Raw genomic sequence first — 56,707 nt, 5'->3', positions numbered from 1 at the left:
TCGCCAGCCCGACACTTTGCTGTACAGCTGTGGCCCAGCAGGGTTTATGGATTGCGTGTTCGAGTTGGCAGGCGCCGCTGGTTGGCCAAGTGAGGCGCTCCACCGCGAGCACTTTCAGGCTCAGCTGCAAGCGCCTGAGCGAGCAGCAGCCAATCAGGCGCAGGCAGTGCAATTGCTGTTGGCAAAAAGCGGCAAGCAGGTTGCCGTTAACCCGGGTGAAACGCTGGTGGCAGCCGCCGCCCGGGTTGGCGTGGATATCGCCACTTCTTGCGGCATGGGCATGTGTGGCGCCTGCATGACCCGGGTTGTCAGCGGTGGAATTGACCATCACGACCAGTATTTGTCGAATGCGGAGCGCGCGTCAGGCGAATGGATAATGCCTTGCGTTTCCAGTTGTTCGAGCAATGAGTTGGTGCTTGATATTTAGCTGTTCGCTTGAGCTTTGGCTTCGGCCTCTGCTTGTTGCTTTTGTTGTTCACGCTGCCCGCCCAGATACCAGCCCAGCAATCCCCAAACTGCCGCGCACAGGGCTCCGGCCAGTGCAGCAACCATCACGCCATTAGACAAACTGTCGATCAGCGCCTTTGCCCAGGCGCTGGCGGCATCACCGGCGCGATAGACCACGGTGTCGATAAAGTTCTTGGCTTTGTATTTGGTCTGCGCATCGAGCGGTGCAAAGAGCATTTCACGGCCGGGGCGCACGCAGGCGTATTCGCCTACGCGCCGTACAATCATCAAGGCCGCGAGTACGGCGAAGGTTGGTGCCAGCGCCAAACCGATAAACCCCAAGCAGACTAAAAACGGCACGCCTGCGAGCAGGGCGCGAATACCAAAACGCTGAGCGATACGCCCGGTGATAAACAGCTGCGCGAGCAGTGACAACGCCTGCACAGTAAAGTCGATCAGGCCGAATACACGAACCTGCTCGTCGCGGCTGGTGAAGGTTTCTGCGACCAGCCGTGCCTGCTCGAAATAGAGGAAGGTGCTGGCGGTGGCCAGCAAAATCACAAATGCGCTGATGCCCAATAAATAGGGTGAGCGCACGACTTGAGTGAAGCCACTAAAAGGGTTGCCTAGCACAGGTTTTTGCGGATTTTCGTTGTGTTTTGCACCCGGTCTTCCCGCGCCGTTGATGGCGCGCCAATGCATCAGGTAGCCTTTGCTGAGCAAGGCCAGCGCCAACAGTGCTGCTGCGCAAACCATCAAGCCGCTTTCTCCAAGGACACTGATCAGCAACGCGCCAAAGGCCGGGCCGATCAAGCCGCCAGTACTGGCGCCGGCCGCGATAAAGGCGAACAGGCGTTTGGCTTGCTGGCTGTCGAATACATCGCTCATCAGGCTCCAGGCCACGGAAACCACGAACAGGTTGTAGACCGATAGCCATACATAAAAGCTGCGGGCCAGCCATACGTCGCGCTCAATCAGGCTGAATAAGGCTGCAAAGCCTAATAAATTGAGGATGAAAAAACCGTAGACCCAGTCGATGTAGCGTTGGCGCGGCACATGTGAGTTGAGCCAGGCAAACAGCGGCACGGCGATCAACATCAGGATAAATGTCGCGCTAAACAGCCATTGCAGATTCTCTACGCCGCCAACGATGCCCATCGCCTCGCGAATCGGGCGCAGCATGAAATAGCCACTGAACAGGCACAGAAACAGGACGAATCCGCTCAGCGCAGCCAGCAGCTCTTCGGGTTTTGCATTGATGGCGCTGGCAAACCGCTGAGCGGGGATCATAAAAACGGCTGGGGCTTACGCGCAGTGTTCATCAGCTAAATGCCTGAACGATCCGCTCGCGTAGCGCTGCATCAGGCAGTCGACCCATGCCTGCCTTGATGTTGTCGGTCACGTAGCGAGGCGTTGATGTGGCTGGTAGCACTGCGGTAACTGCTGGGTGTGCGAGGATGAATTTAAGCAACAGCTGCGCCCAGGATGTGGCGTCTGTATCGATCGCCCAGCCCGGTAAAGACTGTCCTTTGACCTTGCTGAGTAATTGACCGCGCATAAAAGGCCGGTTGACCAGCACGGCAATGCCATTATCGGCACAGTACGGCAGCAGATGCTTTTCGGCGTTGCGTTCGCCGATCGAGTAATTGAGCTGTACAAAGTCTGGCTTGTGCTGTTTCAGCGACTCGAGCAGGTCGTCGTGCGCGGACTCCAGGTAGTGGGTGATCCCCGTGTAGCGAATCTTGCCTTGCTCTTTAAGCTCGCGCATCAACTTCATTTGCGTAGCGGTATCTTGCAGGTTGTGCACCTGCAGCAGATCGATCTTGTCGGTCTGTAATTTCTCCAGGCTGGAGTTGAATTGCGCAAGGCCGTTATCGCGGCCGGTTGCCGATAACTTGGTCGCCAGAAATGCCTTGCGCTGAGTGTCAATGCGCTTGAGCAGCAAGCCGGTGACGGCCTCGGCTGTGCCGTAGCTTGGAGCGGTATCGATAAGCGTTGCGCCACCGTTGATAAAGTTACGCATGACCAGATCGAGCGGGTTAATCCCGGTTTCATTCGGGGTTACGTTAAAGGTGCGCGAGGTGCCCAGGCCAATAACCGGGAGCATTTCATCGCTGACCGGTATCTTGCGCCGCAGCAATTGGCTGGGTTCACTGGCGAAGGCCAGGCCTGGCAGCAGTGGTGCAGCGGCTGCTAGACCAAGCAAGGTAGCGCTGCGTTGTATGAAGTGGCGGCGGCTGGACATAAATCCTCCTGTTGAGCGGTGCGCAGCAGGCGCATCGTAGGATCATAGCCTGATGACTACCCGTCACCGAGCTGCGGAATAAACGAGTTGTTACTGGCTGTGTCGATATAAACGATCCCATGAGCGGCTGAACCAGTACGATCGGGGCAATCAGCCTCAGGCAAAATCAGATTTATCCGGGCTTACCGGATGATTGTGGGCTCGGTCGCTGGAATGTTTTGCCTTGGCTGCAAGCTCATCGCGGTCGATCAAGTATCAACTGACAGCTTCCAGCGCCTCGAGAAAACTCTCAAGCACCAAGTGCGGTCGTCGGCCTTTGCGGGTCACCGCTGCTAAATTCAAATCATAGAAGCGTGAGTCGGCTTTCAACGCGCGCAGGCGACCTTGTTGTACCCAGGCACTGGCGTAATGGTCGGGCAGATAACCAATGTAGCGTCCGGTCAGAATCAGAAACGCCATGCCTTCACGGTCGGAGGCACTGGCGGTGCAGTTGAGCACCTGGTAGTGCGTCTGTATTTCTGAGGGTAAGCGAAAGGTTGGGGCGATAGCGTCCTGGGTGTTCAAGCGTTTGTCATCAAGCAACTGGTCGTCTGCGTAAAACAACGGATGGCCGACGGCGCAATAAAGCAGCGAACGTTCATCGTACAGCGGCTGGTAGTCGAGCCCGGACAATGCGCCGGATTGCGGCACAACGCCAATGTGCAGGCGGCCGTCGAGCACACCCTGTTCGACTTCACTGGGGGGTGTCATGCGGATGTTGACCCTCACGTCCGGGCCGCGCTCCTTGAGCCGCGAAAGGGCATTGGTTATGCGCATGTGCTGCACGGTGACCAGGTTGTCGGTCAGGCCGATATTGAGCTCGCCACGCAGGTTCTGGTGCAGGCCGTTGACTTCAGTGCGGAAGCTTTCCAGCGCAGCCAGTAGTTGCTGGGTCGACTGGAACACTTCTCGGCCTTCTTCGGTCAGGGCAAAGCCGGCGCGTCCTCGCTGGCAGAGGCGCAGACCCAGGCGTTGCTCAAGGTCGCTCATTTGCTGACTGATGGCCGAGCGGCCTATGCCCAGTACGCTTTCAGCCGCGGAAAAACCACCGGATTCAACGACGCTACGGAACAGTTTCAGCAGGCGAATATCAAAGTCGCTGACTTGGGCGAGAGGATCGGGACGACGAGTGCTCATTAGTTTAGTAACCGGTGAACTAAAGATATGAAGAGTTAAGTTTTACCGACTTTATGCCCGTGGCACCTTTAATGGCAAGTGTACTTCACGTCCGAACATTGTCTTCTAGCGAGGCCGTCCCATGAACATGCCCCAGTCTGCTACTCCGCCATTGACCAGCCAGCTCAAGCTGGATGCTCACTGGATGCCGTTTTCCGCCAACCGTAACTTCCATCGCGACCCACGTTTTATTGTGTCTGCCGAAGGCAGCTGGCTGACGGATGACAAGGGGCGCAAGATCTACGACAGCCTTTCGGGTCTGTGGACCTGTGGTGCCGGCCACTCGCGCAAGGAAATTCAGGACGCCGTTGCCAAGCAGCTGGGTACGCTCGATTACTCGCCTGGCTTCCAGTACGGCCATCCGCTGTCATTCCAGCTGGCCGAGCAAATTGCCGATCTGCTGCCGGCTGGCCTTGATCATGTGTTCTTCACCAGCTCGGGGTCCGAGTGCGCTGATACCTCGGTAAAAATGGCCAAAGCCTACTGGCGCCTGAAAGGCCAGCCCGCCAAGACCAAATTCATTGGCCGCGCCCGTGGTTATCACGGGGTGAACATCGCCGGTACCAGCCTTGGTGGCATTAACGGTAACCGCAAGATGTACGGCCAGTTCATGGACGTTGATCACCTGCCACACACACTGCAGCCGGGCATGGCCTTCACCAAGGGCATGGCCGAGACGGGCGGCGTCGAGCTGGCCAATGAGCTGCTCAAGTTGATCGAGCTGCACGATGCGTCGAACATCGCTGCGGTCATTGTCGAGCCAATGTCGGGTTCAGCTGGTGTGCTGGTGCCGCCAGTGGGCTACTTGCAGCGCCTGCGTGAGATCTGCACCCAGCACAATATCCTGCTGATTTTCGATGAGGTGATCACCGCATTCGGGCGCATGGGCAAATGGTCGGGCGCTGAGTACTTCGGTGTGACGCCGGACATCATGAACACCGCCAAGCAAATCACCAATGGTGCGGTGCCGCTGGGTGCAGTGATTGCGTCCAACGAAATCTATCAAACCTTTATGAACCAGCCATCGCCGGAGCACATGGTTGAATTCAGTCATGGCTACACCTACTCGGCGCATCCGGTGGCCTGTGCTGCGGGCCTGGCTTCACTAGAGTTGCTCAAGCGTGAAAACCTGGTGCAGCAGTCGGCTGAAATCGAACCGCACTTTGCCAATGCCCTGCACGGCCTCAAGGGCGCCAAGCACGTCATTGATATCCGCAACTGCGGCCTGGCCGGAGCCATTCAGCTGGCGCCGCGCGATGGCGATGCGGTGATTCGTCCGTTCGAGGCGGGCATGGCCTTGTGGAAAGCAGGCTTCTATGTGCGCTTCGGTGGCGATACCCTGCAGTTTGGGCCAACCTTCAATGCCAAGCGTGAAGACCTCGACCGTGTCTTCGATGCTGTTGGCCAAGCACTGCAAGGTGTTGATTAATGACCAAGCGCACACAGGCGGTCGCGACCGTTCAGGTCGATAACAGCGATGTTATCGTGACTGAATGGCGGTTTGCGCCGGGCAGCGAAACCGGTGCTCATCACCATGGCTACGATTACGTGGTGGTGCCCATGACTGCGGGCACACTGCTGCTGGAAACGCCAGAAGGCGACAAGCATGCAAGCCTGGTTGCTGGCCAAGCCTACTTTCGCAAAGCCGGTGTCGAGCACAATGTGGTCAACGCCAGCGAACACGAAGTGGTGTTCGTCGAGACCGAGATCAAAGCAGCGCAATAGCTATCAGGGAACGGCAAGCGCGGTTCCTTACTTCACATACCTTAGGGCGCTGGACCGGGTTCAGCCCTCATAAACAAGTTGCTAACGGAGAATTCCATGAGCGCAGTGAATCATTTAATCCATGGCGAGCAAGTTGCTGGCACTGGCCGCACCGCAGACGTGTTCAACCCGTCTACAGGCGAGGTTATCCACCAGGTTGCGCTGGCAGATCGCGCCACCATCCAGCAAGCGATCGACTCGGCCAAATCTGCTTTCCCGGCATGGCGCAATACGCCGCCAGCCAAGCGTGCGCAGATCATGTTCCGCTTCAAGCAATTGCTTGAGCAGCATGAAGCCGCCATCTCGAAGATGATCAGCGAAGAGCACGGCAAGACCCTTGAAGACGCTGCCGGTGAGTTGAAGCGCGGTATCGAAAACGTGGAGTACGCGTGCGGCGCGCCAGAAATTCTCAAGGGCGAATACAACCGTAACGTCGGCCCGAATATCGATGCCTGGAGCGACTTCCAACCGGTTGGCGTGGTGGCTGGTATTACCCCGTTTAACTTCCCGGCGATGGTGCCACTGTGGATGTATCCGCTGGCAATCGTTTGCGGTAACTGTTTTATCCTCAAGCCTTCCGAGCGCGATCCAAGCTCGACGCTGTATATCGCTCAGTTGCTGCAAGAGGCGGGTTTGCCAAAAGGCGTGCTGAACGTTGTTCATGGCGACAAGGAAGCGGTTGATGCGCTGATCGAAGCCCCGGAAGTCAAAGCCTTGAGCTTTGTAGGCTCGACGCCGATTGCCGAATATATCTATTCCGAAGGCACCAAGCGCGGCAAGCGCGTCCAGGCGTTGGGCGGGGCGAAAAACCACGCCGTGTTAATGCCAGACGCAGACCTGGACAATGCAGTCAGCGCTCTGATGGGCGCCGCCTACGGCTCCTGTGGCGAGCGTTGCATGGCCATTTCCGTTGCCGTTTGCGTAGGTGACCAGATTGCTGATGCGATGATCAAAAAGCTGGTGCCACAGATCAAGGCACTGAAAATCGGCGCGGGTACTTCTACCGGGCTGGACATGGGGCCGCTGGTTACCGGCGCTCACCGTGACAAGGTCAAGGGCTACGTTGATGCGGGCGTTGCCGCTGGCGCCGAGCTGGTTGTCGATGGTCGTGGCTTTAGCGTTGCTGGCAACGAGCAGGGCTTCTTCCTCGGTGGTTGCTTGTTTGACCGTGTAACCCCTGAGATGAGCATCTACAAGGAAGAAATCTTCGGCCCTGTGCTCTGTGTGGTTCGCGTCAACAGCCTCGAAGAAGCCATGCAGCTGATCAACGATCACGAATACGGTAACGGAACTTGCATCTTCACCCGCGACGGTGAGTCTGCACGCTTGTTCTGCGACGAAATCGAAGTCGGCATGGTTGGGGTCAATGTGCCGCTGCCAGTACCGGTGGCTTACCACAGCTTTGGTGGCTGGAAGCGTTCGCTATTTGGCGATCTGCACGCCTATGGCCCAGACGGCGTACGTTTCTACACCCGTCGCAAAGCCATCACCCAGCGCTGGCCACAACGCGCCAGCCATGAAGCCGCTTCCTTTGCCTTCCCAAGCAACGGTTAACAGCGGCTTGTTTCAGGGCTGTGTGAGTCGCCACTGAAACGTTAGTCAATAAAAAGACCCGTCATATTTGGCGGGTCTTTTTATATGCGGCTTTGGCTGCTGGTGGACAAGCTTCGCGTTGTCACACCCTACCTATCTGGTGAGTGGCGCGTAGGGTGGATAACGCTTTTTTACCCACCAATTATCAAAAGCAGCCGTCAACGGATGCGCGCGCAGTGATCGGCAGAGTTGGATACAATCGGCAAATTATAGAATCACGGCGCGGCAAACAACTGCGTTGTCTTTGAGGTTTGTATGTCACCCCTTGAACTTGTAGCCGCCACTCTAGGCGTCATTGCCGTGTGGCTGACGGTTAAACAGAATATCTGGTGCTGGCCGGTCGGGCTGGTGATGGTGTTGATGTACAGCTGGATCTTCTTCGAAGTAAAGCTGTATTCCGACATGCTTCTGCAGGTTGTTTACGCCGCGCTGCAACTCTATGGCTGGTGGCAATGGACGCACGGCGGCGCTGATCATAGTGGTCGCCAGATCAGCCGTTTGAGCGCAAAAACGCTAAGCGCCAGCCTGCTATTGGGGGCGCTAGGCAGTGGCGCCTTGGGGTATGTGATGGCGACTCATACCGATGCTACCGCACCTTGGCTGGATGCGGCACTGACCGCGTTCAGCTTGGTTGCGCAAGTCTGGATGGCGCAGAAACGTCTCGAGTGTTGGGTGCTCTGGATCATTGTTGACGTTATCTTCGTCGGTCTGTTCGTCAGCAAAGAGCTGTACCTCACGGCTGGCCTGTATGCGTTGTTCACTTTGCTGGCAGTGCAAGGCTGGCGCAGCTGGCGGCGTACGCCCGAGCTTGCATACGCATGAAGGTCTTGGTTCTGACCGGGCCCGAGTCGACCGGTAAAAGTTGGTTGGCCGCTACTGTGCAAGCGCAATTTGGCGGCGTCGTGGTTGGCGAGTATGTGCGTTATTTTATTGATCAACAGCAGCGTGATACCTGTTACGCGGACATCCCAACCATCGCTCGTGGCCAGCTTGAATGGGAAGATAAAGCCCGCGCCGAGCGGCCTGAACTCTTGATTCTCGACACTCATTTGCTGAGCAATTTGCTCTGGAGCCGTGAGCTCTTTGGCGATTGCCCGGCGTGGATAGAAAATGCGCTGCTTGCGCGCCGCTATGATCTGAATTTACTGCTCGACCCGCAAGGGGTTCCCTGGGTTGAAGATGGCCAGCGCTGCCAGCCGCAATTGGCTGAGCGAATACGCTTTTTTGAGGACTGCCGCGACTGGCTGATCCGCCATCAGCAGCCTTTTATCACTCTGCAAGGTGATTGGGCAGAGCGTCAACGCCAAGCTTTGAGTCATGTTCAGCAATGGTTGGCTGAAGGCTCATCGGCATAGGTTTCAGTCGTATTGCCAGCGTTTGAGGATAGCGTCCAGCTTGCCGTTATCTTTGAGCCGCTGCAGAGCGCTTGCAAAGGCCTTGGCGTGTTGTTGGTCATTTTTATTGAAAGCAGCGTAGCGCGGCATTTCGACCAATACGCGCGGTAAAATCCGTACCTTGGACGCCGAGTTTTGCTCCTGCACGAAATACATCAACTGGGTCTTGTCGCCGATGATGATGTCAATTCTACCTGCCAATAGCATTGACACTAATTGCCTTGGATTGAGTGCGCTGGTATCTCGCGAAAGCTCGGCGTGGTCAAAGGTTGTTTCGTAGGCATACCCTCTAACTTGACCTATCACATAGGGCGTCAAGTCCTCGAAGCTTTGCCAATCTGTTATGGCGGTCTTATGGGTAGTCATAAACACCGTAGCGCCGCTGCGCAGCGGCCCCACTAGCTGGTATTGATCCATGCGCTGGGCCGTGCCTGCAAAGGCAAATGCCAGGTTGGCTTCATTGCGTTCGAGCATTTGCTTGACGCGTTGCCATGGATACAGACGTATTCTGAAATCCAGCTTCGCCTCGCTCAAAACTGCACTGACCAAGTCCACGTCCAGGCCCATCGGTGTCTCACTATGGGCTTGCGTGAAGCTGTAGGGCGCGAACTGATCATCGGCCACTGCCAGCAAGGGTGTCGCGGACACTGGCTCGCAGACGTACAGCAACAGGCTGAGCAAAAGGTATCGCATAGCAAGCCCCACTTGGTCGAGCGCCGAATAAAACCACGGTGCAGTACATATCTATGCTAGCTAATGCTGGCAGCATATGTGCAACTTACACTTGAGTTTTGGGGGCTGGCTGGAACCTGTGGTTGAATCAGAGCAGGTATAAGGGTTTGAACCCGCCCTGATTGGCGTCAGTCAAACCTTTCTGACGAACTCGGATTTGAGTTTCATTGCACCGATACCGTCAATTTTACAGTCAATATCATGATCGCCGTCGCACAAGCGAATGCCTTTGACCTTGGTGCCGACTTTGACCACCAGCGATGAACCCTTGACCTTGAGATCTTTGATCACGGTAATAGTATCGCCGTCCTGGAGTGGGTTGCCGACGGAGTCCTTGATTAGTTTGGTGTCATCGGCCGTGTTGTCTTCGGCGTTGGCAGGCCACTCATGCGCGCATTCAGGGCAGATCAGCAGGGTACCGTCTTCATAGGTGTATTCAGAGTTGCATTTGGGGCATGGCGGCAGGGAGCTCACAGCGCGACCTCGGGTTCTGTTTGGTAAATGGCCGTATATTGTATAGGGTTTTAACGGCATTGCGGCCAACAACGCTGACTTGAGTCTTTAGCGATGATCCGATACTGACTGTTGTGTTTCGGGCCAGATGGTTTGAGCCTGTCCTGGAAACATGCGCGCCAGCGCCTATTAGGTCAGGGGCAGTCAGTTGAGGATTCGAGGTTGTTCCCGAGCCGTGCCCAAAAAGTGGTAGTGGCTAGTAATAGTCAACTGCAACTAATGGCGTGGCTGGCTGGTACGGCCTGCTATTGATGATAGTTACTTCCCTTAAAGCGAAGATGAAATCACTACGCCACTAGTTTGGCCAGGGCTGAAACTTGTTTGGTTGTGAACCCGTTCGCAATTAATGTGTGTGGCGAAAAAATACACTCGGTAATCTTCTATTTCCTACACCACCAAAAACATGATTCTCCGCTTTGGGGTATATCCTTGTTTCCATAGAAACAAGGACCTAAAGATGCATATGACTAAACGTAGTGTTGAAAACTGAATCAAATCGCCGAATTGCGGTCTTCTCTGGGCGAAATGTTGTGCCCAGGATTTAACAGTCCGCTCTTTTGTTGGGCTTGGCTTTTGTACGAAACTTTTGTATGGAACTAGGTACTGGTCACCCATTCCCAAAGACAGCTGATTGAATGAGTTGTTGCGTGGATGCGCAGCGGGTGGCATGTATTGATTTTGTGGCTGCGAACAGCGTTTATATGTAACAAGGATTGTGATGGCAATGGCCACTGTAATTATTTGTGTCAGGCAACTCTATAGTCGAGGAAAACTTCAGGTATTCGGACTTGGCTTCTGTGCTCATTACATTGGCGGTTTTGTAGTGCTTAACCCTTTTGTTAGGACCCAACTCGACAACGCCCCCATAGATTCATATGCTTTGTGTGCATTAGCCATGCTTCCTTGCTGGCCATGTCAGAGATCGCCGGAATGATGGAGAAAACGCGAATGCCATCTTTCCTGTCTGGGGTGGAGCGAGACCCACTCGATACTGACTTTATAAGAATGAGCTTCCGCTCTTTTGTGCAGCGCGGCATTCTTATCATCATGGTTGTAAACCCACTGCATGCGATTTTACTTTGGTTGAACCACAGTGATTGGTGGCCGTTCAGTCTCATCGCATTGTTTGTTCAGTTGCCGTTCTATCCATTGTGCGCGCAGCACCGTTCTTTTGCAGTATTTCTACCCAGTGTATTGATGCTGTTTGCAACTGTGCTTGTGTATATCCTGTTGTTTTCAAAACATTTTGGTTCCAGCGCTGGATTCCATTATCTGATTATGTCGCTGATTCCGCTGGTGATATTTGCCGGGCGAATTGGGCTAAAACTCAAGGTGTTTATATGTTTGATGATGGCCATTGGTATGTTTATGGTCGAACTCGAACTGCGAGGGGTGGCTACTAGTTCGGTGAGCGTCGAGGCATTGAAACAGTTGCGGGTTTTGAATTTACTGATTTGCTTTATCACCCTATCCATGCTGACCTTTACCCACTTTGTCACTGTTTCGCGGATTCAGTCCAAGCTGCAATTTTTGGCGGCTTATGATCCGCTCACACAGTTGGTTAATCGTCGACGAATGGGGCAACTGGCTGAGCAGGAAATTTTGCAAAGCCGACGTCAGCAATATCCCTTATCGGTGATTTTGGCGGACGTTGATAATTTTAAAATGATCAATGACCGTCACGGGCACCCGGTTGGCGACGCAGCTTTGCAGCACATCAGTGAGTTGATTAGCACCATCGCCCGTGATACGGACAGCTGTTGTCGCTGGGGCGGCGAGGAGTTTTTGGTTTTATTGCCCCATACAACCTTGCAAGGTGCCATGCAGGTCGCTGAGCGTATAAGAGAGGACGTTGCCGCAACCCCTTTGCATGCACACGAGCTTGAGCTAGAGATGCAATTGACGCTGGGGGTGGCGATGCTGATGCCGAACGAGGAACTGGCGGAGTTGATCATGCGTGCAGATACAGCGCTTTATGAAGGCAAGCGTGCGAGCCGTAACTGCGTTGTTATAAGCGATCCACAACCGAGCTAGCTCAAGGTGTCACGCTGTTGGGGGCTGGCCAATTCAAGGTACCCGAGTCACTGAAGCGCGATGTACCGAATAGGCCGCCTGCAAATTTGCCGCTTAGTTCATATGGCAAGCCCTGACCCGGTTTATAGCCTGATGCGCCCATGGCTTGGCGCATCGCCGAAAATGCCGAGATAGTGACAGGCACGCTGATCACCGCTTCGCCAAAGCGCGGAACCTGCCCGCTCTGGTCGCTGACGCCACTGGCCAGTGGTTGATTATTTACATCAAGGTCCAGGGCAATGCCGTTGTAATCAATGGCGCTGTCATTCGGGTTTTGTACCCGCAGCTTTACCGAGAAGCGCATTTCCAGGCCTTCGCCGGGCAGGGGCTCAATACCCACTAGGTCGATCTTTACCGGATCGCGTGGCGTCAGGCTGCTGCAGGCTGCCAAACTGATAATGAAAAAACTGGCCAGAGCTGCTCGAAGCAGCGTGCTAACAGGTGAAGTGCTGAAGTTGAGCATGGCTGAGGTTCCGTTCAATTATGCAAAATTTGGCTGGCGCACAGCATGCAACGTCATAGCGACAGACCACAAACACTTATTTAGGCTGTGCGGTGTTGTTTAGCCGCCAGAACAATCGCGATACCGCCGAGCACTGCGGTTGAGCTTAATAGCAGGCGCAATGTCAGCGCCTCGCCGAGCAAAAGGCTGCCAGCCAATGCGGTCAGGATTGGCACACTTAGCTGTACGGTGGCCGCCTGGAATGATTTCAATCCGCGCAATGCACTGTACCAGATCGCGTAGCCGACCCCTGATGTAAGCGCTCCAGACAGCACTGCGTAGCCCAAGCCAGCAGCGTCCCACTGGAGGCGGCTGATAAAAACAGCGCTGATAACCAACCCCATCGGCACTGCCCGTAAGAAATTCCCAGCGGTGGTTGCCAGCGGGTCTGCCGCGCCGCGGCCCATCAATGAATAAGCGCCCCAGGCCACCCCGGATAACAGCATCAGCATGGCACTACTCAGCGCGGGCGTATTGGCTCCGGGGAGTAGCAATGCAACCAGTCCCACGAGCGCTAGCACCAGGCCGAGGGTGGTGGCGATACTGAAACGCTCACCGCGATAAAAGCCCCAGGCAATCATGCTCAGTTGTACTGCGCCAAACAGCAGCAGCGCGCCGCTACCGGCATCGAGGTTGATGTAGGCAAATGAAAAGGCGATGGCATAGGTCGTCAGCGCCAGGGCGCCTGACCAAGAGCCCGACAACGGCTGCGCAGTTGTTTTTAAACGCAGGATCACCAGCAGGGTGATTGCTCCAGCGACCAGGCGTACGCTGGTAAAGCTTGCAGCATCTATTTCAGTCGCTTTCAGCGCGAGACGGCAAACAATCGAGTTACCGGCAAAGGCGAGCATTGCCAAGGCGGTAAGCAGCAAAGTGCGCGAAGACATGGTGCATCCTTGTGTGCAGATGTACTCATCTAATCACACAAGCCTCGGCGAGGGCATTGGACTGAAGGCGTAATCTGAATCACGCGCAGGCGAAGATGGCCTAAGCCTGCGCGCGTGGCATCCTAGAAATGCACTTTTACGATGAAATTGGTCGCGCTCTGGTTTGTACCATCAAGGATGGTGTCGCCCAGGTAGCTATCGTTGTCGATACCGTATTTATCTTTCCAGTAATCGTATTCGATACCCACATACAGCTGTTTTTCACCCCAGCTCAGGGCTTTACCCAGGTCGTATTTGACCTGTGGGTTGAAGTGCAGGTTGGCGTGATAGCTGTTGTCATTGTCGACCACCCAGTCCATATAGCCGTCAATCAGGATATCCGAGTTACCCACAGGGATGGTGTAGCTCCAGACTGGCGTGATCTGCCAGACGTTATCGCCATCGCGCTTGCCGTCGGTGGTGCGCAAATAGGTGTTGATCTGGAAATAATCGAACCCGGGAATCGCCAAGTCAAAGCCAGGGCCTATCAGGTAAGACTCGGTGTCGTCTTCGCCAAACTCATAGGTCATCGCTAGTAGCACGTCTTTGACTGGGCCGAACTCCAGCTTGCTATTGAACAGCTTGCCGAACGACAGGCGCGGTGCAAACTCGCCGTAGAAAGTGCTGGAGTCACCGGCGCCATTGCGTTCAGCGCTATTGTAGGTGATGCCATCGATGAAGAAGAACAGGTCACCGACACTCCAGCCGCTGGCATGTTCAAACGACAAGGTTTGCTGATCTTCCGGGTCGACCTTGAAGTTCTCGCCGTACAGATAGGTGAGGCTGTTGTTTTGCCAGTGCAGATAATCGCCAGCAACAGCCTGGCCACCAGCCAGAAGCCCGCCGGCTAACATCAGAGTAGGGATAAAACGGTTCATCGGATGGTGCTCCTGGTGCGCAGAATTATAGTTTTAAACCTGTCTATTCGGTCAGGCTGTCGCTTCTAGAGCAAAAACAAAGCCAATTAGCGATTTTTTGTCTTTATGCGGCTATAAGTCGGGTTTTTCGGGTTTTTTTGCTGTGTTTGGTTACAGAATGATCAAGTGCGCAGGCGCCATTAATGGCCATTTTTCTGACCAAAAGGACAGTTTTGCATCAGTTTGGGGCGTCGCAGAGCAAGCGCTGTTTAGTCAGCATCAAGGCCTGCTGTTACGAGGTGCATCAAGGGTCTGGGCGAGGTGAAAAGCGCGGCATACTAAGGATCTGTATGCAAAGGTCAAGCGGGGCGTCGGCGAGGCGTGCACCGGCTCAGGATCAATTGCGCCTGAGCCGGACGCGGGGGGAGTTAAGCCTGGTCAGGATTGAATGTCTTGCTCATTCCAGACCAGCAAGCATCGTAATCAGCCTGGAGTTCCGGGCATTGCAGTGCGTGTTGGCTTGGGCGCAGCACAGTGCAGGTCTCGAACATTAAGGCCATGGTGTTATCGATTTTATGCGGTTGCAAATCCGCAGCAATCGCCTGGGTTGTGCTGGTGTTGTCCGGGCCATGGGCGCTCATGCAATTGTGCAGTGAAGCACCGCCGGGCGAGAAACCATCGGCTTTGGCGTCGTACGCACCCTTGATCAAGCCCATAAACTCATTCATCAGGTTGCGATGGAACCAGGGCGGGCGGAAGGTGTTTTCGGCCACCATCCAGCGCGGCGGGAAGATCACAAAGTCTGCATTTGCCTGGCCTGGCGTGTTGCTCGGCGAGGTCAGCACCGTAAAGATGGACGGGTCTGGATGATCAAAGCTGACAGTGCCAATGGTATTGAAGCGGCGCAGATCATATTTATAGGGCAGGTTATTGCCATGCCAGGCAACCACATCCAGCGGCGAGTGGTCGAGCTGCGTTGCCCATAGCTCACCAAGAAACTTCTGCACCAGCTGTACCGGTTGATCAACATCCTCGAAATGGGCGACCGGAGCGAGGAAGTCGCGCGGATTGGCCAAGCCATTGCTGCCTATTGGCCCCAACTCAGGCAAATGGAAAGCACTGCCGTGGTTCTCGCAGATATAACCGCGCGCACTGGCGTCGAGCAGTTCGACGCGAAACTTCAAGCCCCGCGGGATAACCGCGATTTCAAGTGGCTCGACAACAAGCAGGCCAAGCTCCGTGGCAATTCGCAGGCGACCTTGCTGCGGCACAATCAACAGCTCGCCATCGGCGTTGAACATTACGCACGTCATCGAGCAATTAGCCCGGTAGATGTGCACGCTGACGCCGCTTGCTTGGTCGGCAGCGTTGGTGGCGGCGAGGGTGACCAAGCCGTCAATGAAATCAGTTGCCGCTTCAGGTATTTGCAGCGGGTTCCAACGCAGGCGATTTGGCGTGACAGGGCCTAACTGGCCGCCGCAAATTTGCTTATCCATACGCTCAAAGGCCGGGTGATTGGCCGAGGGCTTGATGCGGTACATCCAAGTGCGTCGTGAGTCTGCGCGAGGCACAGTAAATGCCGTGCCCGAAAGCAGTTCGGTATACAAACCGTAAGGGACTTTTTGCGGCGAGTTTTGCCCGACCGGCAAGGCGCCCGGCAGCGCTTCACTGCTGAGGTGGTTGGCAAAGCCCGATAAGTAGGCGAGGTCGTCGGTTTTCATGGTTTTATTTTTGTGTAATTGAATTACGTTAAGCGTAACTTGAGTTGTGTTGGTCGTCAAACCACGGCGAAATCAGACGCACGAGCGCTGCTCTGGCTAAGCGCAAAGCTCGGTGTGAGTTGAGAAAAGGCGGAGCGGGTGTGTCGCCGCGTTGGCTAAAGTGCTAGAGCGCGAATCAGGCCATCTTCCGACTGTCGTCTTCCAGTTGCCGCTGTAGACGGTAAAGATGACTAAAGCCTTGCTCCCAGCGGCTATGGCCCGATGACACATTGATATGACCAACACCGCGCAGAATTGAGACTTCGCTGCCCCAATCTTGCGCTAACTGCAGCGCCCGATTGGCACTGGCAGCGGGGTCGTTATCCGAGCCAATTAGCTGGCTGGGAAAGGGCAACCGGGCACTTGGCATGGGCGCAAAGTTGCGCAGTGGGCCGGGGCAGTTGAGTCGCTCTACATCGGCTGGAGCAACCAGCAGCGCACCCAGTACTCGGTTGATCAGCTCTTTAGGTGCTTGCGCGGCCCAATGAGCCACAGTTACACAGCCCAAGCTATGGGCGATAAGCACGACTGGCCGTGTGTCATTTGCTATTGCACGTTGCAATTGCTCAACCCAGCTGGGTTTTTGTGGGTGTTGCCAGTTGTCCTGCTCGACCCGGCTGCTGTTCGGCAGCACGCGTTGCCAGTGGCTTTGCCAATGTTCTGCAGGTGAGCCATGCCAGCCTGGAATTATTAAGTAGCGAATCGATTGTTCAGGCATGGGCTTGGCTCATTGAGTGTTTGACGCAAGCAGGGTAGGTAATCTTGATCGGTTAATAAAAGAATAAAAAATTATTTTCTTATTCCTTTGTTTTGCGCTGGACAAGAAGATGATCAGGTTTTTATTCTTAAAAAGAATATATATGTGAATAAATAGTATTTTTAAGAATAAAAAGGCTCTCCTACTATCGATCCACACCCACCCGCAGGCAAAGATCAGGGTGTGGGACAGGAGCCTGGCAATGAATGTGACAGAAAAAAAATCGAGCCACCTGGACGACGCTCAGGTGTTGCGCGAAATCAAAAATGCGCTCAATGGCCTCAAGTTTGGTTCAGTAGAGATTGCCGTGCATAACGGCCAAGTGGTGCAAATAGAGCGCAAAGAAAAATTCAGGTTGGTAACCGCAAGCCAATAGGTTGCGGAGCTCGTCAGTTGATTAGGCGTTCCCTGAGTTCAGGGGCTCTGAACAGGTAGCGAGCGCAGTAGTTTTCAGAGGATTCCCAGCTTTCACCCTAGCCCGACTGGACCACCGGAGGGCGTGATAACCCAACACGCACCGGTATTGCAGCCGTTAATCAGCCCAGCTGTTTGCGGCCATGCCCCGAATAAAACCAGAAGTCTGTGTTTAGGAGCAGCATCATGTCCATTCGTCGTCTTACCTTCGCCGCCCTGGCGAGCGCATTCATTGCGGGCCCCGTCGCCGCAGCGCAAACCCTGTTGAATGTTTCGTACGATCCAACTCGTGAGTTCTACAGCGAGTTCAATGCTGCATTTAATAAACATTGGCAGGCGCAGGGGCATCCGTCGATCAAGGTTCAGCAATCCCATGGAGGCTCAGGTAAGCAGGCCCGTGCGGTGATCGATGGTCTACCGGCTGACGTTGTCACCCTGGCGCTTGCCGGCGATATCGACGAACTACACCGCATCGGCAAGTTGATCCCTGAAAACTGGCAGCAACGCTTGCCGCAATCAAGCACACCCTACACCTCGACCATTGTCTTCCTGGTGCGCAAAGGTAACCCCAAGGCCATCAAAGATTGGGATGACCTGATCAAGCCGGGCGTGTCGGTCATTACGCCGAATCCGAAAACATCAGGCGGTGCACGCTGGAATTTCCTCGCGGCCTGGGCTTATGCAAAACAGCATTTTGGCAGTGACGAACAGGCCCAGGATTTTGTAAAGAAGCTCTATAGCAACGTGCCGGTACTGGACACCGGCGCGCGTGGCTCCACCATCACCTTTGTGAATAACCAAATTGGCGATGTATTGCTGGCTTGGGAGAACGAAGCGTTTCTGGCGCTGAAGGAAGAGGGTGGCGATCAGTTTGAAATTGTCGCACCTTCACTGTCTATTCTTGCCGAGCCTCCTGTTGCCGTGGTCGATAAGAACGTCGAGCGCAAAGGCACGCGGGAAGTGGCCCAGGCTTATCTTGAATACCTGTACAGCGATGAAGGGCAGCGTCTTGCCGCCAAGCATTTTTATCGCCCGCGCAATCCACAAATTGCCGCCGAATTCAGCAAGCAATTCCCGGCGTTGAAACTGGTCACCGTCGACAAGGACTTTGGTGGTTGGAAAATCGCGCAGCCGAAGTTCTTTAACGATGGCGGTGTGTTCGACCAGATCTATCAGGTCCAGTAGTCAGCGGGCCAGGCCCACAATTGCAGCTGTGCAGTGCAGCTTACTTAAAGTTGTACTGCGCCTGCGCGGTTGTTTGTTAAGGATTGATCATGCTACGTCGAACGTCCCCCGTTATACCCGGCTTCGGCATAACGCTGGGCTTTACCCTGCTGTACCTGAGCTTGCTGGTGCTGATCCCATTGGCGGCGATGTTCGTCCATGCGGCGCAGCTTTCGTGGGCTGATTTCTGGGCAATCATCTCTGCACCGCGTGTACGTGCCGCACTTAAGTTGAGCTTTAGCACGGCCTTTGCCGCCGCCTTGATCAATGCACTTATTGGCGCCTTGTTGGCCTGGGTGTTGGTGCGCTATGAGTTTGCCGGGCGAAAGGTCATCGAAGCCATGATCGACTTACCATTTGCCTTGCCCACCGCTGTTGCAGGTATCGCGTTGACCGCCTTGTATGCGCCCAATGGGTTGATTGGCAAGCTGGCCAGCGACATCGGTTTGAAAATCGCCTATACCCCGCTGGGGATCACCCTGGCGCTTACATTCGTCACCTTGCCGTTTGTGGTTCGCACCCTGCAGCCGGTGCTGGCTGATATTCCCCGTGAGATAGAAGAAGCTGCCGCATGCCTGGGCGCCAAGCCGCTGCAGATTGTGCGTCATGTGCTCTTGCCAGCCATGTTGCCAGCCTGGTTGACCGGGTTCTCACTCGCCTTTGCGCGAGGCGTGGGCGAGTACGGTTCGGTCATTTTCATTGCCGGCAACATGCCGATGAAAACTGAAATCCTGCCGCTGCTGATCATGGTCAAGCTCGATCAATATGACTATCACGGCGCTACCGCGATTGGCGTGCTGATGCTGGTGGTTTCATTTGCTTTGCTGCTGCTGATTAATCTGCTGCAGCGCAGAATTATTAAAACTTGAGGGCAGGTCATGTCATCGCAATCGAGTGTCTTGTCGTCTTCAATTCGCCCGCTCAGGCGCCGCAATAATCCAAGCAAGCCCTTGCTGATAACAGTGGCCTGGCTGGTGTTTGGATTATTCCTGTTGCTGCCATTGGGCGTGGTTGTCAGCGCTGCACTGAAGCAGGGCTGGACGGTTTTTATCAGTGCCATATTTGAGCCTGATGCCTTGTCTGCATTGCAGTTGACCCTGCTTGCCGTGGGCATTTCCGTGCCGCTTAACCTGTTGTTTGGCGTCTGCGCGGCATGGGCGGTCAGCAAATATGAGTTTCGTGGCAAAAGCCTGCTGGTCACGCTGATCGATTTGCCGTTCTCGGTATCGCCGGTAATTGCAGGTTTGATCTATGTGCTGTTGTTCGGCGCCCAAGGCTTTTTCGGCGAGTGGTTGCAGGCGCGCAATATTCAAATTGTTTTCGCCCTGCCGGGAATCATTTTGGCAACAGTGTTCGTCACCGTGCCATTTGTGGCGCGCGAACTGATTCCATTGATGCAGGAGCAGGGCACCCAGGAAGAGGAAGCCGCCCGCTTGCTCGGCGCTAATGGCTTGCAAATGTTCTGGCACGTCACCTTGCCCAACATCAAGTGGGGGCTGATCTACGGTGTGGTGCTTTGTACCGCGCGGGCGATGGGTGAGTTTGGCGCTGTTTCGGTGGTTTCAGGGCATATCCGTGGCTACACCAACACGCTGCCGCTGCATGTCGAGATTCTCTACAACGAATACAACCATGTCGCGGCATTCAGCGTTGCCAGTTTGTTATTACTGCTGGCGCTGATCATCCTGTTGTTGAAACAGCTGAGTGAGCAGCGCCTCAATCAGCTCAAACACGCCGCCAGCGAGGCTTGAACTGGGCTATGTGTCGCGCAGCAAGTCGTGGCTATCAAGCAGGCGGAAGGCGATCTCTGGATGTTTCTCCAGCCCTCGGCGAATAGCTGCCGGTATTGATTGTCGGGTTTTGCGGCACAGCCCGGTCAGTTCGGCGATCTCAATGGCGATGCCGCGCATGCTGCGTACTTCATTAAAACCGGGCGCCACGTTTACGCGTACGCCCAGTTGCTCATAAATGCGCGCTTGCAGGCGTTCGAGGTCTTCAAGGCTCTGGATATTTTCAAGCCGCTCGATCAGGCGCTTTTCTTCATGGCGGGTCAATCGCAGGATGCGCACGTCCGCCCCTGGAGTCGTCTCCAGTTGCTCACGCCCGCAGTCGCAGGCGCCGGGCGGACAAGGTTGGCGGTTTACAAAGGATTCGCTCATGGGCTCCGATCATAACGGCGTAGTAAAACGGCTCAAGCTGCCGCACCCAAATGTGCGAGAAGACGGGTCAAAGCCTGATGCGCCTGCGCCGTTTTTAGCACAGGCTTGATCGAATATCCCAGTTTTTTGTTGGCCGTCTCGGCCTCGGTCTATGCCGGGTTGGCGCCAAGCGCGTCGGGGCGCTTGGCGAATCAATTACTGGGCTTCTGCTCGTTGCATCAAGGTGCGCTGGCGCCACTCCATAAAGGTTTTTAGCAGTAGCGTAAGCAGCGCCATCAGTGCGAGCAGGGCGGCTGCGGTAAATGCAGCAGCGGTTTTGTAGTCGTTATTGAGCTGATCGACTAGCAAGGGCAAGGTCAGGGTCTGGTTAATAATGGTGCCTGACACCACCGACACCGCACCGAACTCACCGACTGCACGGGCGTTGGTTACCACCACGCCGTAGAGCAATGCCCACTTGATTTTAGGTAGGGTGATGTTGCGGAATATCTGCCAGCCATTTGCGCCCAGACACAGCGCAGCGGTTTCTTCATCCTGCCCCTGGGCCTGCATGACAGGGATCAGAATACGGGCTACATAAGGCGCGGTGACGAATACGGTGACCATGACAATGCCGGGCCAAGCAAACATGATCTGGATGTCGTTATCGTAGAACCATTGGCCCAGCGTACTTTCGATGCCGTAGACCACCAGATAGCACAGGCCTGCCACAACCGGGGATACCGCATAAGGGATGTCGACAAAGGTGGTCAGCACCTTGCGGCCACGGAAATCATAGTGAGTGATGCACCACGCCAAGAGTATGCCGAACACCAGGTTGATCGGTACGGTCATGGCGGCGACCATTAGCGTCAGGCCAATGGCGTGCAGCATGAAATCTTCATTGAGGTTGCCCCATAACAGAGCCAAGCCGCCCGACAGCGCCTTGCTGAAAATCAACAGCAAAGGCACCAGCAGAATCAGGATGACAAGGCTCAAGCCAAGCGCGATCAGCAGCCATTGATGCCAGTGTTGAGGTTTTTTCATTTGCCTTGCCGTTGCCATTTGAAAAGATGGCCCTGAAGTACTTGCAAGCTAAACAGCAGGGTCAGAGACGCCAGCAGAATCACCGATGCTATTGCCGCTGCGGCCGGATAGTTGAACTCCTGCAAGCGGATAAAAATCATCAACGAAGACACTTCGGTCTTAAACGGAATATTGCCCGCCAGCATGATCACCGCGCCAAATTCACCGAGGCTGCGAATAAATGACTGCGAGGCGCCAGTCAATAACGCGGGCAGCAAGGTCGGAAGTATGACGTGGAAGAAGGTCTGTACGCGGTTGGCGCCCAGGGTCCTGGCGGCTTCTTCATACTCGTGCCCCATGTCCTGCATCACCGGCTGCACAGTGCGCACAACAAACGGCAGGCTGGTAAACACCATGGCGATCATGATGCCTGGGTAGGCATAGGCCAGCTTGATGCCCATGGGTTCAAGCCATGCGCCCAGCCAGCCGCTTGGTGCCAGCAGCGTAGCCAGGGTCAAGCCGGCGACTGAGGTCGGTAAGGCGAAGGGCAGGTCGATAAAGGCATCGACCAGGCGCCGGCCCGGAAATTCATAGCGGGTAATGATCCACGCCAGCAGCATGCCGATCACGACTGTGGCAATGGTGGCGTAGAAGGCACCGCTCAAGGTCACCTTATAACTTTGCACCACCCGAGGATCACTGATCGCCTGCCAGTACTGAGCCCAGCCCATGTCACTGACATAAACCAGCAACGCCGACAGCGGAAACAGAATGACCAGTGAAATATAAAAGGTGCTGAAGCCAAAGCTCAGGCCAAAACCTGGGAGCAAGGGTTTCTGCAGGAAAAAACGCGGAGAGGTTTGCAAGCTCATATTCCCGAACGAATAAGCCACAACTTAAAGTCGTGGCTTATTGTACAACTCAAAGCAAAGAACTATCAGCGGCCTTCAGCCAGTAACTGATCCAGTACACCGTTGGAGGCGAAGTGCTTCTCGGTGATCTCATCCCAAGTGCCCAGCACTTCATTGGGGTTGATCAAACGCACTTGCGGGAACTGGCTGGCCGTAGCAGCGACCACTTCTGGGTTATGCACGCGGTAGTTGAAGGTAGTCAGCAGTTGCTGGATTTCTTTTGTGTACTGGAACTCAAGAAAGGCTTTGGAAACTTCGCGGGTGCCTTTGGAGTCGACGACCTTATCAACCAGCGCGACCGGGAACTCAGCCAGAACGCTCACTGGCGGGACCACGATTTCATACTCGCCGGATTTGAACTCATCACTGTTGGCGATGTTGATCACTTCAGATTCAAAGGTCAGCAGCACGTCACCTTGGCCATTCTGGGCAAAGGCTACAGTCGCAGCACGGCCGCCAGTGGGGAAGTTCTGCACGTTATGCAGGATCTTTGCGACGAAGCTTTTGATCTTGGCTTCATCGCCGTCAAACTTCTCATTGGCATAGAGCCAAGCGCCCAAATAGCTGTAGCGGGCGTTGCCCGAGGTTTTCGGGTTAGGAAAAACCAGCTTCACATCATCACGGGCCAAATCATCCCAGTTCTTGATGTTTTTCGGGTTGCCTTTGCGCACCAGAAAAGCGGTGGTGCTGTAATACGGCGAGCTGTTGTTAGGGAACTGCTTGGCCCAGTCTTTGCGCACCAGGCCACGCTTGGCGAGGATGTCGATATCGGTGACTTGGTTGAAGGTAACGATATCAACCTTTTTACCTTGGATAATGTCTTGCGCCTGACGTGAAGTACCGGCAAAAGACTGGTCGATCTTCAGGTCCTTGCCGGTTTCAGCCTTCCATTTGGCAACAAACTTGGGGTTGATCGCGGCAAATACTTCACGTGCGATATCGTACGAAGCATTGAGAATAGGCTTGTCTTCAGCCAGAACAGGCAGGCTACTGAGCAGACTCGTGGAAATAACACTGGCGACAAGCAATTTCTTTAGCATGATCTAAACATTCCCCATGTTTGCGGCAGGCATAAAATCCGATTATCCGACCCTAGGCCAAATTATTGGGGCTGATATTGCCTAAGTTTATTATTCTTAAAAAGTAATTTTTAGCGCTATGTATAGATCTGAATCGAATTTGCAGCCTTGATGTCCAGGCGTCTTGGATTTACAACCAATAACCTAATGGCTAGTGTGTGCGCACATTTCAGGGCGGCAAGGGTTGATTTTTATATTCTATAAATGAATATAAATGTGACTAAAGAGTATTTTTAAGAATATGCATGGCGACGCTATCATCCGCGCATCTAGGCATCGCCTTTATCAGCCGTTTCCCTGCAACTTTGGCTGTATGGCCATAAGAATTAACCGCCCGCGCCAGAAGGCTGAGGACGCAACGCATGTCGATTGAAATCACTAACGTCAGCAAGAACTTCAATGCGTTCAAGGCGCTGAACCAGATCAACCTGAATATTCAGAGTGGCGAGCTGGTCGCGTTGCTCGGACCGTCCGGGTGCGGAAAAACCACCTTGCTGCGCATTATCGCTGGCCTGGAAACGCCCGATACCGGCAGCATCCAGTTCCACGGCGAGGACGTCTCCGAACACGATGTGCGTGACCGTAATGTCGGTTTTGTATTCCAGCACTACGCATTATTTCGCCACATGACGGTATTCGATAACGTCGCCTTCGGCCTGCGCATGAAGCCCAAGCGCGAGCGCCCAAGTGAGAAGGTTATTGCCGAAAAGGTGCATGAGCTGCTTGGCTTGGTGCAACTCGACTGGCTCGCTGACCGTTATCCGGAGCAGCTTTCCGGTGGCCAGCGTCAGCGTATTGCACTGGCCCGCGCACTCGCCGTTGAGCCCAGGGTCTTGCTGCTGGATGAGCCATTTGGAGCGCTGGATGCCAAGGTGCGCAAGGAGCTTCGCCGTTGGTTGGCGCGCCTGCACGAAGATGTACACCTGACATCAGTATTCGTCACCCACGACCAGGAAGAAGCCATGGAAGTGGCAGACCGGATCGTGGTGATGAACAAGGGTGTGATCGAGCAGATTGGGTCTCCGGCTGAGGTGTACGAAAATCCGGCCAGTGACTTTGTCTATCACTTCCTGGGCGATGCCAACCGCCTGTATATCGGCGATGACCACCACGTATTGTTCCGTCCGCATGAAGTTCACCTGTCGCGTCATGCCGAAGAAGGGCATCAGGCGGGTGAAGTGCGGGATATCAGGCCATTGGGCGCAATCACCCGCGTAACCCTCAAGGTAGAAGGTCAGGCTGACCTGATCGAAGCCGAAGTCGCCAAGGATCACTTGAGTCTTGATGACCTCACGCGAGGCGAGACACTCTACTTCAAGCCCAAGGGTGGCCAGGCGCTGACCAATCCCTGATCAGGTAGGGCTCAAGCTACTATTTGATTTGGCGGCACCGCTTACAGACGCAAAAAGCCTGCGCCACCGAGCTCTCTTGCTCGATAACGCAGGCTGTTCAGACTCTTTGTGCAGCTTTCACGCCTTGAGCAATGCATCCAACTCGCCCTTGCGTTCGAGACTGGCCAGATCATCAAAGCCGCCAACATGCAGGTCGCCAATAAATATCTGCGGCACACTTCTACGCTTGGACTTATGCAGCATTTCCGCGAGCCTCTGGGGCGAGGCCGCGACGTCAATTTCCGTGGTGCTGGCGCCCTTGCGCGCCAACAGGCTCTTAGCACTTACGCAGTAAGGACAATGCGGAGTTGTGTAGAGGGTTACATGGCTCATGTTCTCGTCTCCTTAACGTGCAAATGGTGGGAAATCTAGATCGCTAGCCGCTATGTTGTTTATGTAATTGGTCAGGGTTAACTGTGCTACCAGGGCAACTACTTCAACAATCTTCGCGTCCGTCAAATCTGCATCGCGGGCGGCAGCGATTTGAGCATCTGTTAAATGACCACGGCTTTCAGTGATTTGTCGCGCCAGTAAAGCCAGTGCATTCAACTCACCCGTTAATGCTTGAAGCATATCGTCTTTGCTTAAGCCGACTTTTTTACCCAAAGCGGCGTGTGCTGCGATGCAATAGTTGCAACCATTAACTTCAGAGGTCGCAAGGGCCACAATTTCCCGCTCGGCAGCGCTTAGCGAGCTTTTGCTCAAGGCCTGCCCCAAAGCCAAATAGCCATTCAATGCTGCCGGGGCATTGGCCATTGTCTTGATGGAGTTAGGAATAAAGCCAAAGGCTTTTTGCACGCCCTCAAGAGCTGGCTGTGAGCCGGCAGGGGCTTGGTCTTGGGTTGGGGCTGCAATACGAGGCATGGTCAATCTCCAATAGGTTAAATCGCAGGCTTGTTGAACAAGCGTTGAGTGAATATTAGAGCTCAGGACTTTTCTTTTGGGTTCAGATCGTCGATGTTATGCAACAGATCGTCTAAATAGGTCTTGACCATGGATCGCTTATCAACCCTTCTTAAACACTTCAACCTGCATGCGACCACCTATCATCAGGGCGGCTTTTGCGGGGTGACGGATATCGCCGAGGGCAACTATGGCCATGTGCATCTGCTGCGCTCTGGTCACCTGGGCTTCAGGGATGCGCAGGGTCAACTCATTGAGTTGACCGAGCCAAGCCTGGTGCTGCTGATTCGCCCCTTGGAACATCAGTTGACGGCGACGGAGGCCGATGAAGCTGAACTGGTGTGTGCGACCTTGAACTTTGATGGCGGCGCCAATAACCCGCTGACCCTGGCGTTGCCGCCTTACATCATCAAGCCACTTCGGGAACTACCGGGTTTGCTCGGCAATCTCGACTGGCTGTTTGAAGAGGCATTCGGTGATGAATGTGGCCGCGACGTGGTGCTTAATCGCCTGTTTGAGCTGATGGTGATCCAGTTGCTTCGTTATCTGCTTGCCAGCCGCAGCATTGCCTCGGGGATGATGGCTGGGCTGGCTAATCCACGCTTGTCGCGGGCGCTCACGGGCATCCATAACGACCCCCAGCGCAATTGGACTGTGGCTGACCTGGCGGGCATTGCGAGCATGTCGCGGGCCAGTTTTGCCGCACACTTTCGCCAGACGGTGGGCATTACCCCGGCGGATTACCTGGCCAACTGGCGAATCAGCCTGGCGCAAAAGCGCTTACGCGAAGGCCGCCCCATCGCGCTAATCGCCGACGAGGTCGGCTACGAAAGCCCATCCGCCCTTGCGCGCACCTTCCGGCGCAAGGTTGGCGTCAGCCCCAGTGAGTGGATGCAGCGCCGCACCTCATAGAAATGCTAGGTTCTGATTGAAGCGCATTGTTTACTGGCTAAAACCAAAGCGGCGCCCAAGGCGCCTTTTCATTTTGCAGTTCCCGGTGTTCATCCATTAGATTGGTCGGGTTTGGGGTCTATGCCGTGCGGCGGTTGCGCGCGTAGTCGAGGAAACCGGCGACATCCTCGGAGCAGAGGCGCTCGACCACGCTGGCGACTTCCTCTTTCGGCCAGTCCCACCAGCCGGTCGCAAGCAGTGCCTCGCGGGTTGGCTCATCGAACCGCCAGCCAATCACCCGTGCAGGATTGCCCGCCACGATCGAGTATGGCGCGACATCCCGGTTGACCAGTGATTCAGCCGCCACAACAGCGCCATGTCCGACCGTGACGCCCGACAAAATCGTACTGTTGGTGCATAGCCAGACATCGTTGCCGATGATCACATCGCCTCGTGATCCGCCGTAGCCCTTGATGTGGCTGGCCTCTTTCAACTTGGCCGGGAACGGGTAGGTGGAAATCCAGTTAGTGCGATGATCCCCCCCAAGCACGATCAAAACCCCGTTGGCGATCGAACAATAAGCGCCAATCTTGAGGGTCGTGCCTTCGCGGAAATCCTTGACCTCGGGCATGCCGTAGCTGCCGGTACCGTACTCATAGCGTGGATAGCGGCGTTTGAAATGCGCCTGGCCCCGCTCAAATTCGGGCACAGCCTCAAGCACACGTTTAAGTCGTTTTCGCTTGGCGTTTGGGCTCGCAACGCCGATATACAGCAACACCACTATCAGCGCGCTCGCCGACAGCACTAACGACACCCACTCCATTTTCCTCTCCCCATTGCCTCGCCGGGCACTTAAAACCAACAACTATACGGTAGCGCCCCTGATCGCTTCGGATTATCAGGCACTTCCCCGGCTCGGTAAATCTCGCATCGTTATAAGTGGCGGATGGATTGATACGTTATTCACTACTGGCTCAGGTGCTGTAAATGCCTTCAAGTCGGTGCTTTCAGATCAAGCCTACGCGCGTGTAAGAAATAGCTGGCTCCGGCCTTAATTGTGATCCTGCAATATGCGCGGTTTTCCTTATCGAGAGGCCTGCATGCGCGTTCTTCGCATTGCCGCTACAGCATTGAGTCTTGCCCTGGTTTTGCCGCTGTCTTACGCAAAAGCCGCCGCGAGCGCTGACATCCGCTCAACCGCACTCGACGTGGAGCGCTACCTGTTGCTCTACAGCAACGGCGGCGACGAACGATTCTGGACGCAGATGAGTGAAGCCCAAAATCAGCTGGGCGAGCAGGTCAAGGCAGAGAAGGGCGCCGCCACCCTGGAAGGCATTCTCTCGACCTACCAAGATTACGCCGCAAAGGTCCACGCCGCTTATCACGAAAAGAATTTCGACCTCAACACCTCGCTGTCCCAGGCATCTGAAATCTTTAACCTGCTCGATTCTTTTATACCTGCCGACACAACCAACCCTCCACCACGTCTTTCGGATAACTTGCGCGCTTTCGCCGTACTCAGCATTCGCCAAGACACGCCACTCGCAAAAGCCAGCGATCAACAAGCCATTGACCAACTCGCCAGCGACATCAGCGCGCAAATAGACGCGCTATCGACCGAGAACCCCAAGGCATACCAAAAAGTGCCAATGCGCTGGAAGTACCTGCAAACCGCCCAGCGCAACGGCAAACCCCTGATCTACCCGTTCAATGCCCAAATTGAATATATGTTGACGCAGTTAGAGAAAGACTCTGCCGAAGCCCCGCGCACTAGCCTTTAAAGCCATTACGGAAAAGGCGGTCGCCTGAATCGCCTTTTCCTATTGCGCGGTGAAACTCGGTCTAATAAATTAGCTATGAAATGTCACTGCGTCAGGGCATTGGCCTCAAAACATTTGGGGTTGAGGCTATCGCCTCGTACAAGGTGTTGCTTACGCGCCCCAGTTCAGCCCTTGCGAAGAGGGGCAGATAGAGGCAGTTGCGGTACTCATATCTAGCAGTATTCAAACGAGCCTTCTCATGGCTCGCTTTCGCCTGAGCGCCATTGTCCTGTCACCAGCTCATGCCAAACAGGTATCTCTTGCCAAGCCCGCTACGATAACGTCCATGCCGGACTTGAACTGTATTGCAAGCACCATCCGCACAAGCCGGTGCTGGCGACCCGAGTTGGGAAGTCGAACTTCATCTCGCACTAGAGAATCGACTGCTACCGTGATCGTCCTAAACGATCGGTCGCTACTCGCTAGAAATCGACACGGACTTTGCGCTACTAAGGCATCCGGTCGTGCCAGCTCACCAGGCGTTCGGTTCCGATACAAACGATGATCCCTGTGCCTGGAGATATTGATGGTGTTAGCCCGGTTTGAGTTATCCGGTCGCTAGAAAATCAAGCGTGAGGCAAATATCTTGTAAGCGCATTGCTAGTAATAATTGTAATGAGAATTATTATCGAATAATGTGCGCGTATTCGCCATGCTCACTCATGGACTGTCCCCTTATCGGCCCGGAGTGTGCCATGTCGCAACCTGATGCAGATTCAACCATCCCTATCGACGTCCTGTACTGCACGCATCACGGCTGGCTTCACAGTTGGTTACGACGCTCGGCTGGTTGCTCTCATCAGGCTGCAGATATTGCCCAAGATACCTTTGTGCGTTTGCTACTGCGCCAGCAGCCTGTCAGTGATAGCGCGCCTCGTGCCTTGTTGGCGCGTATTGCCCGCGGCTTGATGATTGATCACTGGCGTCGTGATGTGTTGGAGCGCTCCTATCTCGATGCAATAGCGCAGTTGCCAACCCCGAGCCACCCCTCACCAGAGGTTCGTTACGAGGCCCTTCAGTGTTTGGAGCGCATCTCGCAGTTGCTTGACGGCCTGAAACCTGCTGTCCGCGAAGCCTTTCTTTTGTACCAGCTCGGTGGCTTGAATTATCAGCAAGTTGCGCTGGAACTGGGTGTTTCCAGCCGCACCGTGGAGCGTCATGTCGCGAGCGCGCTGGTGCATTGTTATCACTTGTATGTCGAGGATATGCAGTGAGCAAGCTCAACGAGCAGCATTCACAGGATATTGTGCGTGAGGCCGTGGAGTGGCAGATGCGTTTATGGGCCAATGCCGGTAATGCCGAGTTGCAGCAACAACTGCACGAATGGCTGCGCCAAGACGCAGAACATCAAATTGTCTGGCAACGCTTGCAGCGCATGAGTGGGCTGTTCCAAGGCAATCACTTGCCCGAATCAGCACATAGCATTTCCATATTGCAGCGCGCGGAAACAGATCTTAGCCGGCGTCGTACCCTGAAGCTTCTTGGCCTCGGTTTCGCAGTTGGCGGTTCAGCGCTACTGATCACCAAGCCTCCTGGTGCCTGGCGTGCAGACTTTACTACGGCCATTGGTGAGCGCCGACTGTTAACGCTGGGCGCGGATACTGAGGTGTTGCTCAATACCGAAAGTTCGGTAGACGTGCAGGGGCGTGAGTTGGTGCTGCATGCCGGTGAAGTGCTGGTTGATGGCGCGCAATGGCAAGCACGCTGCCGGTTCGCCCAGTGCAGTGCACGGCAGGCGCGAGTGCTAATGCGTGAGCGCGACGGTTACAGCGAAATCCGTGTGCAGAGTGGCCAGCTGCTCATCACCTCTAAGGTTGAGCAGCTGCAGCTTCAAGCAGGGGAAGGCGTGAGCGTGTCGGCTGAGAAGATAACGCCGCTGGCTAACAGTCCACTCGACCCTTTTGCCTGGGCGCGCGGCCTGTTGATAGTCAACGATATACGCTTGGATGCCTTCTTGGCTGAAGCTGGGCGCTACCGTCAGGGGTGGCTCGGCTGCGATAGCGATGTAGCCAGCCTGCGTCTTTCTGGGGTTTTTCACATAGATCAACCCGAAGTAATGCTGCACAACATCACCCACCTGTTACCAGTAAAAATCGTTGAGCGCACGCGTTGGTGGGTGCGCATGGTTGCGACTGCGTAAAAAGTTTGTCGGACTTTTTCGTTTCATCCGGTTAGAGCAGAACACTCACTCAATGGATTCCGACATGCGTTCTGCCAGCTCCTTGCCGTTTCAACCTCAACGCTTTACGTTGCCACGCGCGATTTGCATTGCGCTGGCCTTGATGGGTGGCACGGCAAGCCTCTCGGTTCAGGCTGTCTCACCGGCTCCTTCCTCGGTTTCTCCGAGCATTCCTCCCGGACCGCTAGAGCAGGCACTCAACCTGTTCGCCGACCGCGCCGGGATTACGCTTTCGTATTCTCCTGATGTGGTACGCGGGCTCAGTAGTCCGGGTTTATCGGGCGGAGGGTCCATAGAAAGCGGGCTGGCGGAGTTGCTGGGTGGCAGCGGATTGGTCGCGCAGAAAACGCTTTCCGGGTATGTGGTTGTTAAAGACTCGACAGAGGCAAGCTATCAACTCGAGCCAACCACCACTTATGGTGCTAGCACGCAGAGTGCTTTTGCCCCGGTTCCGGGCTATTACGCGAGCAATGCCAGTACTGCAACTAAGACCGACAAGCCAATTTTAGAGACCGCGCAGAGCATTAGCGTAGTGACCTCCGAGCAAATTGCCGACCGCAAGGTTAATCGGGTAGAGGACGCTGTAGCCTACAGCGCGGGTGTACGGACTGGTAGTTCTGGGCTGGATCCGCGTTTTGACACGATCAGTGTGCGCGGTTTTGATACCACCATGTCCTCCGACTTCCTTGACGGCCTGCGCCAGCCCTATAACGGCTGGTTGTCAATCTACGGCACCGAGGCCTATGCGCTGGAGCGCATCGAAGTACTCAAAGGCCCGGCTTCTGTGCTTTACGGACAGATAAGCCCAGGCGGCATGGTCAATCGGGTGAGCAAGCGTCCAAGCCTGCTGGCGAAGAACCAAGTCGAGATACAGGCTGGTAATGACGAGCACCAGCAGGGCCAGTTCGATATCGGTGGTCAGCTGGATGAAGAGGGCGATCTGTTGTTCCGCACTGTGGGCGTATACCGCGACGCAGAAACCTATATAGAGCAACTGAATAATGATGTGCGCATGTTGGCGCCTTCGTTGAGCTGGAAGATCGACCCCGATACTAGCCTGACTCTACTGGCCCAGTATCAGGAGCGCGAAACGGCGGCTTCACCGATGCTCTACCAGAACGGCGACCACCTCACGGATTTTTGGCAGGGCGATGAATACTTCGACAAGCTCGAACAGCGCCAATGGACCTTCGGCTATGAGTTCGAACACGCCTTCAACGACACCTTCAGCCTGCAACAGAACCTGCGCTACGGCCAACTGGATACGACTAACCAGTATCTGCAGCCTGACGGTACCATCAATAACGGTGTGATGGATCGTTATGCGGTGGGTGTGTACGAGAACATGGACTCGGTCACTACAGATACGCGACTGGTCAGCCGCTTCGCCACGGGCGATCTGCAACACACCCTGCTGACCGGTTGGGATTACGCATGGTTCGACAGCTCAGTGTTGTATGCCAGTGGGCCAGCGCCGTCCATTGATATGAACGCACCGGATTACCACCAACCGGTAAGCAAACCGACTGGTGCCTTGGCCGATCAGGACAGCATGAACCAACGCAGCGGCCTGTACCTGCAGGACCAGATCGAGCTTGACCGCTGGCGCTTGTCTGCTGGGTTGCGTCGTGACTGGGCGCACGCCCGTAATAACGATAATTTGAGCAACTCCAACAGTAAAACCAGCGATTCTGCGACCACTTACCAGTTTGGCGCGCTGTATCTGTTTGACAACGGTTTGGCGCCTTACGCCAGCTACGCTGAGTCCTTCCTTCCGCAAAGTGGTACCAACTCCAGCGGCGCTGCCTTCAAACCAACTGAGGGTAAGCAATACGAAGTTGGTATCAAGTTCCAGCCGCCCGGCAGCAGCGCGATGTATACCGCCTCGCTCTATCACTTGACTCAAGAAAACGTGACCACCCGTGATCCCTATGATCCGCTTAACAGCGTGCAAACTGGGGAACAGGTGTCGCGTGGCTTAGAGTTAGAGGCTGTGGCAGACCTCAGTGAGCGCCTGCACATGACCGCCAGCTACAGCTATAACGACCCAGAGGTGACCAAGAGCAACGATGGCAACAAGGGCAAGGACCCGAAAGATGTGCCTCGCCATCTAGCCTCGCTGTGGTTGGATTACAAGCTGGAGGTCGGCTTGGGCTTCGGTGCTGGTGCCCGTTACACCGGCAGCGAATATGGCGACGATATGAACACAATAAAGAACGATGACTACACCCTGTTCGATGCTGGCGTGCACTACGACTTCAGTGCCAGCATGGACGGTGTACGTCTGGCCTTGAACGCCCGCAACCTGACGGACAAGCAATACATTAACTGCCAAGACGGTTATTGCTACCGGGGCGAGGGCCGCAGTGTGGTCACCAGCTTGAGCTATAGCTGGTGATCGCTTTGAACTGGCTACGCGCGGCAGCACTGACACTAGGAGCATTGCTGCTTGGCACCGCCCAAGCCGAACCCGTCGCTCTAGATGGTACCGAGCAGTGGTTGATGACGAGTGCAGAGGGGCGCGAATACCGCATCATGATTAGCTTGCCGGAAGGCGAGGTACCCTATACCGGTGGTTATCCGGTGATCTATCTATTGGATGGCAATGCATACTTTCCCGCGTTCCATGCGGCCAAGCGTGCTCAAAAACGTTTGCAGAGTTCGATTGTGGTCGCCATCGGCTACCCAAGCGAAACGCCATTGGATTTTGAACGGCGCGCCTTCGATCACTCGCCACCGCAACCCAAGGAGCGCAACACACCTGCACAAGGCGGCCAAGATCTATTTCTTGATTTTATCCAGAAACGTCTGATGCCAAGGGTTTCCGAGACATTCAAGGTCGATCAAGACCAGCGCAGCCTGGTTGGGCATTCTTTTGGTGGAATGTTCGGTGTCTACGCATTATTCACTCGACCGGCGCTGTTCCAGCACATAGTGGCAGTGAGCCCGAGCCTGTGGTGGCGTGACCGTTACTTGCTTGAGCCTGAACGCACATTCACCAAGCAGGCGCATGCCGGAAAACTGGATCTAACCCACAGCAGTTTGAAACTAATCATGGCCGAACGCGACTTGCCGCAAGCGATCCAAGATGCGCGCTCTCTGCAACTGCGTTTGGAAGATCTGTCGCAGTACGGATTGCGCAGCGACTTTGAAATCGAGAAGGGTGAAGATCATATGTCGATACCGTTTCGCATCACCACGAGGGTCTTAGACGAATTAGTGAGTACTCGACGCTTTTGAGTGCCAGCCTACTCGAAGAAGCGCAAAGGCGCGGGGATGCAGCTCGCGCTTGGGCATCAAATGAGGGCACAGCATTATCCAGATACTGCTTGGCCTCCGAGTCTGGCCCAGAATTCTTCGGCAGAAGGGCTGAGCGGTGCCACAGGGCGCGTCAGGTGAATCTCTAGCGGGATATCCCAACTATCGTCGAGCGCTCTGACCAGTCGTTTATCTGCCACTTCCTGTTCGGTGAGGCTCCTAGGTAACCAGGCAACCCCCTTACCCTCTAAAGCCATAGACATCAGCACCGCTGCTAGGTGGCTACTGAAAAGTGGTTTCAGGTGAAGATAATCTGCTTTGCCATGGAGCCTGTGAGCGACGATGCGGCCCAGCCCGGACTCATGGGTGTAAGCAAGATATGGCAAAGCCGCCGCTGATGTGCCGAAGCTGGCGGACGCGCACGCCAGAGGAACAAGTACATCTTCACCCACCTTCTTGCTGGTGAACTGATCCGGTGCCAGTAATGGCGGAACATCGGGGTGGCGATGAGAAAGCATAAATTGGATTTGGCCGTGTATCAGCATTTGCTCACAAACAGCCATGCTGCCTGAATGAAGCTGTACCGCCTCGATGGGTGCCCCGTTTTCGGTGTTCCTGAGCCAGCTTGGGAAAAATGTAAACGACAGGGAGTGTGTCGCTGCAAAGTTCAGTGTTTTAGCGGTCATGCCCGCAATTTCCTGGGCTTCAGTACGCATCCGATACAAGCGTCTTGCAGCCTCCTGAGCACTTGGCAAAATTTGCCTTCCCGCTTCGGTCAATGTCGCTCCTTGATGGGTGCGGATGAACAGCTGTACCCCCATCCAATTCTCTAGGGCGCGCACTCTACGGCTGAATGCGGGCTGAGTAACGTGCCGTGCTTCAGCCGCACGAACAAAGCTGCCGTACTCCGCAAGCGCTGATAAGTCTTCCAGCCAGACGAGTTCCAAGGGGTATGCCTCTTTTGCATAGGGTGGGGCATTAATAGCATTGGGCGGGCTTCATCGCAAAGAATAATGTTGGGCTATCTACAACAAGAGGAGCCCGTCATGCGTATCGTAGACATCCGCGAAAAAACAGTTTCCATTGCCTCGCCAATTGCTAACGCCTACATCGATTTCTCCAAAATGACCTGTTCGGTTGTCGCTGTTATCACCGATGTTATTCGCGATGGCAAACCGGTCATTGGTTATGGTTTCAACTCCAATGGCCGTTATGGTCAAGGCGCACTCATGCGTGATCGTTTCCTGGCGCGTATCACCGAAGCTGACCCAGAAAGTCTCATCGATCATGAGAACAACAACCTGGATCCTTTCGCCATCTGGAAAACCCTGATGACCAACGAAAAACCAGGTGGGCATGGCGAGCGCTCAGTCGCAGTTGGCACCATCGACATGGCTGTATGGGATGCTGTGGCCAAGATTGAGGGCAAGCCCCTCTACCGTCTATTGGCTGACCGTTACCGTAACGGCGTGGCAGATGACAAGGTTTGGGTCTACGCAGCGGGCGGTTATTACTACCCCGGCAAAGACCAATCTAAGCTCAAGGCAGAAATGCAGAGCTACCTGGATCGTGGTTACGACGTCGTCAAAATGAAAATTGGTGCAGTGCCGCTGGATGAAGATATCCGCCGCATCGAAGCGGTACTTGAAGTGGTTGGGGACGGTCGTCGCCTCGCGGTCGATGCCAACGGCCGTTTCGACCTGCAGACAGGAATTGCCTACGCCGAAGCCATCAAAAAGTACAACCTCTTCTGGTACGAAGAGATTGGCGATCCGCTGGACTACGCGCTGCAGGCTGAACTGGCTAATCACTATGAACTGCCGATGGCTACCGGTGAAAACCTGTTCTCTCATCAGGATGCGCGCAACTTGCTGCGTCACGGTGGTATGCGCCCTGATCGCGATTACCTGCAGTTCGACTGTGCATTGTCTTACGGCCTTGTGGAGTACATGCGTACCTTAAAGGTCATGGACGAAATGGGTTGGTCTTCGCGTCGCGTAGTCCCGCACGGTGGTCACCAAATGTCCCTGAACATCGCAGCAGGTCTGCACCTGGGTGGCAACGAGTCGTACCCGGATGTATTCCAGCCTTTCGGCGGCTTTGCTGACGGTATCCGCGTAGAAAATAGCTATGTTGGTCTGCCTGATATCCCGGGCGTGGGCTTCGAAGCCAAGTCTGCCTTGTACGCAGTCATGCGTGAGTTGGGCGAAGGCTGATCACCTTCTATTTGCGGTCTCCTCGAGGGAGGCCGCAGCCCCGGGCGTTACCTTTTGACGCCATGCCACATGCCAATCACAAAAATAAAATGAGGTGGATACGTGGAAAACTCCAAGCCCCGCTGGTTCAGCCAGCTCTATATGCAAGTATTAATCGGCATTGTTATCGGTGCCGCAATTGGTTACTTCGTGCCTGATTTCGGAGCCAAGCTCCAACCTTTCGCTGATGGCTTCATCAAGCTGATTAAAATGCTTTTGGCACCGATTATTTTCGGTACGGTCGTTGTAGGTATTGCCAAGATGGGCAGTATCAAAGAAGTCGGCCGGATTGGCGTAAAAGCGCTGATTTACTTTGAAGTTCTTTCAACAATCGCCCTGGTTATCGGCCTCATCGTGGTCAACATCGTCAAGCCGGGTGTTGGCATGAATATCAACGTTGGCAGCCTTGATGGCAGTGCTGTTAGCAAATACACCCAAGTCGCAAGTGAGCAGGGTGGCGCTGTTGATTTCTTCCTAAACATTATCCCGCACACATTCGTGGGCGCGTTCTCGAATGGCGTCATGCTTCAGGTGATACTGCTGTCAGTCCTGATGGGGGTTGCCCTGGTCCAAATGGGTGAGACCAGCAAGCCTTTGATCAACACCATCGATTTGTTCCTGCAAGGGCTGTTCAAGGTTGTGGCAATGGTGATGCGTCTGGCGCCGATTGGGGCTGGCGCAGGTATGGCGTTCACTATCGGTAAATACGGGATTGGCACTTTGCTTTCGCTCGGCCAGTTGCTGGTAGCGCTCTACCTCACGACGTTGGTTTTCATTGTGATAGTGCTGGGCACAGTTGCCCGCTGGTCAGGCATGCCTCTGCTGCAATTTTTGCGCTATTTCAAAGATGAAATTCTCATCACGCTTGGCACCTGTTCGACCGAAGCTGTGCTACCACGAATGATGGTCAAGCTTGAAAAGCTCGGCTGCAAAAAGTCGGTTGTGGGAATGGTGCTGCCAACCGGCTACACCTTCAATGCCGACGGCACCTGCATCTATCTAACCATGGCTGCCATCTTCATAGCCCAGGCCACCAATACGCCGCTCACCTTTGTGGATCAGATGATTCTGTTAGGCGTATTCCTGCTCACCTCCAAAGGCTCTGCTGGTGTGGCGGGTGCAGGTTTCGTAACGCTTGCTGCAACGCTTACGACCATCCACTCCATTCCTCTGGTGGGTCTGGTGTTGCTCTTGGGCATCGACCGATTCCTCAATGAGGCGCGGGCAGTGACCAACCTGATTGGGAACGGTATTGGCACCATCGCAATTGCCAAATGGGACAACTCCTTTGATATCGAAGCCTGTGAACGTGAGATCGCTGCAATGCAACAAGAGAAGGCGACTCAAAGAAGCTTGCTGACGCAAAAGTAACCCAGAGGTCTACCGGTCATGTCGCTGCAATGCTGGCGGTGACCGGTCGACATTTGTACGGCTCGTTCAGCGCCTAACGAGCCCATGAATGACTTGGATGTATTGTTTGATGGAGCCAAAAAATGATTGAGCGAACTCACCATGAGCTGCGCAAGGCGTTTTCTGCTTTGCTTAAAGGCAGCGTGTGTAAATTTGCTGCCTCAGTGTTTGATCCTATCTCGGCGCGTATGGCTGCAGATCTTGGCTTTGAGGTTGGTATTCAGGGTGGTTCCGTCGCCTCGATGCAAGTGTTGGGCGCCCCGGATATTTCATTGCTTACTCTTGATGAATACGCAGAACAGGTAACTCGAGTCGGACGTACGAGCCAAATCCCAATCATCGGCGATGCTGATCATGGGTTTGGCAATGCACTCAACGTAATGCGAACGGTAACAGAGCTTCAGAAAGCCGGTGTTGCCGCTATAACGTTGGAAGACACACTCCTACCGGCCAAGTATGGCGAGCAATCGTACGCGCTTATCGGCGCCGAAGAAGCTGCAAGCAAAATTTACGCTGCACGTTTCGCCCGGACAGATGATGCTCTTTGCATCATTGCTAGGACCAATGTGTCTGTTACCAGTCTGGAAGATTCCATTGCACGTACAACGGCCTATCAAAAGGCAGGAGCTGATGCGATTTGTCTTGTCGGTGTTAAAGACTTTACGCATTTGCAATCACTCACCTCGCACCTTTGCGTACCGATCATGCTGATTAATTACGGCAACCCAGCATTGAGCGATGTTGAAAAGCTCAGTGCGGCTAATGTACGGGTTGTGGTCAATGGACATGCGCCGTTTTTTGCAGCCATTAAAGCGAGTTATGACGCATTGCGAGAGCAGAGCGGCATGCAAGGTGCAGATATCCCACTGCCTGAACTGATATCGAAATATACATATTCTGAACACTACCGTGAGTGGGCAAAGACGTATTTAAAATCGGATAGCTCAGCAGTTTGATTTTTGTTGGTGGCTCCTAGCCCCATCATTGAGAACTCATGCTGAAGTCTCGTAAGGTTCGCTCTGTGCCAATCACCAAAGAGCTAGAAGCCAAGATCGTCCGTCATTGGAAGCAACATGGACAACCCAACTCGTCCATCACTTCGTTTAGGCGTGCTGTGGCGAGAACTTCAATCAAACTTCCGCAGGGCAGGCCGCCCATTCTCTGCGCCATACCTTCGCCAGCCACTTCATCCAGAACGGCGGCAACATTCTTACCCTGCAGAAAATTCTTGGTCACTCCAGCTTGGCTATGACCATGCGCTATGCACACTTGGCTCCTGAGCATCTATTCGAGGCTACTAGGCTTGGCCCTCTCACTTAGCTCACACAGCTTGGAAAGATACCAATCTTGTAGTGGTCCCCACGCTAAGAAGTAAAAGAAACCCGGTATGCATAGAAGCATGCTAACCGTCTCCCGAGTGTCACGGCTTCTAATCTGAGCCATGATTGCTTCGTATATCCAATAAAAGACGATGGCTCCGACAATCAATGTGATGAGTGCCAGTGTTCCAGCATGTGATTTGTGTGCCTTTAGTTCTTTGTCATTCATGTGCGGCCACTGCCTAATCCCAAACATAGGTGATTGGAAAAAAATCGACACTTTTTCGACACTGCTTAGCCGAAAAGCAAAAAGCCCCTGAAAATCACTAAGAAATTCAAGGGCTTATCGTGTTGCAAATGGTGGAGCCGGGGGGATTTGAACCCCCGTCCGCCAGTTCTCCGCTGTCGGTTCTACATGCTTAGCCGTGTCTATTAAGTTAACCCTTGGCCGCCCGACGGGCAGGGTGCTTTGGGCGAGTTGTGTAAGTTTTAGCCACTTCGTCCACAACGTACTACGCGGCGATTCTGTTCTATATGACAATCATTTCGGGTTTACAGACATCCCCTAATGATTGCTGGAGCCGAAGCTACCAGAAGTGCGACTAGGCTGCTTACGCAGCTAGTTGAGCACCGTAATTGTCATCATTGGCAATTATAAAGTTTGCAACAGTGGATTTACGAGTTCTGTTACCCACTCGGCATGCCCCTCGAGTTTCGCTACCGGCGTCGAATCCTAATCGGCCCCAAACGGTGGTGCGTCTCTAAGACCGCTCTAGTGTACGACAAAGCCCCTGTGTGCGTCGACCGCCAATACTCGATTGCTGAGTGGCCCGGCCTGATGCATGTATGATGGCGGCTGCTAGCAATTGGGTCTTTGGGAAGAGGCAAGGGTATGTCATCACGGGTATCGCCCTATCCGCTGCGCCAATGGATATGGCGGGCATTTGTACAGAGCTCGCTGATTCCGCTGGTGCTGGTCGAGTGCGTGTTAATTGCTGTCTACATGCTAAGCAATTCGGCAATACGTGAAGCGCAGATGGGTTACCTGCGTGAAAATGCGCTCAGCCAGCTGTCGACCTCTGTTGACCGTGAGCGGCAGGTGATCGAGAGCCGTTTGAGGGGCGTGCAGGTTCAGGTTGAATTGCTACGTGATGCGACTCTGCAGGCGCTGCAGGACAAGGATTTCAAGCCGGACGCCCTTGAGCTAAATCGCTACAGGACGACCCCTGAAGGTATTTATTATTCCGAGGCGGTTAAAAACCGTGCGGCGTCGTTTTACTCGAACTTGACCCCTTTGGCGCAGCAAGATCACGACAAGGTCTTGCGACTGGCCCAGATTGATCCGCTCTTGCGCTCCATCCATGCGGCGAACCCGACTGTAGCGGCGGCCTATTTCAATAGCTGGGACAGCTACAACCGGATTTACCCCTCAATCGATACGCTTGCGCAATATCCGCGCAACTTCGACATGACCAAGTTCAACTTCTATTACAAGGCTGACGCTGAGCACAATCCGCAGCGCAAGACGGTGTGGACCGATATTTATCTCGATCCAGCTGGCCAGGGTTGGGTGATGTCGGCGATTGCGCCGGTGTATCGCGGCGATTTTCTTGAAGGGGTAGCTGGGCTCGATGTCACGGTCAGTGAGTTGATCGAGGAAGTCAGCGATTTGATTGTGCCCTGGAGTGGCTATTCCGTGCTTATCGGGCCACAGAACACCATTATGGCGCTGCCTAAGGCAGGTGAACAGGATTTTGGCCTGGAGGAGCTTACCGAGGCGTCCTACAACGGTGCGGTCAATGCTGAGGTCTTGAAACCCAAGCGTTTCAGCTTGGCTGGCCGTAAAGATATGCAATCGCTGCTGGCAGCCATGGAGCAGGGGGATAGCTCGGTTACCGAGACCTATTTAAATGGCCGAAAGCAGCTAGTTGCCTGGAGCGAGGTCAAGCAAACGGGTTGGAAGCTGTTGCTGGTGGTGGACGAGGTCAATATTTTCCGCGAGACCAATCGCATCGCCAGTCACTACCAGAGTATCGGCTACCTGATGATCATCGGCTTGCTGCTGTTCTACTTGTTATTTTTTGGCTGGATGTGGCTGCGTTCCAAGCGGTTGAGCGCTTTGTTGCTTAATCCGATAGATGCAATTGTGGGAATGTTGCGCCAACTCGGTGGTGGACAATACAAGCTGCAAGCGGTGCACAGCGAAATCAACGAGCTGGAATCCATTTCAACTGCGGTGCTGCAGACTGCCGAGCAACTACAGGCAAGTGAGATCAAGCGCCAGGAAGCCCAAGGCATATTGCAGCTAGTGCTTGAGAGCACGACCGAGAGCTTGTGGGAAGTAGACAGGCAGATGCTGACGATCAGGATCAGCGAGCGGTTTCGCAAGCGTTTCGGGCTACCCGCTCAAGTGGTCACCTTTAATGATTTCAATCAGCACATGCATCCTAATGATGTTGAGCGCCTGCGCCATTTACGCGAGCGGTTTTCCCAGAGTGATCAAGAACATTTCGAGGCGGAGTACCGTTATGCCGACGCGCAGGGTAACTACGTCTGGTTGCTCAGTCGCGGTAAGGTATTGGAGCGTAACGAGCAAGGTCACGCCATGCGTATCGCCGGTACTTATGTTGATGTCACGCGGCTCAAGCTGGCCCAGGAAGAGCTGCGTAGCGCCACATTGGAGGCGCAATCTGCCAGCCAGGCCAAGAGCCGCTTCCTGTCGAGCATGAGCCATGAATTGCGTACCCCGCTCAATGCAATTCAGGGCTTTGCCCAGCTGATTGAGCTCGATACCCAGGATAAGCCAGACCGCCAGCAAGAGGCTGATTACGCGCAGGAAATTGTCAATGCCAGCCGGCACCTGACCTCATTGGTTGATGACATCCTTGATCTGTCGAGCATTGAAAGTCGCACCCAGCAATTGCGCATGGAGGCTGTCGACGTTTCTGCCCTGTTATACGGTTGCGCTGAATTGCTTCAGCCCGAAGCCCTGCGTCGAGAGTTGGATATCGATGTGGGCATCAGCAGGGATGTGTCGTTGTACATATACGCGGATGCGCGAAGAGTTCGGCAAGTGCTGCTCAACTTTTTGTCTAACGCGATCAAATACAGTGCCCCGCCAGGCAGCATCAGGCTTGGTTGCGAGGTGCGTTCCGACTCCGTACGGTTGTGGGTTTGTGACAGTGGTGACGGGCTGAGTGAGGAGCAGATCAAGCAACTGTTCGAACCCTTTCAGCGACTCGGTCGTGAGAGCTCGAACATCCCGGGTACCGGAATAGGGTTGGTGCTCTGCCGTGAGCTTGCTCATTTGATGGGGGGCGAGATCGGCGTCACCAGTGAAGTGGGGCAGGGAAGTTGCTTCTGGATTGATCTACAGAGCGCCGGGCAACCGAGCGAGAGCCTGGATGACAGCTCGCTTGCGCCGCAAATACCGCTGGTGCTCTGTGTGGACAACAACTTGGTCACGGTGCAGCTGGCCAATGATGTCCTGCAGGGATTGGCCAATGTGCGTGGCGCCAACAGTGCCCAGCAGGCCTGGGCTGCGCTGGATGAAGAGCTGCCAAGCCTGCTGTTGTTGGACCTCGATTTACCAACGCCAAGCGAGGGCTTGAAGTTGCTCGGCAATATCCACGGTAATCCGGCGTTCACTGGCTTGCCCATCATTGTGATGAGTGGGCAGTCAGATGAGCAGCTGTTTGCGCAGGCGCGGGTGCTGGGTGCCAGGGCTTGCATGGCTAAGCCGGTCGAGCTCAAAACCTTGCGCCGCTTGCTGTTGTCATCGCTAGATGTTGTCAATCAGGCCGCTCGTTTATGAGCGCTATGAGGCTGGGCGCTGCAGCTGTGCAAGGTCTTTGAAGCGGGCATAAAAAAGCCAGCATTCAAGCTGGCTTTATAACGTTGGCGGCGGGAGGATCAGCCACCTGTCGTTGGGCGTGCTTAGCCTGCGTCGGTGTTTGAGTCACCGTTGGGGCCTTTGAGCATCTGCAGTGCTTGTTCCGCATGGCTACCGCATTCTTTCAAATCGCCAGCAGCCTGGGCTTCCTTGGCTGCTTTCAAATGCGACTCGACCTGCTCTTTCAGCGGGCTGCCCAAGGTGCTGATGACGGCGGAGTTGTCCGCAAGTTTTTGCAGGTTAACGTCACACAGGTCATCTGCTGCAAATGCAGGTGCTGTCAGAGCGGCTGCGATAATAAAAGCTGAAATACGTTTCATAATAGTCATCCTTTTCAATGGTAGATCTCGCGAGCTGACTCATTGTCGTGAGTCGCATCTGCGGGTTTCTCAAGCCATTTTAAAGCGCTCACAGAAAATGACCCCGCGCGCCGATTGAAAGTTCAGATTTTTTCAAGTGTCAGGTTCGCCAGCTTTTGCCAACAATTCGCCGAATAAACCCTGCACACCCCGCGTCAGGAAGGTGTGCAGCAATGGCTCAAATTGCCCGTGGTCGCGAGACTCGGTCAACCAAGTAGACCAGGCCGTGATAGTCGATTCCTGCGTGGTGGCTCAAGCCAATCTCGCAGGTGCGGCTGGTCGAAATACCTTCATCGCAGATCTGTACCGCGTCTTTCAAATCACGCAGCGAATGGCTGTTGAGCTCCGGTGTTGTAAAACCTTTGTCACCGGCAAAACCGCAGCAATGAATGCCTTCTGGAATCACCACTTGGTTCGAGCAGCGCCTGGCGATGTCGATCAAGCCTTGAGCCTCGCCCAGGTGCTGGGTGCTGCAGGTGACATGCAAGGCAATGGGCTTGTCTTGCGGGGTTATTTCCAAGCGATCAAGCAAATGCTCGCGGATGAATTTGACCGGGTCATGCAGCTTGAGCCGAGGGTCGATGCCGTCCTGGATCAGGCGCAAGGTGCAAGGGCTGGTGTCGCAGTAAATTGGGTCAAGTCCGCCACGGCTGGCTTCAAGCAATGCATTGACCAACTCGGTACGCTTACGCTCGGCTTGCTCTGCGTAGCCTTTGGAGGCAAATGGCTGGCCACAGCAGAGGTTTTCCTGGGCGTCGGGGAACACAACCTGATAGCCAGCTTTTTCCAGCAGGCTGCGGGTCTTGTCGATCAGCGGCATTTGTTCGCTGTCACTGAATGCCGGGCCCATGGCCCGTGATACGCAGGCAGCCAGATAGACCACACGGGGGCGCGCGTCGGTGGTTGGCTGGTGCACGCGTATGGGGCGTACCGCTTGAGGCATGGCTGGCGTCCACTGCGGAATCCGTTGTTTGGATACGCGGCTCAAGCTGGCGGAGAGACTTTGCAGGCGCGGTGCGCCGAGAAACTTGCGTACTCCGTTGGCCAACGTCAGCGTGGCACGCGTGCCATTGAGCGCCGTTTCGAAGTGATCGGCAAGCCAATTTGCGGTGCGAGTATGGGTTGCCTCTTTGGCGCGCAGCTTACGCACAAGGTCACCCGTATTGATGCCGACAGGGCAACGTTGCGCGCACAAGCCTGTCGCTGCGCAGGTGTCGATGCCTTGATAGTGATAATCGCGCTCAAGCGCCGTGGTATCAACGCCTGCGCGTTTTTTGGCTTGGATATCACGCCAGATAACAATGCGCTGGCGCGGGCTTAAGGTCAGGCCTTTTGAGGGGCAAACCGGTTCGCAGAAACCGCACTCGATGCATTTATCGATTATTTCATCGGCAGCGGGCAGTGGTTTCAGATTCTTCAGGTGAATCTGCGGGTCAGTGCTGAGCACGACGTCTGGGTTGAGGATGCCTTGTGGGTCGAGCAGGCGCTTGATTTGCCACATCAACTGATGAGCATCGCGGCCCCATTCCAACTCAACGAACGGCGCCATGTTACGGCCGGTGCCGTGTTCAGCCTTGAGCGAGCCGCCGAATTCCACCGCCACCAATTGGGCAACGTCTTGCATAAAGGCTTCGTAGCGAGCCACTTGCTCGGGTGAGTCAAAGGCTTGGGTGAAAACGAAATGCAGATTGCCTTCGAGTGCATGGCCAAAAATAATGGCTTCGGAATACGCGTGCTTGTCGAACAACTCAAGCAGGCGATTGACTCCTTCGGCGAGCTGCTCGACCGGAAAGGTGACGTCCTCGATGATGACCGTGGTGCCCGTCTCGCGGACCGCGCCCACGGCAGGGAAGGTGTCTTTGCGGATCTTCCACAGCTGGTTGTAGACCAGTGGATCGCTGCTGAAGTCGACCTGTTTCTCGACCGGGAACTGGCTGATCGAGGCGCTGATCTGGCCCAGTTGTTCGGCCAGCAAGCTGTCTCCGGCAGCGCGCGCCTCAATCAATAATGCGCAAGCGTTGGCGGATAGCGCCTTGACCCACTCTGGCATGCCTTTTTGATTCTCGACCGAGCGCAAGCTGCGGCGATCAAGCAGCTCGACCGCCGATACCGGCTGGCTTTTCAGTACGGTGACTGCGCGGCAGCAGGTCTCGACATCCGGGAATACGATCAAGGCGCTGGCTTTGTGCGGATGATCCGGCACCGTGTCGTAAGTGACCGAACTGATGAACCCCAGCGTGCCTTCCGAGCCGACCATCAGGTGGCTGAGGATATCCAATGGCTGATCGAAATCGACCAGTGCATTGAGTGACAGGCCGGTGGTGTTTTTCAACCGGTACTTGTGGCGGATCTTTGCCGCCAGTTCGGTATTGGCGCGGGTTTGTTGGCCTAGCGCTTTAAGCTGGGCAAGCAGCTCAGCATGGCTTTGTTCAAAGTTGGCAACGCTGGCGCTGTCTTCGCTGTCCAGCACGCTGCCGTCAGCCAGGACCAGGCGAATACCGGCGAGTGTGTGATAGCTATTTTGCGCCGTGCCGCAGCACATGCCGCTGGCGTTGTTGGCGACTATGCCTCCGATCTTGCAGGCATTGATTGAAGCGGGATCTGGGCCGATCTTGCGCTGGAATGGGGCAAGAGCCACATTCGCCTGGGCACCGATGACACCGGGTTGCAGGCGAATCTGCGCCCCTTGTTGACGTACCTCGCGTGCGTTCCAGTTGTCACCCAATACGATCAGTACCGAGTCGCTAAGGGCCTGGCCAGAAAGGCTGGTGCCCGCTGCACGGAATGTCACCGCCACTTGGTGCGCGGCGGCACACTTCAAAAGGCCGACGACTTCTGCCTCTGATTCAACGCGAACCACCAGCTTGGGGACAAGCCGGTAGAAACTGGCGTCCGTGCCAAATGCCAGCGTCGACAACGGGTCATCAAACAGGCGCTTGGCCGGAATCAGGCGTTTAACTTCAGTCAAGAATGCAGCAGGCAGGCTCATGCGAGCTCCGTAAATCATCGGTAGTTGAGCGGTATTCAAGCGATAGCAATGGGGTTGTTGGCAACCGCATTGCTCCGCTTTTTAGTTATGGCTAGGTTTAGCGGCCTAGTTCGCGAACCAGTGACTCGGCACTGATCTCGTTGATGGATTTAGCGCCAGTCAGCACCATTGCCACGCGCATTTCTTTTTCGATCAAGTCGAGCAAGTTGCGTACGCCTGCTTCACCAGCTACCGACAGCGCGTACAGGAATGCGCGGCCGAGCATTACGCAGTCAGCGCCCAGGGCGACCATGCGCACTACATCGAGGCCATTGCGGATGCCCGAGTCAGCGAGGATTTTCAGATCGCCCTTGACCGCGTCGGCAATGGCTGGCAGCGCACGAGCACTGGACAACACACCATCGAGCTGACGCCCGCCGTGGTTGGAGACAACGATGCCGTCGGCGCCAAATTTGACCGCATCCTTGGCGTCTTCCGGATCGAGGATACCCTTGATGATCATCGGGCCGTCCCAGAAATCACGAATCCACTCCAGATCTTTCCATGAAATCGATGGGTCGAAGTTGTTCGCCAGCCAGCCGATGTAGTCGGCCAGTCCGGTTGGGTTGCCGCGATACGTCGAGATATTGCCCAAATCATGCGGACGCCCCAGCAAGCCAACGTCCAAAGCCCATGACGGGTGGGTCACGGCTTGCAGCATGCGCCGTGCCGCTGCATTCGGGCCGCTCATGCCGGAGTGTGCGTCACGGTAGCGGGCGCCTGGCGTTGGCATATCGACGGTAAACACCAGCGTGGTCACACCGGCCGCCTTGGCGCGCTCAAGGGCGTTTTTCATAAAGCCGCGGTCTTTCAACACATACAGCTGGAACCACATGGGCCGATTGATCGCCGGGGCGACTTCTTCGATCGGGCATACCGACACGGTCGACAGGGTAAACGGAATGCCTTTGGCATCGGCTGCGCGTGCCGCTTGAACCTCGCCACGGCGAGCGAACATGCCGCACAAGCCGACAGGTGCTATTGCCACTGGCATCGACAGGGTTTCATTGAACAGGGTGGTTTCCAGACTGAGCTCGGACATATTGCGCAGCACGCGTTGGCGCAGGGCAATGTCAGCCAGGTCAGAAACGTTACGGCGCAGCGTGTGCTCGGCGTAAGCACCGCCGTCTGCGTAATGAAATAAAAACGGTGGCAGTTTGCGTTGGGCTGCGGCGCGGTAATCGGTAGAGGCCGAGATAATCATCAATAAAGCACCCTGTAATGTTGATTATGAGGAGCTTGCCAGGCGGGCGCTGCCCTCGACTGTGCGTGCCTAGAGTTGGGCACGCTTTCATATACGTTGCGTCTGTGGCGACAACATGCCCAGCCGGGCTGAGCATGTCGTATTGAAGCGCTTAGTGTGCGGCCATCAATGGATCGCTGATACCCAAACCATACACGGCAATCATGGCAATGATGCCGGTCAATAGCACGTAGTACAGCGTAGGCCAGATGGTTTTGCGCAGTGTATTGCCTTCGCGGCCGAGCAGGCCGACGGTAGCCGATGCGGCAACCACGTTGTGGATGGCCACCATGTTACCCGCTGCCGCGCCAATGGCTTGAGCCGCAACAATCAGTGCGCTCGATAAACCAAGGCTGGTGGCGACGCCAAACTGGAACTGGCTGAACATCATGTTGCTGACGGTGTTGGAGCCCGCAATAAATGCACCCAGCGCACCGATACTTGGTGCGAGCAGTGGATAAATACCGCCCACGCTATCGGCAGCCCAGCGTGCCATAACGATTGGCATGCTGCCCAGATCCGCACCGTTAACACCTGAGTTGATCAGGATACGCACCATTGGCACGGTGAAGAGCAAGACAAAGCCCGCACTGAGCAATACCGAGCTGGACTCTTTTACCGCAGCAGTCAGCTCACGCACCTTCATGCCGTGCAGGAAGAAGGTTGCTATCACCACGGCGACCAGGATTCCGCCGGGCAGGAATAGCGGCTGGAAGTTAGCGCTGACGCCCGTTTCACCCAGCAAATCCGGGAAGTTGATCACTACCGCCTTGAGTGCGTTGCCAACGTCCGGGAATACACGGCTGATCACCAGCAATACGCCAACCAGGACATAAGGCAGCCACGCGCGCAGCGAGCTCATTGGCTTGTGGGCCAGTTCGTCAAGTTTCATCTCGACGGTGCCGATCCACTCGGCTGGCCAATCTTTAGCCGGGGCAAAATCCCAAGCGGTTTTCGGTACCAGAAAACCCATGCGCGCCGCGCTGGTTACAATCGCCAAGCCAGTAAGGCCACCAATCAGCGATGGGAACTCCGGACCAAGGAAGACACCGGTCAAGGCGTAAGGTATGGTAAAGGCCAAGCCTGCGAAAATCGCAAATGGCAGCACTTCAAGGCCTGCTTTCCAGCTTTTTTCCTGACCGAAGAAGCGAGTCAGCATCATCGCCATGAACAGCGGCATCACCGTGCCGACAATGGCGTGGATGATCGCAACTTCGCTGGTGATCAGCTGCAGGAACTGCGCCCAGGATGAGCCGTGCTCCAGCAGCTGTGCGCCAATCGCATGGCTGTCCAGGCCGGTGCTGACACCGACGATAATCGGCGTGCCGACAGCGCCGAACGATACCGGAGTGCTTTGCACCAGCATGCCCATCAGCACAGCGGCCATGGCGGGGAAACCAATTGCAACCAGCAATGGTGCGGCAATCGCCGCCGGTGTACCAAAGCCGGACGCGCCTTCGATAAAGCAACCAAACAACCAGGCAATGATGATCGCCTGAATCCGGCGGTCAGGGCTGATGGTGGCAAAGCCTGCGCGGATCGCAGTGATACCGCCAGAATGCTTGAGTGTGTTCAGCAACAAGATCGCGCCGAAGATAATCCACAGCAGGCCCAAGGTGATCAGCAGACCTTGCAGGGTTGAGGCCAGGATGCGGGTGAAGCTCATGTCCCAAGCCAGCAAACCGACCGCAGCGGTCAGCAGGTAAACCAGAGGCATGGCCCGTTTAGCTGGCCAGCGCAGGCCGATCAGCAAAATGGCAGCAAGCAATATAGGCGAGAAAGCGAGTAAAGCGAGTACACCGGAATTCATCTGAAATCTCCGCTCAGTAGCGCGTAGGTGTGGCGTGGAGGTGCGAGCGAAGCTGGCTGTTCAGAGCAGCAAAACATGACGAACCTCAAAAGTTATTGTTATTAAAAATTCGATAAATTGGTAATACCAATTTACAAAATGTAGCGCTCAGGTTAAAAGTAGTGAGCTTGGCTGTCAAACCGCGAGATTAAGACTTTGGTCGGATGGCCTGCTGTTGTGCGGCTGTGGGCCAGGATATAGGCTTGTTTCTTCGCACTGCTCCAAGTGACGAATGGTCAAACCACTGAGGGTTAGCTATGGAAGTTGGGCCTTTGCGCCAGCGTCGTCTCAGCGATGACATCGTTGCGCAACTGGAAACCATGATTCTTGAGGGATCGTTAAAGGTTGGCGAGCGCCTGCCTGCCGAGCGCGTGCTGGCCGAGCGTTTTGGTGTTTCGCGGCCCTCGCTGCGTGAGGCAATCCAGAAGCTGGTTGCCAAGGGGTTGTTGGTCAGCCGCCAGGGCGGTGGCAACTATGTGGCGCAAACACTGGGATCAACCTTTAGCGACCCATTGTTGCTGCTGATGGAAAGTAATCCCGAGGCGCAGCGCGACTTGCTTGAGTTTCGCCATACCCTGGAAGGTTCCTGTGCCTATTACGCGGCGATGCGCGCGACCGAGCTTGATCTGGAGCGCCTGAAGAGTGCCTTCGATGCCCTGCAGGATTGCTACAACCGCAGCGGCAAGGTGACTCGTGCAGAAGAGGGCGCAGCCGACGCACAGTTTCACCTGGCTATCGCCGAAGCCAGCCACAATGCGGTGTTATTGCATACCATTCGTGGTCTGTTTGATTTGCTCAAGCGTAACGTGGTGACCAACATCGGCGGCATGTATGAGCAGCGCAGCGAAACCCGGGACATGCTGATCAACCAGCATAGGGCGCTGTACGAAGCGATTATTGGCAGGCGTGCAGATGAAGCGCGGGCGTTATCGAATCAGCACATTGATTATGTGCAGGAAGTGCTTGCCGAGGTGCAGCAGCAGGTTCAGCGCGAGGCCAGGGCGCAGCGCCGTTCGACGCACTACCCCTAGCCGCAGTGAGGCCGCGTTTTACTCTTTGCCCTTGGTGCGCATGGCGCGCTGAACTTCACGATCGGCGTCACGTTCTTTCTCGGTGTGACGCTTGTCGAAGTCTTTCTTACCTTTCACCAGCGCAATGGTGCACTTGACCAGATGGGCCTTCCACTGGATCGACAGGGCGACGCAGGTATAGCCTTTCTGGTTGACCGCGCCGAACAGCTTCTCCAGTTCGCGCTTGTTGAGCAAGAGCTTGCGGGTGCGTGTCGGGTCTGCAATCACGTGGGTGCTTGCAGTGGTCAGCGGGGTGATGTGGCAACCCATCAGCCAGGCTTCATCGTTTTTCAACAGCACGTAGCTGTCGGTCAACTGCGCTTTGCCGGCACGCATGCTTTTCACTTCCCAACCGGCGAGCGCGAGCCCGGCTTCGAACTTGGTTTCGATGAAATAGTCATGCAGCGCTTTCTTGTTAAGCGCGATGGTGTTTTCGTTCTGTTTCTTTTGTTTAGCCATAGGCGGCGCATTATAGGGAGTCGAACGCGCTCGCGCTATCTGCTGATGCACGACAATTGATTAATTGATTGCGTCGTCATCGCATACAAACCCCAGGCGCGGGCCATGCACGCTTGAGCCGCCTCGCGTTATCTCGGACAATGCGCGATCTTTTTTATCTGCACAACAGGCTAGCCGCACATGGCAAACGATAAAGTCTCGATTCACGGCGCCTGGGCCAGCCGCTGGGTATTTATTCTGGCCGCCACTGGCTCGGCGGTTGGGTTGGGAAATATCTGGAAATTCCCCTACATGACTGGTCTGTATGGCGGCGGCGCCTTTGTGGCCATGTATCTGGTTTGTATTGCCTTGGTTGGCTTGCCAATCATGCTGGCTGAAACACTGATTGGTCGACGTGGCCGGCAGAGCCCGGTCAATGCGATGCGCAGCCTGGCCAAAGAGTCTGGCGGTTCGCGCTATTGGTCAGTCGCAGCGGTGATTGGCATGGTTGCAGCGCTGCTGATCCTGTCGTTCTACAGCGTGGTCGCAGGCTGGTCGCTGGATTACATCATTGGCATGGGGCGTGGTGATTTCACTGGTATCGGTGCCGAAGGCGCAGGCGCGGCATTCGGCGGTCTGACTGATAACCCCTGGCGCCTGACGCTCTGGCATACGCTGTTTATGATCGGCACTGGTTTTGTCATCGCCAAGGGCGTGGTGGCTGGGCTTGAGCGCAGTTTGCGGATCATGATGCCAATGCTGTTTGTGCTGCTGCTGATCCTGCTCGGCTACAGCTTTACCACCGGGCATTTCATGGAAGGCTTTCACTTCCTGTTTCACTTTGACCCGAGCAAGGTGCAGGGCGGTATTCTCGCCGCGATGGGACACGCCTTCTTCACGCTCAGCGTGGGTGTGGGTTCGATCATGGTGTACGGCTCCTATATGCCGAAAAAATCTTCGATTGGTGCGACGGTATTGACGGTTGGCTTGCTCGATACCCTGGTCGCGCTGACTGCTGGCCTGGCGTTGTTTCCGATCGTCTTTGCCGCCGGGCTAGAACCCGGTGGTGGCCCGGGGCTGATGTTCGTCACCTTGCCGATTGCCTTTGGCAATGTGGCGTTCGGGCAGGTCATGGGCCTGGTCTTCTTTGTATTGGTTGCCCTGGCCGCGTGGAGTTCGTCTATTTCCATGCTTGAACCGGCTGTTGCCTACTTTGTCGAGCGTACTGGCCGCAGCCGGACCCAAGTGACCAGTTGCCTGGCGGCGTTTTGTTGGTTGGTCGGCATGGGGACGGTGCTATCGTTCAATATCGGTGCCGATGCCAAGTTCTTTGTATTTGCCAAAGACGGCTTCCACCTGTTTCAGTGGGGCGCAGAGGGCGGCAAAAACTTCTTCGAGGGCATTGATTACCTGACCAGTCGTATCTTGCTGCCCATTGGTGGCCTGGCGTTCGCCATGTTTGCAGGCTGGGTCATGACCCGGGACTCGGTGCGTGATGAGTTATCGATCAAAAGCCCGTTGCTGTTCAATATCGCCCTGTGGCTGATCCGCGTAGTGGCACCGATTGGTGTTTTGATTGTGTTTGTTGCAGAGCTGACTAAGTGAGAATTATGTTCGTGTTACATGAAGTCGCAGAGTTATGAGTACGCATATTCAACGCTCGGCGCTATTACCCTATCCGGCGCAGGCGCTGTATGACTTGGTCAATGACGTGGCGAGCTATCCGGAGTTTCTACCCTGGTGCTCAGCCAGTGAGGTGCTTGAAGTCACCGATGAGTTGATGGTCGCCAGCCTTGAAGTGGCCAAGGCCGGCTTTAGCCAGCGCTTTGTCACACGTAACACCTTGGTGCCGGGGCAGTTGATTGAGCTAAACCTTGAAGATGGCCCGTTTAACCATTTTCATGGACGTTGGGAGTTCAAGGCACTGGGCGACAAGGCCTGTAAAATCAGCCTGGACCTGACCTTTGACTACGCGGGCTCTATTGTCCGCGCAACCCTTGGCCCGCTGTTCAATCAGGCCGCCAACACCCTGGTCGATGCGTTCTGCCAGCGGGCCAAGAACTTATATGGATAGTGCGTCCCATGGATAGCAAAACCATTGTGGTCGAAGTGGTGTATGCCCTGGCCGATAAGCAAAAACTGCTGCGCCTGAGCCTGCCGTACGGCACCACAATGCGCCAGGCTGCCGAGCAATCGGGTATGCAGGCGCATTTTCCCGGCCTCGATTTAGCCAACAGTCCGCTGGGCATATTTGGCAAGGCCGTGGCCAAGCCCGAAGAGCGGGTGATGGAGGAGGGCGAACGAGTTGAAATCTACCGACCTTTGATCGCCGACCCCAAAGAGGTGCGCAAGCAACGCGCCGCCAAAGCAGCCAAGGCCAAGCAAGAGGCTGCAAGAGAGTAGGTGTGGCAACGCGAAGCTTGCCCACCAATGTTTGATAAATAAGCCAAGTGATTGATGATAAAAGCGTCATTCACCTTGTTTAAGTAACAAAAAAACCGGTTTTCACCGGTTTTTTTGCGTCTGGCGACTGGCGGCCGTTATTCGGTATCCAGCGGCTCAGGTGTAGGTACGGCAGCAGGCTCTGCGCTGTCGACGTCCTTCTGGATTTGCTCCAGCAGTGAGCCCGGTGCAGGCGGCTCTTCGTCTACTTTAGGCGCTTCGCTTTCTGGCTGCTCTCCGCTGCCGTCAGTCGGTGTGACAGTCGTCTCAGGCTCGTCGCCCATGATTTCCTGGTCACGGCTGACGCCTGGCTTAAAGTCGCCGGCTAGGCCCATAAGCTGGTCGTTGTCGTCAAACATCAGACTCACGCGCTCTTGCAAACGCTGACGACCGCCCGGTTGCATGCTGTACAGGTAATCCCAGCGATTTGCATGGAATGTATCTGTGATCAGCGGGTTGCCCATAATAAACCGCACTTGTTTGCGGGTCATTCCTGGGCGCAACTGGTCTATCATGTCTTGTGTGACGACATTGCCCTGTTGAATGTCGATTTTATAAACCCCGGGGAATGAACAACCGGCGAGTGCGATGAGCCCCGTAAAGGTGAGGCTGGTCAGCAGGAGCTTGGTTTTTTGCATCGGTGCGTGACTTCCACTATCTTGGCTGGGCAACGTAAACCCCGATCATACCCGTAATAAGGGAAGCTGCGAAACCGCTTCCTCGAGAAAGCAGACCATGGTTGAAAATAACGAACTACGCAAGGTTGGCCTGAAAGTAACCCTACCACGGGTGAAAATCCTGCAAATGCTGGACTCTGCAGGTCAACGCCACATGAGTGCAGAGGATGTCTACAAGTCGCTGATGGAGGCGGGTGAGGACGTTGGTTTGGCCACTGTTTACCGGGTGTTGACGCAATTTGAGGCCGCAGGCCTGGTTGTTCGTCATAACTTCGATGGCGGCCATGCAGTGTTCGAATTAGCCGATGGTGGCCATCATGACCATATGGTTTGTGTGGACACCGGCGAGGTGATAGAATTTGTCGACTCCGAGATCGAAAAACGCCAAAAAGAAATTGTAAGCGAGCATGGTTTTGAGCTCGTAGACCACAATCTAGTGCTCTATGTACGTAAAAAACGTTGATAGATCTTTTGGGGCAACCCTGAAGCTCCTTGCTTGGCGCGATTTGCTCGCGTTGTAAACATTAAAAAGGCGACCCGTTGGTCGCCTTTTTTATACCCTGAGCGCCTGAGTGGACTCAGGCCTGGGCGCTGCTGACCATTTGTCGGGCGTGGGCGATGGATTCATCGGTCAGGTCAACGCCGCCAAGCATCCGGGCGATCTCTTCAACACGTTGGTCGTTACTCAGTTTGCTGACTGCGGTGCGAGTAGCGTCATTGCCGCGCGCCTTGTGCACGAACAGGTGCTGATGACCCTGTGCCGCAACCTGAGGCAGGTGGGTGACGGTCAGAACCTGCCCGCGATCACCCAGGCGACGCAGTAGTTGGCCGACAACCTCGGCAGTCGGGCCGCCAATGCCCACGTCAACTTCGTCGAATACCAGGGTCGGTACCCGTGAGGTTTGCGCGGTGATGACCTGGATTGCCAGGCTGATACGTGACAGTTCGCCGCCTGATGCAACTTTGGCCAGCCCCTTGAGTGGCTGGCCCGGGTTGGCGCTGACCAGAAACTCAACCTGCTCCATGCCGTTAACGTGCGGCTCTGGGCTACTGCTGGCATGCAGTTGGATGCTAAAGCGTCCGCCGGGCATGCCCAGGGTTTGCATTTCCTTCTGTACCGCCTTGCCAAGCTTTTCGGCGCCCTTGCTGCGCAGGCGGCTGAGTTCGGCGGCTTTTTCTTGATAATGCCGTTCAAATGCGCTGAGTTCTTCGCTCAGGCGCTCTGCGGCCTGGTCGTCAGCGTTGAGGGTTTCGATTTCATCGAACAGCTGTTGCTGCATGTGCGGCAGCTGGTCGGGTTGGATCCGGTGCTTGCGCGCCAATGTATAGATAGCATCGAGCCGCTCTTCGAGGGTTTGCAGGCGCTCCGGGTCGGCATCGAAGTGATCGATGAAGCGATTGAGTTCGCCAACGGCTTCTTCGACTTGAATCTGGGCATTGGCGAGCATATTACTGGCTTCTGTCAGCGCCCCAGGCTGGCCTTGGAAGCTGCTCAGGCGGTTGAGGCTGCCAGTCAAGGCTGAAAGTACGTTGCCTGCGTCGCTCTCGCTGCACAGCTCCAAAACCTGGCGGCAGGCGCTGAGCAGGCTTTCGGCGTTGGTCAGGTTCTTGTGCTCTTGCTCAAGCTGCTCCAGTTCGTTGTCGACCAGGGCTAGGTTGTCCAGTTCTTCAAGTTGATAACTGAGCAACTGATGGCGCGCGCGCTGTTCATCACCGATGCTGGAAATGCGTTCCAGCTCGTTCTTGGTTTGCTTCCAGCGTTGCGCTGCCAGAGATACTTGGCGAGAGAGTTCCTGGCTGCCGGCAAACTCATCGAGCAGGCGACGATGGGTTTCAGCCTTGAGCAGCGATTGGTGTTCATGCTGGCTGTGAATATCAATCAGCAGCTCGCCAAGGGCCTTCAGGTCGGCTTGCGGGCAGGGTGACCCGTTGATGTAGCCGCGTGAGCGACCTTCAGCGGTGATCACTCGGCGCAAGATGCAAGGGCCGTCATGGTCCAGGTCGCGCTCTGCCAGCCAGGTGCGGGCCTCGGGGATGTCATCAAGATCGAAGCTGGCGAGGATGTCGGCCTTGTCTGCGCCGGGCCGCACGACACCGCTGTCTGCGCGGTCGCCCAGGGTCAGGCCGAGTGCGTCGAGCATGATCGATTTGCCTGCACCGGTCTCGCCGCTGATTACGCTCATGCCGCGCTCCAGCTCTAGATCGAGATGCTCAACGATTGCGTAATTGTGTACGGACAGGTGCACCAGCATGGTGAGGTCTCCGAGGTGTTTAATATGGTTATTTATACAGTAGTTTTTTTGCTGCTGGCAATATCCTTGTGCGACCTGTGTTTAATCTTGGTATTTGTGGGTGTTTTCCCCTTGAAGCAGTAAAAACCGCCCCCATATAAGGGGCAGAAGCGTGAATCAAGACTCGCGCCGGTTATTTAGAGGAGAAATGAGGCATGGCTGACGAACAGACCCTGGATACGCAGATTCCCGAGGCAGAAGCAGCAGTAGATGCCGCGCCGGGTGACGAACTGGCTGCTCGCGTGCAAACGCTGGAAGAGCAGTTGGCTACTGCGCAGGATCAATCGCTGCGCATGGCTGCTGATCTGCAAAACGTACGCCGTCGCGCAGATCAAGATGTTGAGAAGGCACACAAGTTTGCCTTGGAGAAGTTTGCAAACGACCTGCTGCCGGTCGTCGACAGTCTGGAGCGCGGCCTTGAG

The 56,707-nt window shown here is 55.1% G+C and carries 53 protein-coding genes, 1 other RNA gene and 1 pseudogene (2 of these 55 cut by a window edge); 29 read left to right on the top strand and 26 right to left on the bottom strand.

Annotated features, from left to right (window positions below; translation table 11 throughout):
• Positions 1–427, top strand: the 3' portion of a protein-coding gene (locus tag AACY26_RS19060; protein WP_339516352.1) for a PDR/VanB family oxidoreductase. Its footprint begins 539 nt before the window's first position; the window shows 427 of its 966 coding nt (coding positions 540–966); its start codon lies beyond the left edge, outside the window; the stop codon is at positions 425–427.
• On the opposite strand, the gene AACY26_RS19055 is transcribed toward AACY26_RS19060, so the two are convergent.
• From AACY26_RS19055 to AACY26_RS19045, 3 genes are all read right to left on the bottom strand, one after another.
• The gene (locus tag AACY26_RS19055; RefSeq protein WP_339516350.1) at positions 424–1,737 is read right to left on the bottom strand and encodes an NTP/NDP exchange transporter; all 1,314 of its coding nucleotides are present in this window, start codon (positions 1,735–1,737) and stop codon (positions 424–426) included. The two genes, AACY26_RS19060 and AACY26_RS19055, sit on opposite strands and share 4 nt — an antisense overlap.
• Positions 1,738–1,768: 31 nt before the next feature.
• Complete coding sequence (locus AACY26_RS19050; protein ID WP_339516348.1) at positions 1,769–2,692, bottom strand: aldo/keto reductase; 924 nt, start codon at positions 2,690–2,692, stop codon at positions 1,769–1,771.
• A gap of 255 nt (positions 2,693–2,947) precedes the next feature.
• Positions 2,948–3,868 (bottom strand): LysR family transcriptional regulator, encoded by a 921-nt coding sequence (locus AACY26_RS19045; protein ID WP_339516346.1) that lies wholly within the window; start codon positions 3,866–3,868, stop codon positions 2,948–2,950.
• A gap of 121 nt (positions 3,869–3,989) precedes the next feature.
• Between AACY26_RS19045 and AACY26_RS19040 the strand changes: the two genes are divergently transcribed.
• From AACY26_RS19040 to AACY26_RS19020, 5 genes are all read left to right on the top strand, one after another.
• A complete protein-coding gene (locus AACY26_RS19040; RefSeq protein WP_339516344.1) occupies positions 3,990–5,336 on the top strand; it encodes an aspartate aminotransferase family protein in 1,347 nt (448 codons plus the stop codon).
• Entirely contained in the window at positions 5,336–5,632 is a 297-nt protein-coding gene (locus tag AACY26_RS19035; RefSeq protein WP_339516342.1) for a cupin domain-containing protein, read from the top strand. Before AACY26_RS19040 ends, AACY26_RS19035 begins: the two co-directional genes overlap by 1 nt.
• Before the next feature lie 96 nt (positions 5,633–5,728).
• Positions 5,729–7,225 (top strand): CoA-acylating methylmalonate-semialdehyde dehydrogenase, encoded by a 1,497-nt coding sequence (locus AACY26_RS19030; RefSeq protein WP_339516340.1) that lies wholly within the window; start codon positions 5,729–5,731, stop codon positions 7,223–7,225.
• A gap of 294 nt (positions 7,226–7,519) precedes the next feature.
• Entirely contained in the window at positions 7,520–8,086 is a 567-nt protein-coding gene (gene pnuC, locus AACY26_RS19025; protein WP_339516338.1) for a nicotinamide riboside transporter PnuC, read from the top strand.
• Complete coding sequence (locus AACY26_RS19020; protein ID WP_339516337.1) at positions 8,083–8,619, top strand: AAA family ATPase; 537 nt, start codon at positions 8,083–8,085, stop codon at positions 8,617–8,619. The genes pnuC and AACY26_RS19020 overlap by 4 nt, the downstream gene beginning before the upstream one ends.
• Positions 8,620–8,622: 3 nt before the next feature.
• Here AACY26_RS19020 and AACY26_RS19015 read toward each other — a convergent pair whose 3' ends face one another.
• Both AACY26_RS19015 and AACY26_RS19010 read right to left on the bottom strand, forming a co-directional pair.
• Positions 8,623–9,351 (bottom strand): substrate-binding periplasmic protein, encoded by a 729-nt coding sequence (locus AACY26_RS19015; RefSeq protein WP_339516336.1) that lies wholly within the window; start codon positions 9,349–9,351, stop codon positions 8,623–8,625.
• A gap of 171 nt (positions 9,352–9,522) precedes the next feature.
• Positions 9,523–9,864, bottom strand: a complete 342-nt coding sequence (locus AACY26_RS19010) for a zinc ribbon domain-containing protein YjdM (protein WP_339516335.1) — start codon at positions 9,862–9,864, stop codon at positions 9,523–9,525.
• 987 nt (positions 9,865–10,851) lie between these two features.
• Here AACY26_RS19010 and AACY26_RS19005 point away from each other — a divergent pair.
• Entirely contained in the window at positions 10,852–11,937 is a 1,086-nt protein-coding gene (locus AACY26_RS19005; protein ID WP_339516333.1) for a GGDEF domain-containing protein, read from the top strand.
• Between the two features lies 1 nt (position 11,938).
• On the opposite strand, the gene AACY26_RS19000 is transcribed toward AACY26_RS19005, so the two are convergent.
• The 5 genes from AACY26_RS19000 to AACY26_RS18980 form a co-directional block, all read right to left on the bottom strand.
• Positions 11,939–12,439 carry an LEA type 2 family protein gene (locus AACY26_RS19000; RefSeq protein WP_339516331.1) on the bottom strand — a complete coding sequence of 167 codons (501 nt, stop codon included), beginning with the start codon at positions 12,437–12,439 and terminating at the stop codon, positions 11,939–11,941.
• An 80-nt stretch (positions 12,440–12,519) separates the two neighbouring features.
• Positions 12,520–13,365: a DMT family transporter gene (locus tag AACY26_RS18995; protein ID WP_339516329.1), complete on the bottom strand. Its 846-nt coding sequence runs from the start codon at positions 13,363–13,365 to the stop codon at positions 12,520–12,522.
• Between the two features lie 122 nt (positions 13,366–13,487).
• On the bottom strand, positions 13,488–14,282 hold the full coding sequence (locus AACY26_RS18990) for an outer membrane protein OmpK (protein WP_339516327.1): 795 nt from the start codon (positions 14,280–14,282) through the stop codon (positions 13,488–13,490).
• Between the two features lie 407 nt (positions 14,283–14,689).
• The gene (hmgA, locus tag AACY26_RS18985; protein ID WP_339516325.1) at positions 14,690–15,982 is read right to left on the bottom strand and encodes a homogentisate 1,2-dioxygenase; all 1,293 of its coding nucleotides are present in this window, start codon (positions 15,980–15,982) and stop codon (positions 14,690–14,692) included.
• Positions 15,983–16,157: 175 nt separating this feature from the next.
• Entirely contained in the window at positions 16,158–16,739 is a 582-nt protein-coding gene (locus AACY26_RS18980) for an RBBP9/YdeN family alpha/beta hydrolase (RefSeq protein WP_339516322.1), read from the bottom strand.
• A 241-nt stretch (positions 16,740–16,980) separates the two neighbouring features.
• Between AACY26_RS18980 and oscA the strand changes: the two genes are divergently transcribed.
• From oscA to cysW (AACY26_RS18960), 4 genes are all read left to right on the top strand, one after another.
• A complete protein-coding gene (gene oscA, locus AACY26_RS18975) occupies positions 16,981–17,154 on the top strand; it encodes a sulfur starvation response protein OscA (RefSeq protein ID WP_339516320.1) in 174 nt (57 codons plus the stop codon).
• 224 nt (positions 17,155–17,378) lie between these two features.
• Positions 17,379–18,377, top strand: coding sequence for a sulfate ABC transporter substrate-binding protein (locus AACY26_RS18970; RefSeq protein WP_339516318.1), 999 nt, complete (start codon positions 17,379–17,381; stop codon positions 18,375–18,377).
• A gap of 89 nt (positions 18,378–18,466) precedes the next feature.
• Complete coding sequence (cysT, locus tag AACY26_RS18965) at positions 18,467–19,285, top strand: sulfate ABC transporter permease subunit CysT (RefSeq protein WP_339516316.1); 819 nt, start codon at positions 18,467–18,469, stop codon at positions 19,283–19,285.
• 9 nt (positions 19,286–19,294) lie between these two features.
• A complete protein-coding gene (gene cysW / locus AACY26_RS18960) occupies positions 19,295–20,167 on the top strand; it encodes a sulfate ABC transporter permease subunit CysW (RefSeq protein WP_339516314.1) in 873 nt (290 codons plus the stop codon).
• Positions 20,168–20,173: 6 nt separating this feature from the next.
• On the opposite strand, the gene AACY26_RS18955 is transcribed toward cysW (AACY26_RS18960), so the two are convergent.
• The 4 genes from AACY26_RS18955 to cysP all read right to left on the bottom strand — a co-directional run bounded on the left by AACY26_RS18955 (position 20,174) and on the right by cysP (position 23,531).
• The gene (locus AACY26_RS18955; protein ID WP_339516313.1) at positions 20,174–20,575 is read right to left on the bottom strand and encodes a hypothetical protein; all 402 of its coding nucleotides are present in this window, start codon (positions 20,573–20,575) and stop codon (positions 20,174–20,176) included.
• Positions 20,576–20,770: 195 nt separating this feature from the next.
• Positions 20,771–21,601: a sulfate ABC transporter permease subunit CysW gene (gene cysW / locus AACY26_RS18950; RefSeq protein WP_339516311.1), complete on the bottom strand. Its 831-nt coding sequence runs from the start codon at positions 21,599–21,601 to the stop codon at positions 20,771–20,773.
• Positions 21,598–22,452 (bottom strand): sulfate ABC transporter permease subunit CysT, encoded by an 855-nt coding sequence (gene cysT / locus AACY26_RS18945; protein WP_339516309.1) that lies wholly within the window; start codon positions 22,450–22,452, stop codon positions 21,598–21,600. The genes cysW (AACY26_RS18950) and cysT (AACY26_RS18945) overlap by 4 nt, the downstream gene beginning before the upstream one ends.
• A gap of 65 nt (positions 22,453–22,517) precedes the next feature.
• Entirely contained in the window at positions 22,518–23,531 is a 1,014-nt protein-coding gene (gene cysP, locus AACY26_RS18940; RefSeq protein ID WP_339516307.1) for a thiosulfate ABC transporter substrate-binding protein CysP, read from the bottom strand.
• Positions 23,532–23,932: 401 nt separating this feature from the next.
• Between cysP and AACY26_RS18935 the strand changes: the two genes are divergently transcribed.
• Complete coding sequence (locus AACY26_RS18935; RefSeq protein ID WP_339516306.1) at positions 23,933–24,922, top strand: sulfate/molybdate ABC transporter ATP-binding protein; 990 nt, start codon at positions 23,933–23,935, stop codon at positions 24,920–24,922.
• A 117-nt stretch (positions 24,923–25,039) separates the two neighbouring features.
• On the opposite strand, the gene grxC is transcribed toward AACY26_RS18935, so the two are convergent.
• Both grxC and AACY26_RS18925 read right to left on the bottom strand, forming a co-directional pair.
• Positions 25,040–25,294: a glutaredoxin 3 gene (gene grxC, locus AACY26_RS18930; RefSeq protein WP_339516305.1), complete on the bottom strand. Its 255-nt coding sequence runs from the start codon at positions 25,292–25,294 to the stop codon at positions 25,040–25,042.
• Positions 25,295–25,306: 12 nt separating this feature from the next.
• Positions 25,307–25,825: a carboxymuconolactone decarboxylase family protein gene (locus AACY26_RS18925; RefSeq protein WP_339516303.1), complete on the bottom strand. Its 519-nt coding sequence runs from the start codon at positions 25,823–25,825 to the stop codon at positions 25,307–25,309.
• A gap of 129 nt (positions 25,826–25,954) precedes the next feature.
• Between AACY26_RS18925 and AACY26_RS18920 the strand changes: the two genes are divergently transcribed.
• Positions 25,955–26,776: an AraC family transcriptional regulator gene (locus tag AACY26_RS18920; RefSeq protein ID WP_339516301.1), complete on the top strand. Its 822-nt coding sequence runs from the start codon at positions 25,955–25,957 to the stop codon at positions 26,774–26,776.
• A gap of 118 nt (positions 26,777–26,894) precedes the next feature.
• Here the strand turns inward: AACY26_RS18920 and AACY26_RS18915 are convergent, their stop codons facing one another.
• A complete protein-coding gene (locus tag AACY26_RS18915; RefSeq protein ID WP_339516299.1) occupies positions 26,895–27,578 on the bottom strand; it encodes a CatB-related O-acetyltransferase in 684 nt (227 codons plus the stop codon).
• Positions 27,579–27,855: 277 nt separating this feature from the next.
• Between AACY26_RS18915 and AACY26_RS18910 the strand changes: the two genes are divergently transcribed.
• The 5 genes from AACY26_RS18910 to AACY26_RS18890 all read left to right on the top strand — a co-directional run bounded on the left by AACY26_RS18910 (position 27,856) and on the right by AACY26_RS18890 (position 33,994).
• A complete protein-coding gene (locus AACY26_RS18910) occupies positions 27,856–28,536 on the top strand; it encodes a hypothetical protein (RefSeq protein ID WP_339516298.1) in 681 nt (226 codons plus the stop codon).
• Positions 28,537–29,270: 734 nt separating this feature from the next.
• Positions 29,271–29,789, top strand: a complete 519-nt coding sequence (locus AACY26_RS18905) for a sigma-70 family RNA polymerase sigma factor (protein ID WP_339516297.1) — start codon at positions 29,271–29,273, stop codon at positions 29,787–29,789.
• Positions 29,786–30,715, top strand: a complete 930-nt coding sequence (locus AACY26_RS18900) for a DUF4880 domain-containing protein (RefSeq protein ID WP_339516296.1) — start codon at positions 29,786–29,788, stop codon at positions 30,713–30,715. Before AACY26_RS18905 ends, AACY26_RS18900 begins: the two co-directional genes overlap by 4 nt.
• A 64-nt stretch (positions 30,716–30,779) precedes the next feature.
• Complete coding sequence (locus AACY26_RS18895) at positions 30,780–33,152, top strand: TonB-dependent siderophore receptor (RefSeq protein ID WP_339516295.1); 2,373 nt, start codon at positions 30,780–30,782, stop codon at positions 33,150–33,152.
• Positions 33,149–33,994 (top strand): alpha/beta hydrolase, encoded by an 846-nt coding sequence (locus tag AACY26_RS18890; RefSeq protein WP_339516293.1) that lies wholly within the window; start codon positions 33,149–33,151, stop codon positions 33,992–33,994. The genes AACY26_RS18895 and AACY26_RS18890 overlap by 4 nt, the downstream gene beginning before the upstream one ends.
• A gap of 74 nt (positions 33,995–34,068) precedes the next feature.
• On the opposite strand, the gene AACY26_RS18885 is transcribed toward AACY26_RS18890, so the two are convergent.
• Positions 34,069–34,959 carry a LysR family transcriptional regulator gene (locus tag AACY26_RS18885; RefSeq protein WP_339516291.1) on the bottom strand — a complete coding sequence of 297 codons (891 nt, stop codon included), beginning with the start codon at positions 34,957–34,959 and terminating at the stop codon, positions 34,069–34,071.
• Between the two features lie 99 nt (positions 34,960–35,058).
• Here AACY26_RS18885 and AACY26_RS18880 point away from each other — a divergent pair, with 99 nt between their 5' ends.
• From AACY26_RS18880 to AACY26_RS18865, 4 genes and pseudogenes are all read left to right on the top strand, one after another.
• Complete coding sequence (locus AACY26_RS18880; protein ID WP_339516289.1) at positions 35,059–36,228, top strand: mandelate racemase/muconate lactonizing enzyme family protein; 1,170 nt, start codon at positions 35,059–35,061, stop codon at positions 36,226–36,228.
• Between the two features lie 102 nt (positions 36,229–36,330).
• The gene (gene dctA / locus AACY26_RS18875; RefSeq protein WP_339516288.1) at positions 36,331–37,638 is read left to right on the top strand and encodes a C4-dicarboxylate transporter DctA; all 1,308 of its coding nucleotides are present in this window, start codon (positions 36,331–36,333) and stop codon (positions 37,636–37,638) included.
• Between the two features lie 122 nt (positions 37,639–37,760).
• On the top strand, positions 37,761–38,633 hold the full coding sequence (locus AACY26_RS18870) for an isocitrate lyase/PEP mutase family protein (RefSeq protein ID WP_339516286.1): 873 nt from the start codon (positions 37,761–37,763) through the stop codon (positions 38,631–38,633).
• A 44-nt stretch (positions 38,634–38,677) separates the two neighbouring features.
• Positions 38,678–38,997 (top strand): annotated as a pseudogene (locus tag AACY26_RS18865) (tyrosine-type recombinase/integrase); the annotation flags it as partial.
• Positions 38,998–39,354: 357 nt separating this feature from the next.
• Here AACY26_RS18865 and ssrA read toward each other — a convergent pair.
• Positions 39,355–39,741: a transfer-messenger RNA gene (gene ssrA / locus AACY26_RS18860) on the bottom strand.
• A gap of 147 nt (positions 39,742–39,888) precedes the next feature.
• Between ssrA and AACY26_RS18855 the strand changes: the two genes are divergently transcribed.
• A complete protein-coding gene (locus AACY26_RS18855) occupies positions 39,889–42,810 on the top strand; it encodes an ATP-binding protein (RefSeq protein ID WP_339516284.1) in 2,922 nt (973 codons plus the stop codon).
• 122 nt (positions 42,811–42,932) lie between these two features.
• Here the strand turns inward: AACY26_RS18855 and AACY26_RS18850 are convergent, their stop codons facing one another.
• The 4 genes from AACY26_RS18850 to AACY26_RS18835 form a co-directional block, all read right to left on the bottom strand.
• A complete protein-coding gene (locus tag AACY26_RS18850; protein ID WP_339516282.1) occupies positions 42,933–43,208 on the bottom strand; it encodes a hypothetical protein in 276 nt (91 codons plus the stop codon).
• A 217-nt stretch (positions 43,209–43,425) separates the two neighbouring features.
• Positions 43,426–46,236, bottom strand: a complete 2,811-nt coding sequence (locus tag AACY26_RS18845) for an FAD-binding and (Fe-S)-binding domain-containing protein (protein ID WP_339516280.1) — start codon at positions 46,234–46,236, stop codon at positions 43,426–43,428.
• A gap of 97 nt (positions 46,237–46,333) precedes the next feature.
• Positions 46,334–47,479 (bottom strand): FMN-dependent L-lactate dehydrogenase LldD, encoded by a 1,146-nt coding sequence (gene lldD / locus AACY26_RS18840; RefSeq protein ID WP_339516278.1) that lies wholly within the window; start codon positions 47,477–47,479, stop codon positions 46,334–46,336.
• A gap of 151 nt (positions 47,480–47,630) precedes the next feature.
• Complete coding sequence (locus tag AACY26_RS18835; RefSeq protein WP_339516277.1) at positions 47,631–49,328, bottom strand: L-lactate permease; 1,698 nt, start codon at positions 49,326–49,328, stop codon at positions 47,631–47,633.
• Positions 49,329–49,624: 296 nt separating this feature from the next.
• On the opposite strand from AACY26_RS18835, the gene AACY26_RS18830 reads away from it, so the two are divergent.
• On the top strand, positions 49,625–50,398 hold the full coding sequence (locus tag AACY26_RS18830) for an FCD domain-containing protein (protein WP_339516275.1): 774 nt from the start codon (positions 49,625–49,627) through the stop codon (positions 50,396–50,398).
• Between the two features lie 18 nt (positions 50,399–50,416).
• Here the strand turns inward: AACY26_RS18830 and smpB are convergent, their stop codons facing one another.
• Entirely contained in the window at positions 50,417–50,896 is a 480-nt protein-coding gene (gene smpB / locus AACY26_RS18825; RefSeq protein WP_339516273.1) for an SsrA-binding protein SmpB, read from the bottom strand.
• A gap of 180 nt (positions 50,897–51,076) precedes the next feature.
• Here smpB and AACY26_RS18820 point away from each other — a divergent pair, with 180 nt between their 5' ends.
• From AACY26_RS18820 to AACY26_RS18810, 3 genes are read left to right on the top strand one after another with little or no spacing between them, the layout of a single operon-like run.
• Positions 51,077–52,480 (top strand): sodium-dependent transporter, encoded by a 1,404-nt coding sequence (locus tag AACY26_RS18820; protein WP_339516271.1) that lies wholly within the window; start codon positions 51,077–51,079, stop codon positions 52,478–52,480.
• A gap of 34 nt (positions 52,481–52,514) precedes the next feature.
• Complete coding sequence (locus tag AACY26_RS18815; RefSeq protein WP_339516270.1) at positions 52,515–52,949, top strand: type II toxin-antitoxin system RatA family toxin; 435 nt, start codon at positions 52,515–52,517, stop codon at positions 52,947–52,949.
• An 8-nt stretch (positions 52,950–52,957) separates the two neighbouring features.
• Positions 52,958–53,278 carry an RnfH family protein gene (locus AACY26_RS18810; RefSeq protein WP_339516268.1) on the top strand — a complete coding sequence of 107 codons (321 nt, stop codon included), beginning with the start codon at positions 52,958–52,960 and terminating at the stop codon, positions 53,276–53,278.
• Positions 53,279–53,415: 137 nt separating this feature from the next.
• Here the strand turns inward: AACY26_RS18810 and AACY26_RS18805 are convergent, their stop codons facing one another.
• The gene (locus AACY26_RS18805; protein WP_339516266.1) at positions 53,416–53,955 is read right to left on the bottom strand and encodes an outer membrane protein assembly factor BamE; all 540 of its coding nucleotides are present in this window, start codon (positions 53,953–53,955) and stop codon (positions 53,416–53,418) included.
• 97 nt (positions 53,956–54,052) lie between these two features.
• Here AACY26_RS18805 and fur point away from each other — a divergent pair, with 97 nt between their 5' ends.
• The gene (gene fur / locus AACY26_RS18800; RefSeq protein WP_339516265.1) at positions 54,053–54,457 is read left to right on the top strand and encodes a ferric iron uptake transcriptional regulator; all 405 of its coding nucleotides are present in this window, start codon (positions 54,053–54,055) and stop codon (positions 54,455–54,457) included.
• A gap of 115 nt (positions 54,458–54,572) precedes the next feature.
• Here the strand turns inward: fur and recN are convergent, their stop codons facing one another.
• Positions 54,573–56,246 (bottom strand): DNA repair protein RecN, encoded by a 1,674-nt coding sequence (gene recN / locus AACY26_RS18795; protein WP_339516263.1) that lies wholly within the window; start codon positions 56,244–56,246, stop codon positions 54,573–54,575.
• A gap of 194 nt (positions 56,247–56,440) precedes the next feature.
• Here recN and grpE point away from each other — a divergent pair, with 194 nt between their 5' ends.
• Positions 56,441–56,707 carry the 5' end (the start) of a nucleotide exchange factor GrpE gene (gene grpE / locus AACY26_RS18790; RefSeq protein ID WP_339516261.1) on the top strand. 303 nt of this gene lie beyond the right edge of the window, so the window shows 267 of its 570 coding nt (coding positions 1–267); the start codon lies at positions 56,441–56,443; the stop codon falls past the right edge of the window.

The organism is Pseudomonas sp. RL_15y_Pfl2_60 (genome assembly GCF_963970595.1).
Lineage (GTDB): Bacteria > Pseudomonadota > Gammaproteobacteria > Pseudomonadales > Pseudomonadaceae > Aquipseudomonas.
Note: the sequence above shows the minus strand (reverse complement) of the source record. Positions and strands in the feature narration are given on the sequence as shown.

Bases quoted from the DNA above. Each gene is read 5' to 3' on its own strand.
- cysT (WP_339516316.1), top strand. From the start codon at position 18,467: ATGCTACGTCGAACGTCCCCCGTTATACCCGGCTTCGGCATAACGCTG.
- AACY26_RS18935 (WP_339516306.1), top strand. From the start codon at position 23,933: ATGTCGATTGAAATCACTAACGTCAGCAAGAACTTCAATGCGTTCAAG.
- recN (WP_339516263.1), bottom strand. From the start codon at position 56,246: ATGCTGGTGCACCTGTCCGTACACAATTACGCAATCGTTGAGCATCTC.
- AACY26_RS18990 (WP_339516327.1), bottom strand. From the start codon at position 14,282: ATGAACCGTTTTATCCCTACTCTGATGTTAGCCGGCGGGCTTCTGGCT.
- smpB (WP_339516273.1), bottom strand. From the start codon at position 50,896: ATGGCTAAACAAAAGAAACAGAACGAAAACACCATCGCGCTTAACAAG.
- AACY26_RS18855 (WP_339516284.1), top strand. From the start codon at position 39,889: ATGTCATCACGGGTATCGCCCTATCCGCTGCGCCAATGGATATGGCGG.
- AACY26_RS18845 (WP_339516280.1), bottom strand. From the start codon at position 46,236: ATGAGCCTGCCTGCTGCATTCTTGACTGAAGTTAAACGCCTGATTCCG.
- grxC (WP_339516305.1), bottom strand. From the start codon at position 25,294: ATGAGCCATGTAACCCTCTACACAACTCCGCATTGTCCTTACTGCGTA.
- hmgA (WP_339516325.1), bottom strand. From the start codon at position 15,982: ATGAAAACCGACGACCTCGCCTACTTATCGGGCTTTGCCAACCACCTC.
- AACY26_RS19040 (WP_339516344.1), top strand. From the start codon at position 3,990: ATGAACATGCCCCAGTCTGCTACTCCGCCATTGACCAGCCAGCTCAAG.
- AACY26_RS19015 (WP_339516336.1), bottom strand. From the start codon at position 9,351: ATGCGATACCTTTTGCTCAGCCTGTTGCTGTACGTCTGCGAGCCAGTG.
- AACY26_RS18915 (WP_339516299.1), bottom strand. From the start codon at position 27,578: ATGGAGTGGGTGTCGTTAGTGCTGTCGGCGAGCGCGCTGATAGTGGTG.
- pnuC (WP_339516338.1), top strand. From the start codon at position 7,520: ATGTCACCCCTTGAACTTGTAGCCGCCACTCTAGGCGTCATTGCCGTG.
- AACY26_RS19005 (WP_339516333.1), top strand. From the start codon at position 10,852: ATGCCATCTTTCCTGTCTGGGGTGGAGCGAGACCCACTCGATACTGAC.
- AACY26_RS18880 (WP_339516289.1), top strand. From the start codon at position 35,059: ATGCGTATCGTAGACATCCGCGAAAAAACAGTTTCCATTGCCTCGCCA.
- AACY26_RS18870 (WP_339516286.1), top strand. From the start codon at position 37,761: ATGATTGAGCGAACTCACCATGAGCTGCGCAAGGCGTTTTCTGCTTTG.
- AACY26_RS18805 (WP_339516266.1), bottom strand. From the start codon at position 53,955: ATGCAAAAAACCAAGCTCCTGCTGACCAGCCTCACCTTTACGGGGCTC.
- AACY26_RS19045 (WP_339516346.1), bottom strand. From the start codon at position 3,868: ATGAGCACTCGTCGTCCCGATCCTCTCGCCCAAGTCAGCGACTTTGAT.
- cysW (WP_339516311.1), bottom strand. From the start codon at position 21,601: ATGAAAAAACCTCAACACTGGCATCAATGGCTGCTGATCGCGCTTGGC.
- fur (WP_339516265.1), top strand. From the start codon at position 54,053: ATGGTTGAAAATAACGAACTACGCAAGGTTGGCCTGAAAGTAACCCTA.
- cysW (WP_339516314.1), top strand. From the start codon at position 19,295: ATGTCATCGCAATCGAGTGTCTTGTCGTCTTCAATTCGCCCGCTCAGG.
- AACY26_RS18810 (WP_339516268.1), top strand. From the start codon at position 52,958: ATGGATAGCAAAACCATTGTGGTCGAAGTGGTGTATGCCCTGGCCGAT.
- AACY26_RS18955 (WP_339516313.1), bottom strand. From the start codon at position 20,575: ATGAGCGAATCCTTTGTAAACCGCCAACCTTGTCCGCCCGGCGCCTGC.
- AACY26_RS18980 (WP_339516322.1), bottom strand. From the start codon at position 16,739: ATGCCTGAACAATCGATTCGCTACTTAATAATTCCAGGCTGGCATGGC.
- cysP (WP_339516307.1), bottom strand. From the start codon at position 23,531: ATGCTAAAGAAATTGCTTGTCGCCAGTGTTATTTCCACGAGTCTGCTC.
- AACY26_RS18835 (WP_339516277.1), bottom strand. From the start codon at position 49,328: ATGAATTCCGGTGTACTCGCTTTACTCGCTTTCTCGCCTATATTGCTT.
- AACY26_RS19055 (WP_339516350.1), bottom strand. From the start codon at position 1,737: ATGATCCCCGCTCAGCGGTTTGCCAGCGCCATCAATGCAAAACCCGAA.
- AACY26_RS18830 (WP_339516275.1), top strand. From the start codon at position 49,625: ATGGAAGTTGGGCCTTTGCGCCAGCGTCGTCTCAGCGATGACATCGTT.
- AACY26_RS18970 (WP_339516318.1), top strand. From the start codon at position 17,379: ATGTCCATTCGTCGTCTTACCTTCGCCGCCCTGGCGAGCGCATTCATT.
- AACY26_RS19000 (WP_339516331.1), bottom strand. From the start codon at position 12,439: ATGCTCAACTTCAGCACTTCACCTGTTAGCACGCTGCTTCGAGCAGCT.
- AACY26_RS18905 (WP_339516297.1), top strand. From the start codon at position 29,271: ATGTCGCAACCTGATGCAGATTCAACCATCCCTATCGACGTCCTGTAC.
- AACY26_RS18920 (WP_339516301.1), top strand. From the start codon at position 25,955: ATGGATCGCTTATCAACCCTTCTTAAACACTTCAACCTGCATGCGACC.
- cysT (WP_339516309.1), bottom strand. From the start codon at position 22,452: ATGAGCTTGCAAACCTCTCCGCGTTTTTTCCTGCAGAAACCCTTGCTC.
- AACY26_RS18925 (WP_339516303.1), bottom strand. From the start codon at position 25,825: ATGCCTCGTATTGCAGCCCCAACCCAAGACCAAGCCCCTGCCGGCTCA.
- AACY26_RS18910 (WP_339516298.1), top strand. From the start codon at position 27,856: ATGCGCGTTCTTCGCATTGCCGCTACAGCATTGAGTCTTGCCCTGGTT.
- AACY26_RS19020 (WP_339516337.1), top strand. From the start codon at position 8,083: ATGAAGGTCTTGGTTCTGACCGGGCCCGAGTCGACCGGTAAAAGTTGG.
- AACY26_RS18995 (WP_339516329.1), bottom strand. From the start codon at position 13,365: ATGTCTTCGCGCACTTTGCTGCTTACCGCCTTGGCAATGCTCGCCTTT.
- AACY26_RS18820 (WP_339516271.1), top strand. From the start codon at position 51,077: ATGGCAAACGATAAAGTCTCGATTCACGGCGCCTGGGCCAGCCGCTGG.
- AACY26_RS18850 (WP_339516282.1), bottom strand. From the start codon at position 43,208: ATGAAACGTATTTCAGCTTTTATTATCGCAGCCGCTCTGACAGCACCT.
- AACY26_RS18895 (WP_339516295.1), top strand. From the start codon at position 30,780: ATGCGTTCTGCCAGCTCCTTGCCGTTTCAACCTCAACGCTTTACGTTG.
- lldD (WP_339516278.1), bottom strand. From the start codon at position 47,479: ATGATTATCTCGGCCTCTACCGATTACCGCGCCGCAGCCCAACGCAAA.
- AACY26_RS18815 (WP_339516270.1), top strand. From the start codon at position 52,515: ATGAGTACGCATATTCAACGCTCGGCGCTATTACCCTATCCGGCGCAG.
- AACY26_RS19035 (WP_339516342.1), top strand. From the start codon at position 5,336: ATGACCAAGCGCACACAGGCGGTCGCGACCGTTCAGGTCGATAACAGC.
- AACY26_RS19050 (WP_339516348.1), bottom strand. From the start codon at position 2,692: ATGTCCAGCCGCCGCCACTTCATACAACGCAGCGCTACCTTGCTTGGT.
- AACY26_RS19030 (WP_339516340.1), top strand. From the start codon at position 5,729: ATGAGCGCAGTGAATCATTTAATCCATGGCGAGCAAGTTGCTGGCACT.
- oscA (WP_339516320.1), top strand. From the start codon at position 16,981: ATGAATGTGACAGAAAAAAAATCGAGCCACCTGGACGACGCTCAGGTG.